Raw genomic sequence first — 57,671 nt, 5'->3', positions numbered from 1 at the left:
GACCAGTACAACCATTAATCCTACTACCTACGGAGCTGGTTCGTATGATATTACTTACACATTTGGTGCCAATGCAGGCTGTCAATCCAAGGCTACAGCCACGCTCAAGATTGGTGCAGCACCAGTATTTACACTAAGTCCTGATGTTGCGATTCAAGCGGGTGAATCTACGACTTTAACTAGCAGTTTGGCAACCAGTACCAACCTTGCAGATTATACTTTACTGTGGTCACCAGCAACAGGACTGAGTGAGGTAAATACGCCAGTAACAGTAGCAACGCCCAGCCAATCCACTAATTATGCCTTGAAGGTAACCGACAATGCCACTCAATGTGCCGATGAAAAAATCGTAAAAGTTTTTGTCAGTGGAAAAATCGTGAATACTTTCACTCCAAACGAAGATGGCATCAATGATTTTTGGGATTTGTCAGACATCACTACCTCATTTCCCAACGCCTCCGTCAAACTATTTAATCGTTGGGGCAACGAAGTCTTTACCACCAATGACTACGCAAGTAATCCTTTCAAAGGACTTATTGATGACAAGGAAGTTAAATCATCAACCTATTACTATGTCATCGAAATCCGTAAAGATTGGCCTACGCTAACGGGGTATTTGACCGTAATAAAGTAACTGTTTTCAGCAAAGAACAACCATAGAGTTTTCAAAGAAAAGAAGTGTATTCAATAAGATAGAAGGTTTTTATGTATTTTTACAAACACCTTTTATCCAATTGAATACACTTTTTGCGTTTACTAAATAGATAGTATCTCAAAAGATGTCAAACATGATTTATTCATTAATTTAGAGTCACGAGTAATAAGAAAGATTCTTGCTTTAAACAATTAAGTGAAAGGTCTGAGTTAATTATTAGTATTTTATGGGATAAAGGCATTTTCCAATAACAGATACCCTATTAACCAATAACGTCCTAATACTTATAATAAACCAAATTGCTAATGAGGTTACGTTTATTAATCATCCTACTTTGTATAACAACCGTGCAACCTTTGTTTGCTCAAGACCCTTTTGTTGGAGGGTATTTGCAGCTTTCAAAAGTTTCGGGAACTACCAATCAATTTCAACTTACCGTTCATTTATATATCTCTTTACATAACGCCACCAATCAGGCAGATTTGGCATCTGGTGCACTCACTAAAGATTTAAGAGCTAAGGTTTTTCGAAAAAGAGATAATGTAGATGTTACTACGAATATTGATGCTTCTGGGGTAATTGACTTTACAGGAGGGTCTTCTACCAGTATAGACCTGAACTATCCCAACAATTGTAATATTGGTACTCTAAAGTCAAAAGACTTAGTGCTAGGCAAAAATATCACACTCGACTTTACTCAACTTTCAGCCCCTGACGGGTATTATGTCATTGTGGAGCGTTGTTGTAGAAGTAGTCAGTTAGTCAATATTGCTAATCCTAGTAGTACAAGCCTAATACTGTATCTTTTCTTCACCAATGCCATTACTCAAACCCCTGTATTTCAAGAAGCACAAGGAAGTTTTTACTGCTTAAACCAAGTCAACTTTGTTAATCTACCTGTGATTAACTCCAACGGCACAAGCACAGAATATTCATTTGAACCACTCTACAAAGGCTTAAGTTCACCAAGCTCGCCCTTAGTATTACCTCAGTTGGCGTCTCCCAAAGAAGTGACGTGGCTGTCAGGATATTCAACTAGTTCGCCCATTGCATCAAGCATTCCTATTGTATTATCCAATGCAGGAACGGTACAGTTTCAGCCCAACAAAGAAGGATTATATGCCATGAAAATTATGGCTACTCAGAAAATCGGAGGAAACATCATAAGCCAAGCTCAAGTAGAGTATGATGTTTTAGTAAAAGACTGTAAAGAAGTAGAAAAACCTAGAATTTATATTGAAGGAAGTGCCAATACAGCTCATACAAACACCATAACCCTTTGTCAGAGGAGTTACCGTGTACTTGAAACACAGGCCAATCCCAACGCTACCTACCAATGGTATTATAATGGTAACCCTCTATCAGGTGCTACTACCAACAAACTTCGCATCAACGACGATGTTACAGGCGATTATAGGGTTGAAATCAAGGATCCTACTGCTACATGTAAGCCTACAGAAACCTCATTGTTAACCAGAGTTATTGGCGCTGGAGGTGTTGGACTGTCTTTAGCGCCTTCATTAGGTACAACCATATGTGAAGACATAGCTCCTGGCACCATTACCCCAAGTATTTCTGGAGCCAATCCAGCAGATTTTTCCTATGACTGGACATTAGACAATTTTACACTTACTAGTAATAGAGAAGCAGCCTACGACCGCTCAGGCGTTTACAGATTGGTGATTACCCAGAAAGCTAGTCCATTTTGTACATTTGATGCCTCAGTCAATATCGCTGTAAATCCATTGCCACAGGTGAGCGTGCAAAATATTTCAAACAAAACTGAGGTCTGCGAAGGCGAAGTTGTAACCCTCAAAGCCGACGTGAATACGGGAACAACGTGGTTATGGCAAAAAGATGGTGCTAATTTTAGCTCTGATCAGACTATCAATATAACTCAATCAGGAAATTATCAGTTGCAGGCTACCTCCGATAAAGGTTGTAAAAAGAATGCTCCTGAGGTTGTAATTAGAGTATATCCTAAGCCAACGGTTACCTTCGCCCCCATTCCTTCATTTTGCGAAGCCAAGAATCTTTCAACAGATTTGAGTATTTATGTCACTCCTGTTAGCTCCAATGCTGGGGTATTTTCTGGAAAAGGAATGACAGGCTCCGTATTTGACCCATCCAAAGCGGGTTCGGGTGTGTGGCCAATTGTATATGAATACACCTCAGCTGATGGCTGTAAAAATTCTGCGACTAGCAATGCTGTCGTGGATAGAGTTCCCAGAGTTCAGTTAGGGGAAGATATCACGATTTTTAGAGGACAACAAGTACAAATTCCCGTAGTGGGTAGTCAAGGTTCAGGATATAGTTTTACTTGGTCGCCTACAACTGGTTTACTAAATCCAACCGACTTTTCCCCTACAGCAGCACCCATTTCGCATCAAGAATATACCCTTGAAGTTGTAGCCAATACTAGTAGATGTAAGGCTAGTGATAAAATCAATGTTTTTGTGTATCCCAAAATCGACATTCCTAATTCTTTTACCCCCAATGGCGACAGAATAAATGATACTTGGGAATTGGATGGTATCGATGAATATCCCAATATCGAAGTAAAAATTTATAACCGATGGGGCAATGAAATATTCTACTCCAAGGGCTATTCTCAGCCGTTTGACGGTATCCAAGAGGGACAGCGTATTCCTACAGGTACCTATTACTACGTCATCAAACCCAACGTAAACCTCCCTGCACTAACAGGATATGTGACGGTGGTGAAGTAGTTTTTTTGAGTTTCAAAGGGAACAGGCATAAAGGCACAGAGTGTTTTACTATACAAGATGATAATCACTTTGTGCCTTTGTGCCTGTTCACTCATAAATTAAACTCCCTTCAAACAAAGCACCCCAACTTACTTCTCCACTTTGTGCCTTTGTGCCTGTTCCTTTATGCCTTTTTTCCCCTTCCTTCATCATAATTGCAGAGGGGTTTGTATCTTTGCAGGCTAGGGAATCAAAAACGATATTGTGCTGTTGATTTAGCATTGGGATTCCTTAACATCAATCACATACCTCAATCTAACATTTTCAGATATGAAGGGATTACTCGACCAGCAATTCGAAGAAGATAATATTGTACTTAGTCAAGTTGAAGACTTGCTCAATTGGGCACGTTTGAGTTCGTTGTGGCCAATGGGCTTTGGTTTGGCCTGTTGTGCTATCGAAATGATGCAAACCATGGCATCAGGTTATGACCTCGACCGCTTTGGGGTATTTCCACGCCCTTCGCCGCGCCAATCAGATGTGATGATTGTAGCGGGTACTGTTACCTTCAAAATGGCCGACCGTATTCGTCGTTTGTACGAACAAATGCCAGAACCTCGCTATGTGATTTCGATGGGTAGTTGCTCTAACTGTGGTGGTCCATATTGGGAACATGGTTATCATGTCGTAAAAGGTGTCGACCGCATTATTCCTGTGGATGTATATGTGCCAGGCTGTCCTCCTCGTCCAGAAGCCTTGATTGGTGGTTTTTTGAAATTACAAGAAAAAATCCGCCAAGAAACCATTGTAGCTCCTAAAGCTATTTTGGATATGGAACAGGAAGAGGCTCGTAACCAAAAACCAGCGTTTGCTTCTGCTTAATCAATAGCCCACTATTTAGCGCCTTCAAACATGACTTTCGAACAAATCAATAACCTGATTGCTTCTGAATTGGGTTCAGATATCATTCTAGGAAAAGACCATCAGTGTCTCCATATTTCTACCGATAAAATTGCCGTAGTAGCACAGTTTTTATTCGAAAATGAAAACTGTTACTTCGATATGTTGTCGTGCATTACAGCTTTGGATAATGGCGTCGAAAAAGCGACGATGGAAGTAATTTATAATTTGTACTCCATTCCATACGAGCACAAAATGATGCTTAAGGTAATTGTTCCACGCAATGCCAAAGATGAACCTGCACCAAGTGTACCAACCTTGAGTCATATCTGGCGTACTGCCGATTGGCACGAGCGCGAGGCCTTTGACCTAGTGGGTATTCGTTTTGAGGGACATCCAGATTTACGAAGAATCCTATTGCCAGAAGATTGGGACGGACACCCTCTTCGCAAAGATTACCAAGCCCAAGAATATTATCACGGTATTCAAGTAAAGTATTAGATTGGGGTATGAGCTGAGTATGTTTATATATAAGTCTCATAAAGTTTGTAAGAAAAAGCATACATTATCAATCATTTATGATGTCATCATGTAATATTATTCTAGTATGATTAAGGAAATAAAAGTTAAAAACTTCATGGCACATTCTGAGCTATTTCTTCAAGATATACCTCAGATAAATTTGATAATTGGGCAAAATGACACAGGTAAGACTGGTATATTAAAGCTACTTTATACAATTGTAAAATCATTAGAGGTTTATAGCCTCAAAAGAAAATCTGGCGACGTTCTCTATAAAAAAGAATTAGCCGAAAAACTAAAATCTACCTTCTTCCCAAGAAAAGGGCTTGGGGAACTTGTAAAAAAAAGCTCTAAAGAAAAGCTAGAAGTTGATATAGCTATCGAATCCAAAAATTATCAGCAATCCATTTATTTTTCATTTGGAGAAAAAACTGATGAGACTATTTCTACCTGTACTGACCTAGTTGAAAGTATTCCTGAACAATCTATCAATGCTTTATTTATCCCTGCAAAGGAAGTACTTACTGCCTTTAACGATATTAGCAGTATGAGGGATAATTTTTATGGTATGGGTTTCGATGATACCTATTTGGATCTTATAAAAGCATTAAGACTTGAAAGTTCGAAGGGCAAAGTTGCATCTGAGCTTAGTAATGTAAATAAACATTTAGAAGAACTCTTTGAAGGTAGAATAGAGCAAACTAGGATACCAGAGCAACCTTTTTTATTCAAAAAAGGGAATCAGCAATTTTCGATGCAATTAACGGCTGAGGGGATAAAAAAAATAGGAATTTTAACGACTCTAATCACGAACCGTCAACTAGGCAACAGAACAATATTATTTATGGATGAGCCAGAGACTGCATTACATCCAAATGCTATCAGAAAAATGGTTGAGATGCTCGTAGCAATGAGTAAAGCAGGAGTTCAAATCTTTTTGGCATCTCATAGCTATTTCGTTATTAAACAAATGGCTTTATGTGCGCAAAGAGATCAAATTGATATTAAATGTTGGAATATACAAAAGTCTTCCGATAATTCTATCAATACTACTTTTGAAGATTTAAAATCAGGTATCCTACCTGACAACAGCATAATCAATGAGGCTTTAGCGATGTATAATGATGATATAAAAATTAACTTAGGGATACTATGAGTCAATTGATAGACGAAAATGGTGTTAGAGTTCAATTCCCTGATAATAATTATTTTCAGTTTAGCACCTGTCAAAATTATATAAATATTAAGTCTCAAAAAGTTAAAGAAACCGATGTTGGATGGTTTGATATAAGCAATAATATCCTTTGGCTAGTTGAACTAAAAGCGTTTGACAATCCAAATAATCCAAGATATAGACCACAAAACCTTCATGATCAGGATATAATGGCAAAGTGGATTGATGAATTGGTAACAAAATCTATTCACGCAGTATGTATGGCTTGTTCAAATAGGGTTGGTACTCAAACTTGCTTACCACAGTTACCAAATCATCAAACAAGGATAAATATTGTACATTTAGTAAAAGTTGTACCAAATCAATCAAGCTATTTAAGCTTTATGCAAGATGCCATTAGGGCAGAACTTATGGCTTATAAAGCTATTTTTAATATAGCAGGGATTCTAGTTCTTGATTATGATTCTGCAAGACAACAAAATCTTTTTCCTTGGATTGTCTAACAGTCCTGTCGTTAATAGTTTCGATTTGATAACATTTACAGTGGGCGTACGCGTAATCATATCTCCTTTAAATTGGTAAGATTTTCTGTAACACGACTTTTGTATAATATCTCAATGGGTAACTAAAAACCATTCATAACTCAAAACAAACTCAAAATCATCATTCATTGAAAACATATTTAAGTATTTTACAATATACCACTTCACTCAAAAAGTATATTGCCCCCTATTTCATACTATCTTTATTAGCCAGCATATTTGGAGTACTCAACTTTGCCCTACTTTCGCCTTTATTGAAGGTTTTGTTTAATCAGGTCGAAAGCGGAGAAGCAGAAAAAAGAGTTACGCAACTTCCTGATTTTAGCTTGAGTAAAGAGTTTTTCTCTGATACTTTCAACTACTATTTGTACAATATGTTGGATGTATATGGTCGTATGGGTGCGCTCCAGTTTGCCTGTGCTATCATTGTGGTATCCGTTTTTCTTTCAAACGTATTCCGTTACCTTTCTCAAAGAATCCTTAAAACTGTTGAATCCGAAACGATTGCGAGTTTGAGACATGCCGTTTTTCAGAAAACGGTTAGTTTGCATTTGGGTTTTTTCAACAATGAGCGCAAAGGTAATTTGATGTCGCACCTGACAACCGATATTCAAGAAATCGAAAACTCTATTGCTCGTGCCTTTACCGCTTCATTAAAAGAGGTATTTGCCTTGGTGGTATATTTTGTATTCTTGTTTACACTTTCTGCCAAGTTGACCTTTTTCTCTATCCTGATATTACCTATTTCTGGTGGAGCTATTGCAGGGATTACTCGTCGCTTACGTAAAAAAGCTTTAGAGGTTCAGGAAAATTTAAGTACGATTATCAGTACGATTGATGAAGTATTGGGCGGTATGCGTGTGGTAAAAGCCTTTAATGCTGAAGGTACTATTATCAAGCAATTTGATACCCTGAATACCAAATACAAACAGTCGGTTCAGAGAATGGTTTATCGTCAAGAAATGACCTCTCCTACTTCTGAGACTTTGGGTGTAATGGTAATTGCTGGGATTTTGTTATACGGTGGCTCACTGGTAATCAACAAAGAAGGTGGCTTTACAGCGTCTGAATTTATTAGTTATTTGGCTTTGTTTTCACAAGTACAAAGACCTGCCAAAGTAATCGCTGATGCCTTTAGTGGTGTTCAAAGAGGCGTTGCTTCGGCTGAGCGCATTATTGCTTTGATGGAAACGGAGTCTGCAATTCAAGACCAGCCGAATGCCATTAATTTACCAAGCTTCGAAAAAGGAATTGAATTTAAAAATGTGTCATTTAGCTATAATGGTGAAAATGATGTGTTAAAAAATATTTCATTTACTATTCCAAAAGGTCAAACCGTTGCACTAGTTGGTGAGTCGGGCGGTGGGAAATCTACCCTAGCCGATTTAGTTCCTCGTTTTTATGACCCTACAGGTGGCGAAATTCTCCTCGATGGTATCGACCTAAAAGCGATTTCGGCTGAATCGCTACATCGTCAAATGGGGATTGTGACACAAGAATCTATTTTGTTTAACGATACGATCGAAAACAATATCGTATTTGGTGCCAACGCTACGGAAGCACAAATCATCGAAGCTGCCAAAATTGCGAATGCTCATCAGTTTATTTCTCAGTCTCCAGAAGGTTATCAAACCGTTATTGGTGACCGAGGAAGTCGTTTGTCGGGTGGACAACGCCAACGTTTGAGTATTGCAAGAGCGGTACTGAAAAACCCTCCAATTTTGATTTTGGACGAAGCCACTTCCGCCTTAGATACCGAATCAGAAAAATTGGTACAAGAAGCGTTGACAAATTTGATGAAAAACCGTACCACCTTGGTCATTGCTCACCGTTTGAGTACCATCCAAAATGCGGATAAAATCATTGTTATTAGCAAAGGACAAATCGTAGAAGAAGGAACACACGAAGAACTTGTGCAAATTCCAAATGGCTATTACGCCAAACTAAGCAGCTTGCAAAGCTAACAGGATTTTAGATTGGGGATTTTTGATTTCGGATATTGAATTAGTGTTGTACAAAGATTGAGCTTTATCATTAAAATAGAATTGGTGTAGCGGCAACCCTTGCGGTTGCCGCTACACCTCAAAAAAACAATGAATAAAAACTCATTTTAACACAATAAAAACTTTCGTACAATCCTAATACCGAATGTTGGATTTTGGAAGTATAAATCTTGTTAAAAATCACTCATTCGCCAAATCACTCAATCACTCAATCACTCAATTGGGTTCCACTACAATATTTAAGCTATCAAAAAAATGAAGATTGCAGGATTTACTTTTGTCCGAAATGCTATCAAATACGACTATCCCATCATCGAAGCTATTACTTCGATATTGCCAATATGTGATGAGTTGGTAGTTGCCGTAGGAAATTCGGAGGATAGTACATTAGAATTAATACAAAGTATAGATTCGCCCAAAATCAAAATCATTGAAACGATTTGGGATGATTCTTTACGTGAAGGTGGGCGTGTGCTAGCAGTCGAAACCGATAAAGCGCTGGATGCTATTTCGCCCGATGCTGACTGGTGTTTTTATATCCAAGGCGATGAAGTGGTACATGAAAAGTACCTCCCTGTCATTAAAAAAGCCATGGAAGATAACCTTCATAAACCTGAAGTGGAAGGACTACTATTCAAATACTTGCATTTTTATGGCTCTTACAACTATGTAGCCGATGCACATCGCTGGTATCGTCGCGAAATTCGAGTAGTGCGCAATACAGGCAATGTCTTGTCTTACCGTGATGCACAAGGCTTTAGAACAAAAGATAACCAAAAGCTCAAAGTCAAACTCATAGATGCCTTTATCTATCATTATGGTTGGGTAAAACCTCCCGAAATCCAAAAAGAAAAGATTAAAAGCTCTAGTCGCTTTTGGCATAGCGAACAAAAAGTAGAAAAGATTTCACAAGAATTAGAGGATTTTGACTATTCCGAAATTGATTCATTAACACACTTCGACGGTTCTCATCCACAAGTCATGCAGGCACGGGTAGAGCGTATGAACTGGCTTTTTGATTTTGACATCAAAGAAAAGAAACTCAATTTTAAAAACTCCGTGAAAATGTGGATTGAAAAAACGACAGGTTGGAGAATCGGAGAGTATAAAAATTATAGAGTGTTGTAAACCATAAACATCATAAAATTCTAAAGAGAGTGCACCCTAAGTTAGTGGGCAAAATAAAATTTAATTTTTGTGCCTAAGGCATTCAGGTATCAGCTTTCGGCGGTGGGCTTTGGAAAAAAGCATAGCTGTGATTAATAAAAACATTTTAACACTCTGTGCCTTGTGCCTGTTGCCTTGTGCCTAAACACATAACTTAAATATTATTCTGCTCAATTACTTAGATTACGCCCTCTTTAATTTACTTCGTAAGGTAAAAATTTAGGATAATCAAACAGGGCTTTTGGTGCAACCGAGTTGATTTTTTTTCCTGATAAAACCATTTCAAAATACTGCAAATATCCCAATGCCATTTGTCGAGAAGTGAAAGTATCTCTGGCATATTCATGGCAAATTTTTGGGTCAAACTGTGCTATATTTTTCAGCTTCTCAGCCAACTCATTTTCCGAAATAGATAAAAATCCAACTTCTGGTGTTACAATTTCGGGTAGCGAACCGTAGGGCGTTCCCAAAACACTACAACCCATATAAAGACTTTCGACAATCGCCAATCCAAATGGCTCATGCCATAACACAGGGAATAGTAAAGCTTTGGAACGATGTAATAAATCAAACTTTACCCTTCCTCCTACCATTCCATGAAATCTTACATGGCGATCGGGAGTAAAACGAAATCCCATCTTAAAATTGAGACGATGCCCGCCCATAACTGCTAACTTTTCATTTGCTTTTTTGGCAATATGAATCGCTCCTTTAACATTTTTCACTCGCCATGAGGCATTTGCCAAGAAATGAGTATGCCCTCTTTGATGTGAAAATGAAGGTTTGGGATAATCTTCAAAATCGACTCCATTCAACACATAAGCCGTTGAATTATGACGCTCTGCATGATTTTTTGAAACAAATACTGCATTGTGATCGAGCACTTCATCAGCTCTTGGATTACCGTGAACCGTATAAATATAAGGCTTCGGGAAATCTTCGGGAGGTGGAATACTCAAATGTACTACATCGATATAATCAGGAATTTGTAGACTTAATGAAAGCTCGGGATTATAAAACAGCACCTCAGCAAATGGACATTCTGAACCTTTTGCCACCAAAAATGACACACGATGCCCCATTTGGGTCAACTCTTTGCCCAACCACCAAACCACTCGCTCGGTTCCTCCGTACTCCAATGCAGGCAATACTGCATTGTGGAAAATCAAAATGTGCATATTGTTAAAAAATGTTATAAACCCTTTTTTATGCAAATTTAAAGCTATTTTTACAGAACGTATATTTCCTCTAATGCAAGTATAGTCCAACTTTAAACACACATACAAATGTTCAATTACCTAAAAAAGAAGTACACTAAGTTTGTGGCCAAACGCAAATTTAGTGATTATGGTGACGCAACCTCTGTCATCTCAATCGAAGGAATCGGCAATATCAACTTCACTTGTTGGTTAAATCCTTTAGAACAAGAGAAAACTATCTCACTCAGTCAGGTTAATTTCTATCGTAAATTCCTCAAAACTGGCGATTTTGTCATTGACATCGGCGCACACATTGGCGATACTACTCTCCCAATGGCTTTGGCAGTTGGCGCGCAAGGCACAGTTTTGGCCTTTGACCCAAACCCTCACGTTTTTAAAATTTTACAGAAAAACGCCGATCAAAATCGTCACATTTCCAACATTATTCCTTTACCTTACGCTATTGCAGTGGAAGAAGGCGAGTATTCGTATGCTTCTTCTGAGGCCAGCTTCAACAATGGTGGAATCAGTGGAAAAAATGGAAAATTTGGTTTAGGAGAAAAAGTAAAAGGCGTCAACCTTCAAAACTTTATTCACACACAATATCCAGAAGTGAGTAAAATCTCCTTAATTAAAGTAGATGCAGAAGGGTATGATATTCAAATCTTGAAATCAATCAGTAAGCTTCTTGACCAGTACAAGCCCACATTGATTTTTGAATGTTTCAAAGATTTATCAGAGCAAGACCGCCACGATTTGTTTGATTATATTAGTCAAAAAGGCTATAAAATCAACAAAATGGATGATTTTGAAGAAGATGCAGCCATTACGCCTATTCCTCAAAAACAAAATATGCTAGATTGGAAACACTTCGATATTATTGCTTTTGCAGAATAGATGTTAAGTGAAGGCACAAAGGAGCAAAGGCACATAGGCACAAAGTCGTTTTAGTGCTGTGTGAGGAGTATAGAGTTTTAAGTGAAGGCACAGAGCGACAAAGGCACAGAGGCACAAAGTTGATTTTAGTGCTGTGTGAGGAGTGTAGAGTTTTAAGTGAAGGCACAAAGTGGCAAAGGCACATAGGCACAAAGTTGATTTTAGTGCTGTGTGAGGAGTGTAGAGTTTTGAGTTGGAATATGTCAGTCAAAACTCTACACGCTCTAGTTCAAGACTTAGTCTTGGACTCATTTTTTAAAACAGTTTACAAACTGTAACAAAACATAGTCCGAGACTAAGTCTCGAACTAGATAATAATTCACTTTGTGCCTTTGCTCCTTTGTCCCTTAAACTCAAAACTCTGCACTCCTAACTCAAAACTCAAATCACTTTGTGCCTTTGTGCCTAAATGCCTTTGTCCCTTAACTCAAAACTCTGCATTCCCAACTCAAAACTCAAATCACTTTGTGCCTATGTGCCTTTGCCACTTTGTGCCTTCACTCAGTACTCTTTGCTCCTTTGTCCCTTCACTCAAAACTCAACATTCCTAACTCAGCACTCAAAACTCCTCTTTCTTACTCACCAGCATTTCCCAATGAACTTTTATCCAAACTAGTAACATGGGTAAAACCATTAGGGCATATTTTCTTAAAAATTCATTTCTAATATATTTGGGCATCAAGTCGGTAGGTCCAAAACTTGTCACCAGCAAAGCAAAAATAAACAACGCTTTATCGGTAGAAGTTTTAGCACTTTGCATATACCAAATCACTGCGCCTACAAATCCAATCAACAAGGTAGATGCTTCGGTGCCTGTACTTGCCAAAACGACCAACATCAACGTTGAGCATAAAAGCAATAATTGATAACGGGTATTGAAAAACAAGTTGATTCGTATATATGACAGCGAAAAAACCAAAACCGCTGGTAGGATATACCATAAATTTGAAATACTAGCATCTTGCGCCAATCTTCGTACCATACCCATCACCGAAAGATCTTGATAAGGATTCGTCAAAACCTCATTGATAGCATTCTTTTTCACCAATACTTCAAACCATTCTTGGTAAGTCTGAAGGATATAAGTTGGCGAACTAAACGCCATTGGCAATACAAACAACACCGCTATCCAAAACAAGCCTGAGGCAATAAGTTTAAGTTTATTTTTGGAGAAAAAGAAAAATGCCAAACCTACTACGCCATACAGTTTGGTCATTGTACCCAGCACAATACAAAAGGCAGCCCAAAAGTCTTTTTCTTTTTTGATAAAAGTATATGCCAAAATAATCAAGGCGGTCACAATACCATGATACTGCACATTGATAAGGCTAGTAATACAACTATTCAGACAAAGCCACGACATAATAGCCTTGGTTTTTTCGTCAAAAGAAGGTAATTCATAAATAGCAAAAAGTAATGCTACCGCATTAGCAACATTCCACAAAATTACTCCTGCTAAAGTAGGCAATAGGGCTAAAGGCGCTATCATAACCGCAAAAGGTGGTCCGTACAAAAACAAATCTACATATTCGTCAGGATGATAAGCGTACAAGTGCTCCTGATGAATCAAGTGCCAGAAGCTCGTTCTGAAAATAATGAAGTTGTTGATATGCGCATGCGGATTATCGCCCGTAAAGTATTGCTTCATGGCCATTGCTACTGCCACGGCAATCCAAATAAACAAGATGTTGCGCTTATTGAGCAAAAAGTCAAATTTCATAAAAATTACTATCTATGTATCTAGCGGTTGGAAAGAGAATTTTATTAGATATTCAATGGCTTTACTTGAGCGTTTTTCAAATACTTTATTTTTTCTGCTTCAACTCCTCCACATATTCCTTCATCGTAATGAAGGTGACTCCTTTCGCTTTTAGCCAAGTAATATAGTCATCCAAACGCTGTAAAAGTACGCTGTCTGAATGCTTACGCACATACGCGGGAATAGTGGTGTAAGCAGAAAGGTCGGTAAACTCCCAAGGGTGGAAATACAAATTAATAATCCCATAGCGATTGAGAGCGCTAGTAGAAAACATTTTGTAAACGCTAAAGGGTAAGTTTTTGAAACTCAACCAAAACATCGGGAAACGCAAGTTTGGGGTAACCGTGGCAGGAATTTGCCATAGTTTATCCTGTACAAAAGGGAGCTTCGGTTTATCTAAATGGTTGTAACGTCCTGGCAAAAAAGTTGGATTCAAGGAAGCATTATACACATATCCAGCATCCGCAATATCCTGATTTTCGACAGGCATCATCCTCGCCATTCGGAATCCTTCAACAGACTGTCCTGTGATTTGAGAAAGTAACTTTTTGGAAGCGGGTAAATCAACTTTAGCATCAAAACTACTGTGATACATTCCATGCGAAGCAATTTCATGTTTTTCGGCCAAAGTTTTCAATAACTCAGGCTGAGAAAGTGCATATTGTCCTGTACAAAAAATAGTACTTTTTACTTGATGTTTATCTAATAATGCCTTCAAAAGCAATGTCCCACGAGTCGAAACCTCTATCTGTTCCTCCATCGTGATTTGTTGACCGTATTCCAAAGGCACATCAAACTCTTCTACGTCAAATGTTAAGATTGCTTTTAGCATAAAAATAAAAAAAATTAGTAGAATTCCGTATTAGTGCTGAATTATGAGTTATGAATTGTGAACATAAGTGTCTAAAAACCAATAAGTTAATCATCTCATAATTGCTCAGTAGCTGACGCAAATGCTTGTTGGAGAAAACTCCAACAAGGGCAGTGAGGGCAGTACTCGGTTCGACTCATCATTCCAAACTCATCACTCCAAACTCAAAACTCATCACTTCTATCTCTTATTTACTTCGACTAAAAATATTTTGAAAACTCAGTAGTTCTTGTTTAATCGTTTTCCAGCTCATTTGTGAAAAACTTATGCCATCGCGTACATGTACTTGTATTTTGGCCAGTCGTAAATCTTTACGACGTGACGCCAATACCACAAACTCCATATCAAATAAAAACGAGTTGATATGAGTTTTGAGAAACACTTCTTTCCCTTTTTGATTAAATCCTTTTAAGCCTGATTGGGTATCTTTTACAAACATCGATGGGAAAAAAACATGGTTCATCGTGCGTAAGGACAAAGAGAATACTTTTCTCAAAAATGGTAATTGACTATAATAATGGTCGTCACGAACGCCCAAAACCACATCATAATTTTCGTCGTTCAATAACCTAAACATCTCCCAAGCGTTTTCCATACGATACGGATAATCGGCATCGGTATAAATAATCAAATCGCCTTGTGTTTTGGCGATAGCAGTACGCAAAGCAAATCCTTTTCCCCTATTTTGGGAATACGTAACATACTCGAAAGAAGGGATATTTTCTTGGAGATATTGCAAATGGGCTCCTGTTACTCCTCTGATAGAACCATCATCAACCAAATACAATTTAACCTCCACCTGAGAAGGGAGTTGCGAGACAAATATTTTATAATAATGTAAAAGCTCCTTTTCCCAACCTTCGTGGGGATTGTAGCACGGATGTACGACATCCAATTTAGTAGTTCGGTTCACTGTTTAAAGAGAGCAAAAAATAAAGGCGCAAGTTATGATTTTTCTTTCTGATTCATTTCATAAAGCTTCATGTATTTAAAAAATGCGCCTTGTGCATTGCAATACGAAATCAAATAGCCTTCGTAGCCATACAAAAATCCTTTTTTGAGTAAATAGTAATTCCAAAAATGAAAGGTCTTTTTGAAATAGGCAATCACAGGATGTGTCCCTTTTTTGTGCTGATTTTGCACCGCAAAAAGAGTGGAATAATAGTTCATTTTTGCCAAAAGCTGGTCTGCTGTTTCATAGGAATAGTGATGGATAACTCCTTCAATATCTACAATTTGTAAACCTTTGGTATTTAATCCTTCATGAACATCTTTGTCGTTAAACTGTGTACTGTTTTTATGAAAAAGTCGTGTTACTTTGTCATTGCCCCAACCAGCGCCATTGATGTATTTGCCATTGTAATATTGTTTTCGTAAAAAACGATACAAATGCTTAGGGTTGAGCGATAGATTTTGAATGTTTTGTATCAAAATCGGGTCTAATACCTCATCTGAATCGACCCACAGAATCCAATCATTTTTACAAAAGCTCACTGACAAATTGCGCATCTTACCAAAGCCCAAAAATGGATGCTCATGCACACATACATTGGGATATTGGCAAGCAATTGCCAAAGTCTGGTCGGTCGACCCGTTGTCAAGCACAATGACTTCATCGAATCCCTTCAAGGCATCCAAACACTGCGCCAACCGCGCTTCGCTATTTTTGGTAAGTATTGTTACGGAAATCATTTGAGTTGTGAGTTTTGAGTGTTGAGTGTTGAGTTCATTGAGTGAGGAATTAAAAACTCAGCACTCACAACTCAAAACTCAACACTTAATCTGGCTTCCCATTTCTGGGTGGTTTTCTACGGTGATATAACTTTCTATTTCTTGTTGTAAATCTTCTACGTGAGAAATAACGCCGACAATGCGGTTTTCTTTTCGTAAGGACTTTAAGGTTTCAAAAACTTCTGTTAGCGAATCTTTATCCAACGACCCAAAACCTTCATCCAAGAAAAAGAAATTATTGGTCGATTGTGTTTGCGCATGGATATTGTCTGCCAAGGCCAGTGCTAAACACAACGCTACTTGGAATTTTTGTCCCCCTGACAGCGTTTTGACCGCTCTGGTTCTGCCCTCATTGAGCAAATCTCTCACTCTAAAATCAAATTCTGAGGGGCGCGTTTCATAAATTTCGAGTTGCAAAGCCTGTCGGGTCATTTTACTAAAACGCTCATTGGCTTGGTTACAAAGGTTTTGCAGATACATACCAGATACAAAGCCTACAAAACCTTGACTTTTAAACAATTTCGCCAACGTATCTATGTCAGCACGACGAATCTCCAAAGCTTCTTTTTCCTTCAATAAATTTGCTTGAGTAGCCAAATCTTGTTCCAATTGCAATTGACGTCCTTTGAGTGCCCCAGCTTCGGCTTGCAAGGTATTTATTTCATTTTGTAATGTTGCTATATCCGCCAAAAGTTGCTTATGTATCTCAACATCATATCGCAAGCCTTTCGTTTCTTCTGATAGTGATTTGTGATGTTGTTGGGTCGCTTGCCATTGCACTTTGAAAGTTTCAATGGCTTTTTGTTCTGTATCGATTGCCAAGTTCCAAGCCAAAATCTGCTCTACTTCTTGTTGCGACACATAGCCCATTTCGTTCATCGCCGATTGAAGTTGTTTTTCAAAATCCTGAATTACCTTTTGATGTTGTTCTAGATTTTGTTTCAACGCCACAATTTCACCTTCGAGACGATTATTTTTGTCTTGCAACAATTGAAGGTCTTTTTGTAATTGCTCTACATTTTTGACTAAATCCTGATATTGATTTTGTAGTCTTTGAATATGGTTGGCAATACTGTCGGCCGTTTCTTTTTCCAATGTCAACATATCTAGGCGCTGTATTTGGGCCTGAGTAGTATTTACCTCCGAATCCTTTGCCGAGATTTCAACTTCTATTTTTTGTAAAGTTGGCAAAAACTTTTCTTCCAAATCCTTTTGCCAAACTTGCAGTTGTTGCTCTTGAGCACTTCGTCTTTCTTCAAAAGCTTTTATTTCCTTTACTTGTTGTTCTGAAACAGAAAAAGCTCTTTGAAGGTATTCTTCATCCTCTTTCGAAAACTCTGACCATACAAAAATCTGATCATGCTCCTGTATCTTAGTCTGTATATCCTTGTACAAAATACCCTGTTTGTTGCGTTCAGCATTCCACACAGCTATATTTTGTTCTATCGCATCCCATTGTGCATTGAGTTGTTCGATTCGTTGTAAACGATTTTGCCAAGCTTTTTGGCTTGTCTTTTCTGCTTGTATTTTCTGAGAAAAATCCTCCGAAGATGTCAGTTTATCAGGATGATGAATTGCGCCACACAGCGGACAAGGCTCGTCATCGTTCAAGGCGTTGGCGTACGCCTGCAAAGCCTTCTGCATTTCGAATTGCGCAATATGTTGCTGATGAAAATCTATTTTTTGTTGAAAATCCTGCTTGAGCTGCTCTACCAAAATACCTCGCTGATTGGGTTCAAGCACTTGAGTAATTTGTCCTTGAAAAACCTCATCTTGCTCAATTGCCTGAAGTTGTTGTTCGAAGCCCTCGGTCTTTTGTTTGGCTTCTTTGCCTGCATCTATAATATGTTGCCTTTGTTGCAAAAGATTTCTTTTTTGCCCAAACCACGTAGCCACTTGCGAAAGTTTGTGCAAGTCAACCAGTTGGGATTTGATTTTTTGTAAATCTTCCTCAATTTGTTGACGTTCCGTTTGTCCAGTTTGAATTTTGCTACGCTGTTGTTCTACCGCTAATTTGCCTTTTTCCAAACGCTCTTGCAACTTCAATTTCTCGCTTGTAGCTTGTTTCCATTTCAAAGCCCAGCTCCATTCTTCCGCTTCTTTTAGCAGGTTTTCTTTTTGTTCAAAAGCAGGTTTTAGCTCATCGAGCTTCGCTTGTGACTGTTGTATTTGTTGTAAAAAAGTCTGTTGTTCAGCGGTTTTATGAGTAAATGCCAGAGAGTCTTTTTGTTGTTCTGCCAAACGAGCCTGCTGCTGCGCAAACAAAGGCTTGAGTTGCATCAATACCTTTTGGTAGACTTTCAGGCGATTTTCTCTTGTTTCAAAATCGGGTATTTGCGCCTCTAATATCTGAAGTTGCTTTACGGTTTCTTCTAAACTCTTAAATAGTTTGGCTATCCAATCCAAGCTTTTTTCATCATTTACTTTGTCGTTGAGTGCTTGTGTTTTGAGGGTCAATAAAGTTTGTAATGCCTGAATCTGGTCTTTTACGGCTTCTAACTGTTCGTGGGTACTTTGTCCTAATTGAGCAATTTTACCATTTAGATGTTCAAGCTGTTTTTCATTGGTCTCTTTTAACACCTTTACCTTAGCCGCCAAATCAAAACGCTCCAATTGAAATATCTCGTTCATCATCTGGGTACGTTTCGACAAAGGCAATTCGATAAACTCCTGAAAACGCCCCTGAGGAATAATAATCGTTCTTTTAAAGTTTTCGTAAGAAAGACCTATAATTTTTTCGGCAGCATTTTCGACTTCAATAGGCGCCCAATCGGATAATTCGGGCATCCATTGATAAGTTTTTCTTTCAAAAGTTTTTACATCGTCAAACTTCTTGCTATTTCTACGCCCTTTTACTGTAAAACGATACAAGTGGTTGTCTTTGCCCGCACGACACTCAAAATCAATGAGGAGTTCATCCGAGCGCAGGTTCATCATATTATAGTTTCGGTCGTCACCCGACTTGTTCATTCTTTCGGTATCGCCATACAAAGCAAAGGTAATCGCCTCTAGAATAGAGGATTTACCAGAGCCAACTTTCCCAAAAATCCCGAAAATAGATGCTTCGGTCAACTTGGTAAAATCAACGACCTGTGTTTCGCGATATGAATACAAGCCCTTTATGGACAACTTAATAGGAATCATATAAGTGATGAATTTTGAGTGCTGAGTTAGGAGTACACGAAGGATTATAAAAACCATTTATTTCGGATATCGAATGTTGGATTTCGGAAGTGTAAGCTTCTATTTTTTGTAAAAAATAAAGGTGTTTACTTTATGTCCGAAATCAGAAATCCCAAATCTGAAATAGTTGAAAATCCTTAGTACTGTTGAGTGCTGAGTTAGGAGATTAAACTCTTTATTGACGTTTTTACACTAGTTTAATCCACAAATCCGATGCAAATTAGTACTTCGTAAGTAATACCACAACAATTCTAGTTTATGAAGGCGTTCTATACAAATGAGTATAAAAGCGCCAAGATCATTTTATACCTTTGAAAATGATAGACTCAGGTCATCATCACCCCACCCAATTTCAATTAAAATCAATATGAAAAAACAACTTTTGCTTTTATGGTGTCTGCTTTGTTCGGGTACAATACTAGCGCAAAATCGTTACCCAATTATTCCTCAACCCCAAAAGATTATTCCTCAAAATGGGAGTTTCGAGCTAAACAAGCAGGTAGTTATTGTAGACAAAACCCACAATCCACAAACATTGGTGGCGCTTCAACCACTGAAAGACAAATGTCGCTTGGCAGCGGGTTTGGCATTGCCTATCGTGAGCAAAGCCAAAGGAAAAAAGCCGATTGAGGTGATGTTGGACAACAAAATGACTCAGGCTGAAGGATACAAATTGAGTATCACATCACAGCGTATCCAACTCAAGGCAAAAACACCCGCAGGGATTTTTTACGGAGTACAAAGTTTATTACAACTTTTACCAACGGATATAGAACGGAAAATCCGTGCGAACGATACCCAGTGGACAATTCCTTGCGGAACGATTGAAGATGAACCACGTTTTGGTTACCGTGGAATTATGCTTGATGTATCTCGTCATTTTATGCCTGTTGATTTCTTAAAAAAGTATATTGATGAATTAGCAGCACTCAAAATCAACCGTTTTCATTGGCACTTGACCGACGGGCAAGCTTTTAGATTTGAAAGTAAAAAATATCCACTTTTACACACAGCCAAGTCTCCACAATGGCCAACTAATGAAGGTTTTTATACACAGGAACAAATGCGTGAATTGGTCAAATACGCTCAAGACCGTTTTATCACGATTATTCCTGAAGTAGATGTGCCTGGACACTCGCAAGCAGCCTTGGTTGCTTATCCACAGTATGCTTGTCAGGATAGTACGGGTAAACAGTTATTGTTTCAAGGAGAGTTTTGTCCAAAACCAGAATCAGCCCAATTTATTGCGGATATCTTAGACGAAGTAATTAGTATTTTCCCAAGTGAATACATTCATATCGGCGGTGACGAAGCAAGCAAAGTAGCTTGGCATAAATGTCCTGTTTGTCGTAAAACTACCCAAGATTTAGGCTTAAAGAATGTAGATGAATTACAAAGTAATTTTATCAAAACGCTTGAAAAACATCTGAATAGTCGCGGTCGTAAGATGATTGGTTGGGATGAAATCTTGGAAGGAGGATTAGCTCCAAATGCAACGGTTATGGCTTGGAGAAGCCTAGAAAGTGGCGGAGAAGCAGCCAAAATGAAGCATAATGCCATTATGTCGCCAACTTCTCATTGCTATTTGGATTATTATCAATCAGAAGATCCAAACGAACCTTTGGCATTTGCAGGATTTATTAATCTTCCAAAAATTTATAGCTTTGAGCCTATTCCAGAAAACTTAACAGCAGAAGAATCTAAGTATGTGTTAGGCCCACAAGCTAACCTCTGGACAGAGCAAGTACCCGTTGGAGGTCATGCCGAATATATGACTTTTCCGAGAGGAGTAGCCTTGGCGGAAGTAGGTTGGTCGAAAAAGGAAGACCGCAATTATGCTAACTTCCTTGATAGATTATCGAGCTATTTGACACGTATGGATTATCGTTCGGTCAATTATGCGAAGCATTTTTTTGAAATCAAAACACAAACTTCAAGAGATGCTAACCAACGTATTAATTTGTCGTTGCTGTGTGATAACAATGGAGCGCCTATCTATTACACCACCGACGGTAGCACGCCAACACAGCAATCAAACTTGTACACGGGTCCTATTTTGATTTCGCAGACTACCAATATCAAAGCGGCCACCGTCATGAAAGGTAGAATGGTAGATGAAATCACTCGTACCATCAGCATCAACAAAGCTACAGGAGTACAAATGGAGCTGACGACACTTCCAAGCAAACGCTATTTTAGAGGGGGAATCGGCGCTATAACCAACGGTACTTTTGGCGGTAACGGTCGCTTCAATGACGAAGAATGGCTTGGATGGAATGACCAAGATTTTGAAGGAGTGATTAAATGGAATCAGGCGACAGACTTTTCAAAAATTACACTTCGCTTTTTCCATAAACCTTCAAGCTGGGTTTGGATGCCTAAAGCGGTGAGTATTTTAGCTTCAAATGATGGAGTAAATTATACCCCTTTGGCAACAGTCAACCCAAGTGTGCCTGCACAAGAGGGCGTTTTGACCATACCAATGCTCTTGGGAAATCGACAATATAAATTTCTCAAAATCAAAGCTCAAGCCTACGGAACCATTCCTGCCAATATGACTGGTGCTGGAGATAAAGCATGGCTTTTTGTGGATGAGGTTGTAGTGGAGTAGTTTTTTTGAGGGAACAGGCACAAAGGCACAGAGGGCCAAAGTGTTGATTAGGGGATAGGGGTTAGGCAAGGAGGCTTTAGTAATTAAACTTTACTTTTGTCTTTTTGCCTAAACCCTGTCCCCTTCCAATTCTCTACTTATATTTAATCTCGCTTGTTCCTCATATTTTTGAGTAAAGTAATCAGTCTTGAAAATCTGGTTCATTGCGAGAAAGTGTTTTAAGACCTTCTTTCTCCCAGGGTTATATAATAAATCTGGATAAATCGTATATTCATTTCTTACCTGCATCGCATATTGGTTGTACACTTCCCAATCTTTTCCAAGAATAGATAAATCAGCATCTGTAAAATAGTTAATATCTTGATTTCCAGAAATAACATGTGTTTTTGTTGCCAAAATCATCTCAACAACTCTGGCAACGATTTCTTCCGAAACCCCTACGCTCTTCATTCTTTTTTCGGCCAAAGCTGCACTTTTTTCTTCATTATTAGATTTTAAGGTGTCATACACGGCATCGTGGTAAAATAATGACCATAGGATTACCTCCCAATCATGAACTTGAGTCTTTACGGATACTAATTCATGATACAAATTTTCTAAGTGAGTCAGATTATGATAATGCCGACTTGGCCGAGCATAGGCATCTCGTAGCTCTGTCCAATACGTCGTAATCTTCGCCATATCTTGAGTATAGCCTTGAAGCAATTCGGAAAAAAGGTGTTGTAGGTTCATATTATTAAGTGAACAGGCACAAAGGCACAGAGGGACAAAGTGTTGATTAGGGGATAGGGTTTAGGCAAAGAGGGGTTAGTAATTAAACTTTACTGTTGATTCTTTACCTACCTAGTGTTATAGCTCTACTAAAAATATAAGTATTTTCAGGGAAACAACAAAGGCACAGATATACTGCGTGATTTACCCTCCTTCACTTTGTCCCTCTGTGCCTTTGTGCCTGTTCCCTATTATGCCAACGCTTGCTTACAAAACTCTAAACATTTTTTCACTTCTTCTACCGAATTTGAGCCTTTTGGAATTTGGTATTCTAATTCGATAGTTGCGGGGAAATTGTATTTGTTATCACGTATCAATTTAAGGACATCAGCGATAGGCGTATCGCCTTGTCCCCATGGCAAATTGCCACGACCGTTAGCTTTTGTCTGACGGTCTTTGATGTGCATACTCACAATTCTCTCATGATATTTTTTGACCATCTCCAAAGGCGTTGGATTTCCTGCTGCTACAAAGTGTCCAAAATCAAGATTTAAAGCATTGGCAGGTGACTGCGCCAAAGCTGTATCCCAGAACGTATAAGTTTGTTGCTCGTGACCATGATAACCTACTTTGATACCAACTTTTTCAGCCATTTTACCCAACTTTAAGGTATGAGCGTCATTGCTTGGATGTTCCAAAGTTACTTGTGTAGCACCCAAAGCCTTGGCAGCACGCATACCGTATTCTATTTCGGTATCGGTATTTTGCATACCAAACGCATCAGGTTTGAAAGCATATATAGAAACTCCTGCTTTTTTATAGGTCTTTCCTAATTCCTCAAACTTACTAATAGGAGCCGTCGCACGCCATTGCGCCATTTCAGCACGATAGGCTTTCAATTTTAGTTTCAGCCTCGTCTAATTGTTGTTGTTCTTCAGGAGTCAAGGTTTGTTTTTCATTGCGTTTACGCATCAACGGAAATACAGCACGGAAATCTACAGGATTTTTAGGTGCGCCAGCATAACTTTCGGCTGGACCGCCCATCAGTTCAATCGCACTAATACCGCAATCACGGACATATTGTAAAGTTGCCTCCGCACTTTGGTCGGGCATTTCACGAAACGAATAGGTAATTACGCCGATTTGTACGCCCTTGATTAATGAACCAGATTTTCCGAAATTATCAATAATGGCAGGCATACCCCAGAGTTTTCCATTGGCCATGAGTGTACCTGTAAGCAAAGCAGCGCCAGCACCTAAAAACTGACGGCGAGAAGAATTGTAATCGTTCATTTTCAAATAGTTAAATTGGTTTATGTAAAAATTGAAGGGAATAGGTACAAAGTACTTGTGACAATACAATGCATCTGATGTAATGTTACGCAATCTGTATTTTTTAGCCAAAAATTACGACTATCAATCGACCAAATACCCAAACTATTAGACAGTTATGGCATATTTCAAGTCTATTTTATCATAAAGATAAAATAAAAATCCACAGCCCAAACAAGAAGTTGTTTAGACTGTGGATGAAATCATTTTTAGGTCTTTTTAACCTAAAAAAGCTCCTGCAAACTCTTTAGCAAAGTCTTGAATTTTGATAGAACCTACCTGTGGAGCACCACTTGCGTCAAAATCCTTTTGTAATTTTCCTTCACGAACTGCCACGCCCATTTCGGTATATAAGTTTGCCATTTCGGCAGGTAGACCAGCTTGTTGCATTCCTTGGAATGATTGTTCGTCGGTAAACTCTACCCAAGGAAGTTGTTTTCCAAGAGCATCTCCAAATGCTTTAGCCACCTCCGACAAACTTACATAGTCGCTTACTACATAGCTAACCTGATGTCCTGTAGTACTTTTTTGTAATTCCTCCGCTACTGCTTCCGCGATATTTTGAGGATGTACCACTGGCATTTTAGCCTCGGCAGGATAATTAGCGCCTATGATTCCCATACCTTTAATCAGTGGAACATTACTGTAGAAATTTGTATAGAAATACCCTGCTCGCATAAAGCTTACGTTCACATTGGGAAGTAATGTGCGATACAAATTTTCGATATGATAAAGCCCAGCGATTGGCCCAGTTCCATTTTCGAATTCAGCACCAATACTACTGAGCATTACTACTTTTTGAATACCTGCTTTTGCAATAGCCTCAGCGTACGATTTTCCTGCGTTAACCGTGTTCTCGATGATGTTCTGACCACCCATGTTTGGAGGAGTCATTACATATACCGCATCAGAACCCGTAAAAGACTTTACCAAAAAATCAGTATCTGTAATCGAGCCAATAGCAGCCTGAGCACCAAGCGCTTCGATGGCAGACTTTCTATCTTCGTTGCTACTGATAACAGTTACTTCGTTAGAATTTGCTACCAATATTTTTACCAAATGTTTACCTATGTTTCCTAGTGAACCTGTGACTGTAATTTTCATGATTTTATATTTTGTTTTTTGTTGATACAAAGGTATTTTTGCACTTACTTTTTTACAAGTACTTACCCTAAAGTATGTATCAAATGACAGCGATTAAAGAATCATCGACCATACAACAAAATAAGAAAACAGCCTTGGAACTATGTCCTGTAACTTTTACGATGGAAAAGATTGGAGGATACTGGAAGCCCATCATTATTTATCATTTATCTCAAGAAAGTAAACGATACAGTGAACTCAAAAAGGCGATTCCAGCTATTACTGAAAAAGTATTAATTCAGCATTTGAAGCAGTTAGAAGCCGACGGATTGTTAATCAGAGAAGCAAAACCAGTTGTGCCTCCTTTTGTAACTTACCAATTGAGTGAATCTGGGAAAAAACTCCTTCCTGTCATACACGCCATGGCAACTTGGGCTTTTGAGCATCAGGGGAAAAGTGTTGATATGGAAGGTAAATAGTTGGGAAACTATTGAAAAATAGGTTCAAGTCAAAGACCTGAACCTGTGTCAAAACTTTACTCTCAATTTTACTTCACCTTTTTAAATTGATTTTCGAGAGGTTCGTTTGCTTGTGATTCTAGGTTATTTTGTGATTGTTTGGAAAGGTATAAATCCAATGGGATTTTCTCCCAAAAAGTTGGGTTGAAAACCTCATTTACTTTAGGCTTTTGTCGTTTTATGTTTCCCTCTTTATCAATCTCAAACCCAAATTCTTTCTTATAGGCATCTAAGCTTCCTGATATTTCCCCTAAATCTGTGAGGACTAACTGATTTTTCTTAGTGATGCTTATTTCTTCTTCTGTTGGAGCATTTTTGTCTAAGAAGGATTCCTCATACGATATGTATTTAGGAAAATATTTCCCTTGATATGGCTCATACAGAATGACTCCTTCTATATAATTCCACTTTGCCTTGAAGTCTTGCTCATTTTTGAGAACTTTATAAAGAGTCGTATATTTTTTAGTCGAAAATAATACCTTATGAATCGCGTAATTCTTCGCATTCACATAAAATTCGGCTTCGTATAAGCCTGCATGTATTGGAAAGAATGCCAAAGGTGTTTTGTTGATTTTTTGAGTAAAGATGCACTTGGTTCACACCTCAATACATATACGACCTCATTGTTGTACATCGAAGTATCTACAATTTTGACAACACTTTTACTTTTCCCTTTCACCAAAAAACCTTTATGAAGTATATCCTCTTTCACGATGTTTAACCAATCATAAAACTTCCCTTCTTCCTTAAATCCACGTATATCTTTACCGTAGAAATAGGTACTTTTTCGCTGCTCTTTGACATTGATCAAATCTGTCGTTGAAACGTACATCGTGGGTAGTTCGGTGTAAGACCAATCAAATCCTCTATTGAAAATATCAAGTTTCATTTGCGTAAAACCCACACATTGCCCGTCTCTGAAGGAGGTTGAGGTAAATATCCCCTGTTGTTTGTAGATATTTTGATAGACGTTATCTCCCATTTTTTGCTTTACTTTCTCCAAAATTTCTTCCGCAGATAAATAGGGGAAAATCATTACCTCTGGAAGTAGATATAATTTAGAAGACAAAGCAATATTCATGGGCTTAGACCCATCGATTTTGCTTTTGATGGTGCTATATCCAACACAGGAAAAAAATAAAGAATCTTGTAAGTATTGGCTGGGAACTTGGAGCACAAAATTGCCAAACTCATCACAAATAGTACCGATAGATGTATTGCTTATGCCTACTGAAACATAAGGAATACTCTGGGTGTCATCTTTTGAACTAACATGACCTTTTACTGTGGTAGATTGACCAACAAGGTGGTAGAAATGCCCTAAAAAAAGGCAAATCAGTAAAATAGTTTTTTTCATAGCGTAGGTATTTTAAATTTATAGAATGCTAATTTTTCATTTGACTCATCTAGGTATCCATCGGCGTAAATAAAGTTTTCGTCGTATCCAATAATATTAAAGCGACTAGGAACTTGAACATCTCCGACTAAAACAGTGCCTTTATAAATTTGCATTCTACGATTATTAGCGTCATCATCATCGAAGATATCCGCTTCACTATTGCCTGTGGTATAACATCTAAAGGTCAAATCCAACTTGGCAATTCTTTTAATAGTCGAGTAAAACCCTTTCGCTGCTCTTTCTTGAGAAAATACCTTTATAGCCTCTTTATAAGTGGTAGTTTCAATATACTTCTGGTTCATATTTACCCCTTTTCTTCCGAAGGCGTACAAAGGTTTCAATTGCTTGTCGTAAACATATATTAAAGAGTCTGCATCAAAATTTAAGTATAACTTACTGACATCCATATCATAGCTCCAATTGGAAAAATTAGGCACATTAGGATGCGCTACATAATAATCAGAATAATGGAGAAGGTTTTTCTCCCATTTCCCTGTATTAATATTTACCCTTGCAAAAATGTTGGCTTGCTGGTAGTATGCCTTTGCAAAGGCACTGAAGTATCCATTAAACTTAGGATGTGGAGATTCGATATTGAACAAAACATTCGTAGAATCTAACATGGTATGGTTATTCTGAAAATACTTTACTTCATATACTTCTAAATAGGATGCCTTGGGCTTATCAATAAGCTCTTTTTTCGAAATAGTTGAGTCTGTATTAAGCGAAGAGACTTTTATTTTTTGCCATTTGCTGTCATATTGATAAATTCGGCATCCTTCGAATAACACATTATTACTTCCATTTTTACACCAAGAGTCTATTTCTCTTGGCCCTTTACCTTTGGGTAGTGGCGTTGAAACGAACTTACCTATTTTATCAAAGATTGAGACAGCGCCATACATTTTATCAAAATATAGCAGTTGATTTCCATCCATTTTCCAAAATCCACGGTACGAGAATTTTGGAAGATTGACAAAGACCGTATCAATACCGATTTGTGTGATTGATAGCTGTTGGGCTGTGGGCTTTATCTCCCAATTGCTAGTTGTAGATTCCTTTTTAGACTGACATCCAGTCATTACCAAAAGTAATACGATGAATACTTTTGAGTAAAAATTATTAAGCATATAGACTATTTGTTTAGTTGTTTCAAGCGAGTTTGTTGTTACTAGTAGGGCAACAACAGGAAAATCCTATTTACCAGAATATCAAATAGTTAAACCATATTAAAACAATAACTTGGGAAGATTACAGGCATACAATAGTACTTGAAGAAGCCTAAGGTTAGAGCATCTTATGTTTACCGTATAAAGTAAGATAAAGTGCTGTGAAATGAACGAATAGGAAATACTCATGTCGGGAAATCGAGCCCTTGTATAGAACTGTAGAGTTTGGCATGATACTTAAAAGGTTATGGAGGTTTTGGCGTATTAATTTTGGTAGAATAACTACTTAATAGAAGAAATATTGTGTGTGATACGACTGATTTTTAGACGATTCCTATAGTTCTTGATTCAAGTCTTTGCCTTAAACTCACACTCTTTAAAGTTTCAAAACATTACTTCCAATATTTCAGTATCTATAATAATTTTGCAATGGTAATTTTATTACCTATAACACATCATTATTAAACCTATCATTTTATATCCCTTACTATGCACAACTCTCATTTAGTCGAGTTAGTCCAGACTATGCTCAATTGTAGTGACACGCCATCTCTATTTGTTTCTCCTAGTCATGAAATCATTTCATTCAATGCCCATTTTGAAACAATGATTAAATGGTTTAATCCACGGCTCTTACAAAAAGGGCAACTCATAACAGCCTATAAGCTTCCCGTCAGCAATGAAGAGTATCATCTGTTATTTGGGGAAATTATTTCAGGCAAAAAATAGACACAACCGTATCCTGTCTCACCAACATTTCTACCATCCAATATCGTGTCAAAGGAGAACCTCTTTATTCTAGCCAAGGCACTATTTTAGGTGTTCTTTTTTCATTCAAACATGTTGGGCACCACAATGCTTTATCTGAAGAAATTGCCAATTTGAAGCTTTATTTCGAAAGTATTATTGCAGAAGCCCACGAAGGTGTTCTTTTTCTTCAAGATGATTTAAGTGTTTTATATTATAATGAAGCCATTATGAAACAGTCTGTGTACAAGAATATTCATTTACTCAGACAAGGAAATAACATTTTGGATATTGTCAACGAAAAAGAAAGAGAACAAACCGAATTTTTACTAAAATTGGCTTTGTCTGGAAAAATGATTGACAGAGAAGTCCCAATTAGTGGTAAAGATGGACACACTCATTGGTTTAAGATCAAGTTGTTTCCCATCAAAAATCAGCATGAGGAAATAGTTGGGATAGCGATTTTATCGCTAGATGTTTCAGAGAAAAAGAAATTAGAATTAGCGCTTCATGAAAGTGAAATTAGGTTTAAGAACATTATCGAAAATACTCCTATTGCACTGGCCGTACTTGACAAAGATTTCAAAGTAATTCAGCTCAACTCTGTAGCTGAGGAGCTTCTAGGCTACAACTCACAAGAATTGATAGGAACAGACCTTAGGAGTATCATCTATTGTTCCTACTATGATGACAGCGAAAGTAGTCCTTGGTTCGAAAATTCTGATGCATTTTTTACTAACTTAACTTCCGATAGGTTTATTTCTACAATCAACAAAGCAGGCGAGCTTGTTACCGTCGATATTACAATCAATGCCTACAGGTTTAATACCAATAAAACCATTGTGCTAGCAGCGAGAGACGTTCGTGTTTTGCTCAAACAAGAAGAAAAGCTACAATTACATTCGGAATTGTTCAGAAAAATAGCTTGGCAACAGTCTCATGAAGTGCGCAAACCACTTGCCAATATCAAAGGCATTACGGAATTACTTCTGGACAACGCAACCTCCTCTTCGTTCGACTTATATCTCAACTATCTGAAAGAGGCTACCGAGGAGCTCGATACAATCATTAAGAATATCGTTAATCAAACTTATCTGACACAGGGTGAGTAATGGGCTTTCAGTGGTCAGCTATGGGTATTCAGCAAAAGCTCAAAGGATACACATACTTCTTATAAATCCATAGAAATATTTTTCAGAGTGCTCATAGCTGACCGCAGAAAGCTTCATAATTAGAAATTTACGCTCACAATTAGCACTTTACGAAGGATTCCAATGTATTGGGGATTTCTGATTTCGGAAATAAAGATTATTACCCTTGTCTCCGAAATCCATGCTTTTTTATTCCTACCTATAACTCTAACTCGTGCTTCACTATTGCTTATCTGCTTTTCTAAAATCTCTGGGAGATATACCCATCACTGTTGTAAAAACTCGACTAAAATGATAGGGGTCACTATAGCCTATCTGATAGGCGATTTCTTTGATGCGAAGCCTGCTATATTCCAACAATCGACAAGCTTGTTGTATTTTAAGAACGGTAAAAAATTGAATAGGCGAACTTTGCACTTTCTGACGAAATACCGCCGAGAAATGCGAAGTAGACATACCCGCCACCTCAGCAAGTTGCTCTAAGGTCAACATTTCTGTCAGATGCTCTCTCATATAATTGATTACTCGTGAAATGGAATCGGGTTTATCAATTTGCTGTGAATTTGGACTAAATACTGAAGATTTGAAGGTTGTCAAAAAATATGCAAAGCGGGTATTGGCATAGACCATATTATCATCGTTGAATGACATCTCGATATGTGTCATAATATCTTCGAAAATAACAATCCTGTCGTTGTTTGGAGCTAGAAATACGGGTATTACTGTATCTGAATTATCCAGTAAAAAATTCCAATAATCTGATGCTTTTTTTCCTGTAAAATGTACCCAATAGATTGTCCAAGGATTATCACTATTTGCTCCGTATTTATGGGGTACATGGGCAGGTAGGATAAAAAAATAGTCAGGGGTTATCTCATATCTCGACCCATTTATTTCAAAGTACCCTTCCCCTTGCACACAATAAATCAAGATATATTGAGGGCAACCAGATTTTCGCTCCCTTGCATGAAAGCTTGCCTTGGGATAGTAGCCAATATCTGTAATATGTAGGGCTTCCAGCAAAGGATGTTGAGATATTCGTGTTAACAAATCGCTGGGTACCACATAAGATCGCTGCCCTATAAATCCTTCCTTTTTCTCTATCATTGCCATATAATCATAATATTATCTATCTTTTTCATCAAAATAGTCATGTAAAAGTAATTATTCAAGTTCTATTTTTGCATAAATCCAACCGAGATAATCAAATAATATCTCCTCAAAACACAAAAAATAAAGTATTATAACCTTTTGAATGTCTATTAGTCTTGATAAATTTTACTAAATCATATATGTACAAATTTTACAAATAACGATAATACATTAATAATAAAGCCATTAATCATTACAATTTAATCCTAAACCATTTTTACCTATACCTTCATGATTATGATAATAGTATGCCTTGGAGAAAATCCTATTTACAACAAAGCTATTCAGTGATTTATCCATCTTTAGTATAAGCTTTAAGCTTTCCTATCACCAAATTCATCTTTATAATCTCCTAATCACCATACTTACAGACAGTATTTAAAAATTTTCTTTTCTACTTAGAGTATAATAAAATCATTATTCATTACCATTATGAGAACAGCAAGCATATCGAGTTGTCCTCCTCTAACTCTAGCCATCTACAGCTATTCTGAGCCTTTAAACCAAGCTATTACTCACGCGCTTATTCCATAAATTAACTCATTACGGAATTATTACTCTTATGAATACCAACAAATTACTCTTCATTAGTAGCATCGTTTTAATCGGAGGATACTCTGTATACTCTTTTTGGGGAGCAAACAACAACGTTGATTACAGCACAGAAGTAAAACCGATTTTAAATAAACACTGTATTTCATGTCATGGTGGCGTAAAAAAGCAGGGAGGCTTTAGTCTATTATTTCGAGAAGAAGCCCTAGGAAAGACTGAGTCTGGCAAACCAGCCATTATTCCGGGTGATGCCAAACATTCTGAGTTTATTATTCGTCTAACGCATAAAGACCCAGAGGAAAGAATGCCATTGAAGAAAGAGCCTCTGAAAAAAGAAGAGATAGAAATTTTGACTAAATGGGTAAATCAAGGAGCGAATTGGGGCGAACACTGGGCTTTTGTCAAACCAGAAATGCCCAAAGTTCCCAATAAAAGCTTTTTTGCAGGCATATTTAGCTGGTTTTCTACTAAATGGGAGAAAAACGACATTGATTATTTTATCAAAAATAAACTAGATGAAGAAGGGTTATCACCTTCGAAACAAGCCGAAAAATCTATTCTACTCCGTAGAGTATGCTTAGACTTGACGGGCTTACCTCCTACCGACAAGCAGATGCAGGATTTCTTGAATGACAATTCAGATAATGCTTATGAAAAAGTTGTGGATGCCTTACTTGCCTCTCCTCAATACGGCGAGCGTTGGGCTGGTATGTGGCTAGACATGGCGAGATATTCGGATACGAAGGGTTATGAAAAAGACGAAGCTCGCAATATCTGGCAATATCGTGACTATGTCATCAAGGCATTTAATAAGAATATTCCTTATAATCAATTTATCAAGGAACAACTAGCTGGCGATTTATTAAAAAACCCTTCCGAAGAACAATACATCGCTACGGCCTTTCATCGTAATACCGTTAACAATGACGAAGGCGGTACAGATGATGAAGAATTTAGAAACGCCTCTATGGTCGACCGTGTAAATACGACTTGGGAGATGCTTCAGGGAACAACGATGGCCTGCGTACAATGCCACTCGCATCCTTATGATCCAATTCGACATGAGGACTATTACAAATCAATGGCATTTTTTTATAATACTCGCGACGAAGATATTCCTGACGATTCGCCATACCTCCGCCAATTTACCCAACCAGAAGATAAAGCAAAGCTTGAGCAGTTGAAAAGCTGGTTAAAAAGTAATTTTGGCACCGCCAAAGAGCAGGAGATATCCCATTACTTGACTTTTTTAGAACCCAAAATTCATCCGCATGCAGGAGACCAATTTATCAATGGTGCCCTAGCAGATAACAAGTATTTGGGTGTTCGCAATGGCGGTTCTGTTCGCTTCAAAGCCCTTCCTGTAGAAGGCAAGCGACAACTTTTAGTCGCTTATGGCAACAAAACTGGCAGTCCTACTTTTATGGAAATACGCCTTGGTTCACTAACAGGAAAACTCCTGACGACTATCAAGCTAGATACCACCCAAAAAGGTGGCTGGACCCACTCATGGGATTATCAGTTATATGATTTGCCTGCCATGAATGGTCGTCAGGATTGGTATCTTGTATTTAAAAATACCAAAGTAAAACCTGACCAAAGTACCTGCGTCATTGGAAGCTTTACCTTATTACCTGAATTTCCAGGAAAAGATAGAGCTGATTTTAGTCAAAGAAAAAAAGATTTCTTAGCACTCATCAGTGCCAGCACCGAAAATACCCCTGTGATGCTGGATTCGCCAAAAGAGTTTACTCGTCAAACACAGGTTTGGGAGCGGGGTAATTGGTTGGCCAAAACGCAAGTGGTGGCGCCAGAAGTACCTGCGATATTTGGTGGATTACCTAAAAATGCCCCTAAAAATCGTCTCGGACTAGCCATGTGGTTGGGAAGTCAGGACAATCCATTAACGGCCAGAGTAGCGGTAAATCGCTTCTGGGAACAAATTTTTGGCATAGGTTTGGTCGAAACTTTGGAAGATTTTGGCACACAAGGATTTACACCTACGCATCCAGCTTTGTTGGACTATTTAGCCGTAAAATTCATGACCGAATACCAATGGAAACCCAAGCAACTCTTGAAAGAAATGGTCATGTCGGCTACATACCAACAAGATTCTAAAGCCAACCCAGATTTATTAGAAAAAGACCCTATGAATCGACTTTTAGCCCGTGGACCAAGAGTACGCTTGTCAGCTGAGCAAATCCGAGATCAAGCCTTACTGGTGAGCGGCTTGTTAAGTCCTAAAATGTATGGAAAAAGCGTAATGCCGTATCAACCCGATGGAATTTGGAATACACCTTACAGTAGCATGGCTTGGAAAACAAGTGAAAAAGACGATCAGTATCGAAGAGCCTTATACACCTATTGGCGACGCTCAACGCCCTATCCTTCGATGATTACTTTTGACGGCGCTAATCGTGATATCTGTTTAGCAAGAAGAATCCGAACCAATACGCCTTTGCAGGCACTCGTCACGCTCAATGATCCTGTGTACTTGGAATGTGCCAAACATCTAGCCCAAAAGATGAATCATATTCAAGGCTCGTTTGACACTCAAATTAGTAATACCTACCAATTTACGATTGGTAAACCTATTTCTGAGAAAAAACTAGCGGTATTTAAACGACTCTATACCAATTCATTGCAAGCATATCGGCAGAATAAAAGCGAGGCCGAAAAGCTTCTGAATATTTGTCCTGATGATAATATAAAACCTAAAAACATTCCAGACTTAGCTGCTAAGACCCTTGTGGCTAGCACTTTACTGAATCTGGATGAGTTTATTATGAAAGAATAAATTTGATTGTGGATTTTTGATTTCGGAGGTCAGATTTTCTTAAACCTAAAAGCTTTTGTTCATTGAATAAACGTATGAAAAACTTACAGCAAGAACTTCTTTTTGAAAAGCTTCGCTACGAGACCCGTCGGCATTTTCTCAAGCAATGCACTACGGGCTTGGGGATGATGGCTATGGGTTCTTTTCTCCAAAGTTGTGGCAGTACTCCACAGAATACTGTAGCGAGTGCGGCTAATCCTCTTGCACCCAAAATGCCTCATTTTGCAGGTAAAGCCAAATCTGTCATTTACTTACATATGGCAGGTGCGCCTTCGCAGCTGGAGTTATTTGATTACAAACCCGATTTGATGAAATTGGATGGAAAAGACTGTCCAGCTTCTTTTCTAGAAGGCAAAAAGTTTGCCTTTATCCGTGGTGTCCCGCAAATGATGGGACCACAAGCCCAATTCCAACAAGTTGGTCAAAGTGGCGCATGGGTTTCGGATAAAATGCCTTATTTACAATCAGTGGCAGATGATATTTCGTTTATCAAGGCCATGTACACCGACCAGTTCAACCATGCTCCTGCGCAATTGCTACTTCACACAGGTTCGGCTCGCTTAGGGCGACCGAGTACGGGTACGTGGGCAACGTATGGTTTGGGCTCCGAAAATCAGAACTTACCGGGATATATGGTACTTACTTCTGGTGGAAAAAACCCAGATGGCGGCAAAGCCTTATGGGGTAGCGGATTTTTACCTTCGGTGTACCAAGGTGTTCAATGTCGGAATCAGGGTGAGCCAGTTTTGTACATTTCCGACCCAGCAGGAATGAATCGTGATTTACGCAAAAGCACCATCGATGCCATTACCGAAATCAATAAAGAATCTTACGAAGAGTTTCATGACCCTGAAACCTTAGCACGTATTTCGCAATACGAAATGGCCTTCAGGATGCAAACTACTGTGCCAGAAGTAATGGATATTACCAAAGAACCAGCCTATATCCACGAAATGTACGGCACACAATTAGGCAAAGAATCCTTTGCCAACAACTGCCTGTTAGCCAGAAAATTAGTAGAACAAGGTGTGCGTTTTGTACAACTTTTTGATTGGGGATGGGACTCCCACGGCGGAGGTTCGGAAGATACTGACGTGGCAAATGGTTTGACCAAAAAATGTTCGACCGTCGACAAAGCCATTACAGCTTTAATCCAAGACTTAAAGCAAAGAGGTTTACTAGATGAAACACTCATCGTTTGGGGAGCAGAATTTGGGAGAACCCCAATGGCAGAAAATCGCGAAGGTAAAGCGGCGGCCTTCAAAGGAAGAGACCACCATACCGAAGCGTTCACCGTTTGGATGGCAGGCGGAGGCATCAAGGGCGGCTATTCACACGGCGAAACAGATCCTGTGGGCTATGTCGGCATCAAAGACCGCACTTCTGTTTTTGATTTGCAAGCAACCATCATGCACTGTTTAGGCTTTAACCATGAAGAATTTACCTATCCATTTCAAGGTAGAAACTTTAGATTAACCGACACTAGTGGAAAAGTCATCCGTTCGGTTTTGTCTTAATGATGCCTTAGGCTATGAGCTAAGGTATTAGGCAAATCACTAACCTATATCTATAATTCACAATTACAACTGTAAGAAGGATTTCCAACAATTACGGATTTGGGATTTCTGATTTTGGAAATAAAAAAATAGAAGATTACACTTCCGAAATCCCATATCCGATATCCGAAATAGTTTGGAAACCCTTCGTACAGTATTGATTCACAATTCGTAATTTACCATTAACATATTATCCTCTATGTACGAGCATCAATCCAGAAGAAATTTCCTCAAAACTAGCACCTTAGCTGTAGGAGCTGGTTTAATCACCAATACTAGTTTAGGCAATAAAACATCTCAAAAAATGGAAGAAATCATCATTGGGCATAATTCCCACAAGTACAAAGTAGTAGCAGGATGGGGCGTACTAGATGCTGCTAAAAACCCTGTGAACGACTGTCACGAAATGGTAGAAGATGCCAAAGGTCGTTTGATTATGTGTACCAACGAAACCAAAAATAATATCTTGATTTATGATAAATCAGGAAAATTATTGGAAGCTTGGGGCACAAGTTATCCTGGTGCACATGGTCTGTCCATCTCAAATGAAGGTGCCGAACAGTTTTTATTTATTTGTGATAACAATCGTCATCAAGTCATCAAAACCGACTTGAAAGGACGTGAAGTAATGAAATTGGAGTACCCCAAAGAAACAGGCGTTTATGAATCACCTAACCGCTTTGTTCCTACAGAAACAGCTATTAACCCAGCCAATGGCGATATCTATGTAGCTGATGGATATGGTTCACAATATATTATTCAATATGACAGCAAAGGCCGATACATCCGTCATTTTGGAGGTTACTCAAATGCTTACACTGACGATAAATTTGATACTTGTCATGGTGTTTTGGTAGATACTCGTGATAAAAAGAACCCAACCTTATTGGTTACAGACCGTTCACATACTTGTATCAAAAGATTTACACTCGACGGAAAATTCTTGGCGGTGTATCATTTACCGGGCACTTTCGTATGTAGACCAGTACTACATGGCGACTATATTTTTGCAGCAGCCTACAGAAGCTCCGACCAATCTTGGAATAACTCAGGTTATATTCAGGTAATGGATAAAAATATGAAAGTAATCTCAACCCCTGGTGGGTCTGAGCCGACTTACAAAGATGGTAAGCTACAACGTCAGTACAAAGACGACCCTCACAATGTGTTTATGCACCCTCATGATGTATATGTAGACTCTGACGAAAACGTGTATGTTCCTCAATGGAATTCTAAAAAAACATATCCCATCAAACTAGAAAGAATAGCTTAAGAGTGATGAGTTTTGAATGCGGAATGAGGAGTGATTTTTAGAGCGATGGGGGCTGAGTGGTGAATCATGACCATTAACATTTTACTTTATTACTTATCATACTTAAATATTGGGCTTTCGGCTGTCAGCTATGTACATTGGTCATAAAAAAATAATAAAATATTTTGGCTAATACATACGGCTTACAGCCTAAAGCCTACATTTACCGTATTTTTCAAATCAATATATAATGATAGTATTGCAAACCAATTCCACTTCGGATTGGGCCATGTTTTTGGGGCATTTTCACCCTTTAGTGGTTCATTTACCTATTGGAATGTTGATAATGGCGGCCATTTTAGAGTGGTTATCTCGTAAAAAAAATTTACAGACACTTCAGCCTGCCATTGCTCCTATTCTTCTAACTGGCTCACTCACCGCTGTGTTATCATGTATTTTTGGCTATTCACTTTCCTCCTCTGGCGAGTATAACGAAGATACGCTCTTTTGGCATCAATGGATGGGAATAGCGGTAGCGGCTGTTTCCTTATTGTCTTGGTATCTTAAAGGTTACGGGCGAAGTTCCGTCATGAATAAAGGATATTTATCTGCTTTATTCACTATGCTAATTTTATTGACGATTACGGGGCATCTTGGAGGTAATATGACGCATGGAGAAGATTATTTGTACGCCAATACGCCAGAGCCATTTCGCTCTTTGCTAGGATTACCAGCAAGAAAGGCGGGTAGTACAACGCAAAAGAAAATAGAAAATATCAATGAAGCATTAGTTTATCAAGACATCATCGCGCCAGTAATGGAGCAAAAATGTTGGTCATGTCACAATGCCAACAAAATCAAAGGAGAATTGCGTATGGACCAACAAGATTTCCTTTTGAAAGGAGGTAAACATGGCGCCATTATCAAAGCAAATGATCCAGCCAATAGCGAACTTATCAAACGCTTGCTATTACCAGAAGAAGACGAACATCACATGCCTCCAAAAGGTAAAACACCACTGACTGAGCAAGAAATCGCGCTTTTGCATTGGTGGATTCAGCAAGGCGCGTCTTTTAACAAAAAGGTAGCCCAACTAAAACCCGATGAAAAGGTAAAGCCTTTGCTAGCATCGCTATCAAATGGTGGCAATACACAAGAAAATGGTGAAAGTATTTCAGCAGTTTTTAAAGAAAATGTTCCTGCTGCCAATGAAGAGGATATGCAAAAATTAAGTGCATTAAAGGTTATTGTCATGCCTGTTGCCAGCGGACAGCATTTTCTACAAGCCAACTTTGTAAATGCTCCTAACTTTGATGATGCGCAAATCAATTTACTGAACAACTTATCAGAGCAAGTCATTTGGTTAAAATTGGGACGTACAAAAATAACCGATAAATCTATGGCGGAGGTCGCCAAATGTAAACATCTAACGCATCTACATTTGGAGCATACCGCTATTACAGACGCAGGGTTAGCGCAATTGAAAGATTTACAATATTTGGAATATCTGAATGTATTTGACACGCAGATTTCTGATTCAGGCATTCAAGCTTTAGCCAAGCTAAAGTCTCTTAAAAATATCTATTGCTGGAAAAGCAAAGTCACCAAGACAGGTATTCAAGCATTGAAAAAAGCGCTACCTGACGTAGCAATACATACAGGTTGGGAGGAAACTACGAAGATTTCCACGAAGGAATAAAATTGCTATTAATCCCGAATTTGTGTAATTGCGATTACATGATGATGATAGAATTTGCACTCTCACATCATCATTACAACACTTTGATTATTAGCACTTTAGCATTAAATTGCAGTTTATCAAAAAAGGCGTTCGAAAAACAAATTTCGAACGCCTTTTTTGATAAACTGTTGTCTTGTCCTGAAATAACAATTCAAGAAAATACTACACAAAATCTTCCATTTTAAAATTAGTCAATTTGAAAGGCTTCTTTAGTTTTTTAGTTGTTTTCTCATACTTTTCGGGGCTATATTTATCGAAAGAACTCGTTATGATATTCTTTAAATAAAAGCTATTGTTTTCGAAAACAAACTGGAAAATCTTTTGAACATAATACCTTGACCCATAATCTATTGATACTTCAAAGCCAGCACTTGTTTCTTTAATCCAATTTACGGAGAACCCCTGCGCTACATCAGGAGTTAAAAAAATATTTTACCTTGGGTTACATGATTTTTTTGAATGAGTAATTGTCGTTTGCCAGTCTTATAATCTTTAATGTCCAACAACGTATATTTTAATTTTTTCAAGACGATTATACTTGTATCAGCACTCTTCAAACCATTATTGTTGTTCACTACTGATAGAGAAATACTTGGTGTAAACGTTCCGAAATGCGTATTCAATTGATTATAAGTTGTGAGAATAAAGCTCAAACAAATGCTTAAAGTTATCATGTGATGTTTTTGTATTTTAGAAATTTTGTATTAGACTTTATCACGGTTTATTATTTATTGTTCTGAAAGTAACTCTAAGATTATGTAATCCAACAGCAATATCCATGATTCGATCTAGGATTTGACTGGTTCTCAGGCGTATTTTCTCCTTGACGACTCTTAATCTTTTTACCCCTGCAAAAGCATGTTCTACTCTGACTCTTACTTGGGCAATTGCTTTGTTAATTTGCTTCTGAAGGGTAGTTAATGGGTGGTGTTTTGAGCTTTTATAAGGTAAAATAACATTTTCATTCTCTTTATGAGCCCCTAAAAATCCTAAGTCAGCTATTATCGTTACTGGGGAAGGTTTAAGACTTATTTCATCCCATAAGGTTTTATCATGCAGACTTCCCTCGTAGGTTTCTCCAAGATAATGGATGTAAGTATTGGAATCTGAAAATACTAAGTTTTTTACAGTATGTGTCTTCTTTTTCCCACTATAAAACTCTTTTTGAAGTTCATAGTCTGTACTTCTACTAACCTGTCTTTCAGTGACATCACATAAAATATAATCTAAGTTTTCATCAATAGTAAAACTACCCTGACGCTGAGCTAGAAAGTTTAAACGATCTAAGGTTTCATGTAAAACCACCAAGAGATACTTGATCCATTCACTTACTTTTGACTGGCATATCCCAGAATACTCTGCCATAAAAGATTGACTAGGGTTTTGCTTTAAGTAGTGCAATATGAACTTTAGTTTGGCTTCATTCCCATACAGGCTACTTAACTTAGATTCTTTAACTTGTTTATACTTGCGTAAAGTCCCTTTGAGGGTATAGTTGCTAACTCGTTCCTCCATAAGAGGACAAAAAACTGAATATAAATGTGTGTATTCTCAATGATTAAGTGTAGTTAATGTGTTAATTTTGTTCATGGCTCGTCTTTTTTAGTTTGTTTGGTTTTGCGACTACAAATCTAAAAAATTCAAGCCTTTTTTTATGATACTTCTGAAACCGTGATAAAGTCTAATAGATGATTCAAACATGAGAGTTTTCTGGGATTATTGGACAGACGCAAACAAAGATTTTTCTTTTTTGCTTTATGATGGTGACACTGTACTCGACAATTTGAATTTAGATAATGAGAATTACGATAACGATATAATTGGGATATTAGTAAATGGAAATTTAGAAGTAAATAACATTTATAATTTTGAGTCTGATTACGGTGTTCATTTAGTAGTTCTAGGAGATGTGAGCGCTAAAAACATTATTGTCGCCGGACAAGATATCAATATTAATGGCAACTTAAATGTTGCTGAAGTTTTTTAGGATTTTACAATCACGGGAGCATTTTTGTAGGAGGTGATATATTATCTCCCACAATTATTATCTTGGACTATGGATTTGTAACATTTGGGAAAGCTACTGGAACCGTATATGGTAATGAATGTATTTATTACTCCAACAATACCGACGCACCTGTAACTAGCCTACTTTGTCCTAATCCAGGTTCAAATCTTGAAGATATTTTTGACGATTCAGTGTTTGAGGTTACTGAAATAGATTTTAAGAAAATTGCGCAGAGAGCGGAACAAAATCAACCAATTTTATCAGTTTATTTATTTGATGAAAAAGACGAAATAAACCCTAGTGATGTGAAAAAATGGTTACATCATCCAAAAGTAACTGCAAATATTACCAAATTAAAAAAGTGGGAGATGAACATAACGATTGTTAAGTCTCCCACTTTTGAGTGGATTCTTTCCGAATATGGAGCCACTTACAAACTCATTTTAGGGAGTGACAATGTGACAATTTATTTCAATGACGAAAAGAACCATGACTTTCAAATTGCACAAAAAGGATGTGTTGAATACAGAAAGTTTAAAAGGATATTTGAAAACAAGACAAATAATATTGAATGGTATTTTGAATAAAAATAAACCCAAAAATAGAAGGTAGTCCTACAACTGTAACTCCCAAAATGAAGATAAGGTTAAAAATGTTAGTTATTTGCTGTTGTCCGATATTTACTTTTGGGCAGGCTGTGAGGTCACAAGTAAAATCTCTTGTCGATAGTATCGCTTCATATAACGCGCTGTGCGGGCTATATATCGGAGACACAGATATAAAGTCAAGTCAATGTAAATGTCTAAACCGACTGACAAACATTTCAACTTCCAAAGAGCTTTTGGACTTGACAAAAAGCACGAACACTCTTGTTAAGTGTGCAGCTTTTCAAGCGCTCTGCGCAAAAGACAGCATTGAAATAATTCCAGTATTAAGACTACACCTTTACGACACAAGTTTAGTTTCAGTACGGCAAGGTTGCTTTGGTTGGCGACAAATGACAGGCGATTATTTTCTACAAACATTTTATTACTTTCTGGCAACCAAAGACAGTACCTATTTCGTTAAAAACCATGCAAATCTTGTAGCAATTGATAGCCTATTATTTTACGATCCCAAAATCCGCCTTGCCTATAAAGAAGGAAGAATCAAGGGAACCAATGGCGCCCCCTTGTATTATGATAGGATACGAGATATAGCGCTAAACGAAAGAGTTCCAGTGTCAGTTATAGCGTTGGCTAAATACAAGAAACAACAAGATAAGGAGATTATTGAAAGCTATTTTGCGAATGACAAAACATTATACCATGCAATTTGGGCAGTTAGAGAGTTTCCTGATCCTAAATTTTATCCATTTCTCATTAAAGTTTTTGAGGAAAAATGGAGACATAAACGCTATAGCTACCCCACATGGAGAATACTGTATCAGGCATTAGCCCAGTATCCTAATAACAAAACATTGGCATTATTTGACAAAACTATAGGCACAAGAAACAAATTCAGACGAGAAACATTAGGAATGTATCTTGCAATTGCCATCACAAAATACCCAAATCCTTTGTTTGACAAGTATCAAAACAAAATTCAAGTAGACGACTTTCATAAAGAGTTTTTAAACGAAGAGGCAGATCTGGAGAATTAGGGAAAATACTCAAAGTCGATATTTTTGCGACCAAAGTGTTTGAAAGAGAGGTTTATTTATAAGTGAAATCAGCCTTTATCTGATTTCTGGATAAAATTGAATTACCAGTTCAAGAATTAGTTTTGGACTCACTTTTTTAACAGTTTAATACTGTTTTTACAAAATTCGGTGAAAAAGTCGATACATCTGAATAAAACTTTCTTGTTTTGTCCAGCAATCAGAGCCTTCATTTTTACTTTTAACAATCCTTGTAGCTCTCAATAAGAATTTCAAATCATCATCTATGATTGTAAGAGTCTCCCAAATAGTAAGGATAAAAGCTAGGGAAATTTAATTTGGGCTGTGAAAAGTAGCAAATCTAGTCCAACCGAAATTGCTAAGATTCTTATAGAATTTGAATCTGACAGATCTTTAGAGATGAAAGAACCTATACGGATTGTATCTTCAAAACGAGCAAAAGTAGTTTAGGCTAAGCTACCAATCCATTCAGGATGATTAAATATTAGTGTATGACCTTAATTGAACATATACTTCATGAGTGATGTTTTGAGTAACGGGCGTTCCTTCCGAAGCTTTAATATGATAGATGATTACAATCGAGAAATACTTTTCATAGAAACAGACTACTCGCTCAAGAGTAGTAGGGTGATTTATATTCTTCGCCATTTGGTGAACAAATATGACAAGTTCATGTGACTAGCTATGGAACCGAAGCTTTTCGTGAAGGATTTAGCAGGAATAACGAATATGCTAAAAACAAGAAAAGCGAGCTAAAAAGCTCGCTTGCAAGTCGTTAATAATCACTGCGTAGTCCGTACGGGAATCGAACCTACTTGATACTCAATGGCTTACAAGTCTGAACTTGCAACTGTTAGTAGAAATGTTAGTAAATTGGGCAAAAAAAACCTATGCCACACTTGCCAACACGCCTTGTCTTCTACTAACATACTTAAAATTTCCGCTCTTACTTAGCTGTTCTTCTAATTGATATGCTCTAATCTTCCAATTCTGAGCTTCAGTAGTAGCTTCTTCAACTAATCGCTTCCAAAAACCTACAGGTTCTTCTTTTGTCTCAACATCCAGAAAGTAAGTAATAGGAACACCAAGAATTTCACAAATCTTTTCTAATGTATCAACTCTGGTACTACCTGAATCAATCATTCTTTTTATACCACCTTGAGACATTCCTATTTTTTCACAAAGTTCGACCTGAGTCATTCCTTTTTCTTTAAGAGCTTTCTTTAACTTTTCTGCGAAATTTTTCATAATTGTACCTTTTTAAATGCTTTTGATTAAGCCATTTGACACAAAAATTAAATATTTTAATAAAAATCACACTTTTGTACGATTAATATTTGGATAATAACATTTTTGTACGATATTTGTATTCATAAATCGCACAAAAAACGAATTATATACGAATATAAAACGAAAAGTGCGATTTGTAGTTATTTAGTTCATTAAAAAAATATACCACATATCTATGATTTCGAAGGATGAAATAAAAAAAGCCTATCGCTCGCTGACACGAGTTGACCGAAAACAGATAAAGGATGTTGTATGTAATACTTTTGGATACAAGGAACGAAACTTCCAAGAAAAAATGTCAGGTGAATATAATTGGTCGAAAGCTGAGATAGGAGTTTTGAAAAGTTTACTTGAAATTGATGGCGCATAACAAAGTATTTAGGATTCATAATTATGACAACTTTACATCCTTATACCCTTAAAAAATTGGAGGTGAAAAACATTAAGTTCACTCAAATTCTTAAACCTTAATTGTATGAATGATTTTCTTGTACTAATGTTTTTTTCCGTTGTATTAGCGATAGCGTCTATGACATTTGATAAGAAAAAGCCAAAGTCATACGATAACAGCGGTGAAAGTTATGATTGCAATTGCCAACAATGTAGATACTGCCCAAAAGGCAAATGATGGTTTAGAACTCTATTGCTTGCACGGTAGGGAATGTATTTCCCTACTGTTGCCTTTGAGAGTTCACAAAAAAATTCCCCTACACTGTTCAGCATAGGGGAAACAAAAAAGTCAAATATGAAGATTTTTTTTGTAAAAACTGCTTGTAAAACAACCAAACAGATAGCCCTATAAATAGAGCTTTCAAAAGATTCTTAGTGTTTTTACTCAGTTTTGAGAATACGTCAGAGTTTATCAGCAGACGTATCAGTTGCTGAACGATGGATAGTTCCATAGTTGTTTCTAGGAAGACTTCTATGGGGTGGGGTTTAGAGTGGTATTTATTACTTCCACCCCCTGTCTTCCCTACTAAGTTAAGAATTTTATTTGCTTGGATTAATAGTTCATTACGTTCATTTAACCCTCTATTACACCATGAATATACCCGAATTAGTTCGCTCTTTGTCCGCTGATCCACTTATGCAGTTTATACTTGCAATGTGTTTGGGTGCTTTTTTGATTGCGATGTTAGGTGAAGTACTTAATCGCTCTGAGTTTTTGAAAGATTTACTTTACGGAAAGGATACCGATGAGTAAGCATCCCAACAAGTTGGTATTCGACTCATGAGTTGATTTTTACTTAATTTTGTCATTTTCAACTCTAATATTAAACTCATGAATAGCGACTTTCACATTTATGCTGGCTTCGTAATCGGAGGATTACTCATGGCTTGGTACTTTAAGAACAATCGAAGACCACCTACTAACTGTTTGTAAAATGTCTGTTTTAGTTGATTTAGTTTGTTTGGTTGTATTTGGGATGTGGCTCTACGAAAGAGCCACTGACAAGATTCCTTAAACCTATGAAACGTCCGAATATCCTCAACAAAGTCTATGATGCCATGTGCTTTCGTGACCAAGAACTCTTTAGAAAAAAGCTTATTGAGATTGGGCTAAACTCTAGGGTTTTTCACGAAAATTATAAGCTTGATACTTGTAAAATCAATGTCATGGACTTATACGACATCATGGTGGAAATTGTCGCTAATCATAGGCAGTACGAGCATCCCTACTTTGTCCTGCAAGATTGGCTCAAAGGAAGAAGTAGACCAAGAATCCCAAATGTTGTCGTACAACCGATGGTCAGTCCAGAGCGACCAAGAGCAACTAGACAGATTGAACTGGAGCAAATCATAAAAGAGGTAAAGGATGAAAGAAGAGAAAAGTGTGTAGACCTCTCAGATCAGATCGCTAAAAGAATCATGATGGGTACAACCCTTCAAATTTTCTTACTAAAAGATGGTCGTTCTATTCGACTCGACCCACGAAAAGAGTATCATTATCAAGAATCAAACGGTGGATATATCCTTGTTCCACCAACTGAGTGTTAGTTTATTTAGAAAGAGAGTTGGGACAACCCCATTCCTTTATGAGTGGGGATTGTTTACCGACGTATAACCAGTAAAGTTATCATTACAAAGTCTGTTTTGGAAGGGATTTTCGTCCTTGAAAGTCCTCAGAGTTCGACTCTCTGGCAGAAACAACGGGAAATAGCGTAGTGATGATTCTAAGCCCTGACAAGCGAAGTTTTGTCACTACATACCAAAAACAAATATGAGAATTGAAAAAACGTTTAGTCACCAATTTGGACAGGTAATCGAAAGGTATCATGCTTTTGCGAAAGAGCATAACGATGTACAATTCGTTACCAAAAGCACCATGTTGCGTGAGCCACATCTATCAAAATTGAAATCTATTGCACACTTGTACCTCAAGCAATTTTGGAACTGTATGAATAGTCCTCTGTGGGCTGATTCTGACCGTGTGCCCTTGTTACATATTACTCGTTGGGATTTGGCAAACCTTTGTGGTTGCAGCCGCAGGGCTGTACAAGACCATTTGGCACGTCTAAGCACCTTCGGGGTCATTACTGTAGAGGAGTTTGAAGAAGGTAGAGTTAATGGCTACAAGATAGCTTTAAACCTCTGGTTATTGCTTGGAATCGACCAATTCAAACCAAAAATCCAAAGCTGGTCAGAAAAGCCAACTACCATTTTGAAAGCCTTTTCCCTCTCAGAGGTGCAAACTTTGCCACACTTAAGTAACCAAATAGAAAATCTATGTAATTCATATATAGCGGAAGATGTGGAAAACCTATCCCAAGAAAGACACCAAGAAAATGGCCAAGAAAAACAAGAAATAGCCCAAAACCTTGTAAATGACCAAGAAAACTGCCAAGAAAAAAACACGGGGGGCGCCGAAAATTCTTTTATCAGTTCAGACGAACGTTTTGAAGCTTACCGCAAAGGCACTCTAAACAAGATTCGCTACCAAAATGCATCAAAACCAGAGCCAAAGGGCTTAACTGACCTTGAAAAGGCTACGATTGTAAACAACTTCTGGAAATATGTGAAAGATGTGTTCTACCCACAACGCAACTATACCCCAATTGAGTCCGAAATCAAGAAAGTTATTCACAGAGATGTGTTTAACGGGTTCAAAAACCAGAATCCAAAGGAGAATACCTTCGAATTCTGGCAGATTTATAGCATGACCCTCCAGTATTGGGCGGATAAAAAGCAAGCTTTTGACGCTCGTAAGGACAGAGAGGCTTATCACCCAACAAAATACTTCTCGAAAGACTACGGAACACATCAAAAACAAGGATTCTTGGTAGTGCTACAATGGGCTAAAAAAGCCGAAAAGTCACTCAGAGAGATAGAATTCGAAAAAGAGCTTGAGCGTGCCAAATTGACTATGATGCAATACCCAATGACAGGTGTTGTACCACGTGGACAAGGGAATAAAATCAAGGATATTACCCAATTAGCCCAATATTACAGTCGCAAATTGAGTGTAAAAACCAACAGCGACTATGTACAAAAATTCAACTACTTCCTAAAAACAACTAACTTTCTAAGACCATGCAATCAACATCAGCACCAGTAGTGAAATGGAAACTAAAGTACATCTTACCCAATGGAGTATGGCTTCCAATCAAAGGAGCATCCGATTTAATCATCTTCGGTAGAAATAGTTCCGAACGCCTCAAAGCAGCCTGTAAGCTTGTGAGCGGTTTTAAAGACCCGATAGATAATGCTTATATCTACGAGGTAGGATACAATGGCAAAATGATTGCCCAATACGACAAGACATTGAAAAGGTTCTTAATGTGCGACTCGCAAAATTGATAGCAAATTGAAAGACCAGGGAATTGATGCAGCTCTCTTTTAAGCAAATTTTGATAGCAAAATTTAAGGCAGCTCACACCGATCAAACATCGCTCAGGCAAAAGTTTACTCTAAATTGATAGCAAAATGAAATTTCAATCTCAAAACACCTTGATTGTCGGAATACTCACACTTCTGGCGATTGCAGCTTTTTCTCAGAAAGAACCACCACCAGTGAAATACAAGCACATTCTACCCTATCAACAGATACAACATGGAATATCTTTGGTAGAAATTGATAGTTGCGAATACATCCTTGTGGTGATCAACTACAACATTCAACTTACGCATAAAGCCAACTGCAAAAACAAAGCTCATAAACTCTAATCATGGAAAAACGTAAAGAACACCTAGAAGTCGAGCTGCTGGCAGAAACAGTCGCAAACGTGTTTACCGCATTTTTAGTCATCATCTTTTTAATCCTATCAAAATGAAGCAATTCTCAACAATGACCCTCCGTGGGTTAGACAACGATGAAAATGCAGACTTGGTCGAAATCATGAACCAAGTTATGCAGAAGGAAAACATTAAAACTGGACAATCTGTCTTTGAGTTTATCTTAAGAGATTACAGAGAGAAAACAGAAGAGTTACAAGGGCTTAGGCAGACTTACAATTCCCACCGACACAAGTCCAACAAAGAAATAGAAGAATTACAGACTGAGAACAAAAAGCTCAAGCAAGCTATCAAGGGATTTTGTCAATTTATAGAGGTTGCTAACCAATTGGACACATGATAAATCTAATCACCATCGAAATAGACCTTTTTGAGTATCAACTTCTCAGACAAGTCACATTCAGACAAAACGTTATGGTTACGTCCCACTTTAAAATACACAAATCGTACACTATTGCTCCCGAAATCATTGTTGCAACACTTTTTGATTCAATATTTCAAGTTTCTGCTGAAAATTTGAAATTGTCCAAGGCTGGCATCAAAAAGATTAAGCTTCACTATTATCAAGCTCAGGCACTTTTTAGTATTTTAGGACTCTATACTACCAACGAAGTACAATTTATCAGAGATAAATTAGACCAAGGATTAACGAATTGGGTACCTAAAAAATCCTCCGATAGCCGTGAAGAGTTCTATGAATTTATATACAAGTTAGACAACGACTTTGTGATTTTCTAGCTATATTTGTTTAACTAAAACGATTTCCGACATGGCAACTAAAACGATTCAAACACCTGCTACTAGAAGCCCTAAAATTAGATACAAAGGTATTTTAGAGCCTCACGAACTAATGACTCCAGAAGAGCGCAAAAAGTTTGTTGAGAAAAACAGAACCCAAGTGGTTATCAAAAAATCTTAGCATGACATACCTACTCGATAGTAACATATTGATTTTTTGGATTAATAAAGAGACTGTAGAATTATCCAAAGAACAGCAAAAAATACTAACCTACCCTAGCAGCCAATTATACATTAGTAATGCCAGCTTGCATGAGATTGCCATTAAGGTTAGAAAAGGGAATAACCCTTTCAACATCCCCTACAAAGATGCCATCAAAGAGTTACTAAAAAGGGTACAAGTATTACCAGTCAAAAACGAGCATATCAATGAAATCTTGAACGTACCAAAGGTCTTTCCTAAGGCAAGTAGTTCAAAACCTCATGGAGATCCATTTGACTTACTTATCATCGCACAGTCAATCTATGAAGATATGCCAGTTTTAAGCACAGATGCTTATTTCCCTTTTTACCCAAAACTCAAGGTTATAAATTAGCAAACGCCCCATAATCATTTAGGTTGTGGGGCCTTTGTGTGATGTAAGGGTAGTTATATTAGCGTAAAAAACTTCAAGATTAAGAAACTGATTTTAATCAATTTTGGATATTACAGAGTTTGCGTAATAGAATAATTTAGTATATTTATCACATGATTAATTCCTTACATCAACAATACTATTATGGATATACCTGAATTATTCATTAGTTATGACAATTACAACTTTTATTATTCAGAGCAGGTTTACTTAGCTGAATCCTTAAAAAATAAGTCTTATTTTTTTCTGGAATCTACTGATGATATACTTCAAAAAAGTCTGCACCAGTTGGATTGTGAAATTTACAGAGCTTCAGCAGAATATTATCAGAAAGCCAAGAGTAATAAAAATAGGGAGATATTAGAGCAAATAGTTTTGTTATTAGGCTTGTCTTCTACCATCAATATTAAAGAGTTTTCAGACTCAGATGTGATTAAATACATTGATAACCTACGAAGTCAATATGATTTGTTACATTCAAATTAAGAGCAGCTTTTCCTGTAAATAAATTATTGAGTAGCAAAGCACTACTTATTTTGTATTAATCTTACATTCATTCATCAATAAAAGTTAAGAACATAAAACGCCCACCAATTGTGAATTGGTGGGCGTTTACATTTATCAGTAGTATTTAGAAGAGAGCTTTGTTTTACGACATTGACACTTTCCAAGCTTTGGCACAATCTGCAAAGGTGACGTATGCACAACCTGTTGCCTTTTTACCTCTCTAATTTTCTTTGCCGAATATTCCTTTGTCCAGCCCATGAGTTGAGCGATGCTTGCAGAATTAACTATCGTAGAAGCTCCCATAATAAATCCAATGTTTTCGTTTTAGGTTTTCATACAAATTTACTAAAAATCACTTGTGCAAAAAAGAGATAAAAACGGATATATACGGACAAAATCGAATGTGCTCGCATGAAAACATCATGTTTTCGTCAATAGCCTACTAATTTCATGATGAAAACACCGATGAAAACAAACGAAAACATCGGTCTTGATTCATGAAAACATTGAAAACATGGCTGAAAACATTGCACGTACCGTCCAGATTGGAGCAAGAGTAAGACCTGAAATTGCTGACTGGCTAAGAAGCTCTCAAAACACTAGTGATTTCCTTAACGAGATTCTTGAAAAGACTTTTGCAGGCAATACACCTAAGCATGAAAACACTGTTTTCATACACCTCACACCTGAGCAGCTTCGTGAACTTGATACCCTACTCGAAGAAAATACTGAGCTGAAAACTCATGAAAACATTATTCAGTCTGCCTTGGCTCACTATGTTTTCAATGGTCTAACATTTGGCTTATACGAAAACGATGAGCGCCTACTCACCCCTGAACGAGAAGTCGAAATCCGAGCACAGTTCCAAACCTTGTTGGATGAAAACATCAATCCTCTAAAGGATGAAATCATTCAATTGAAGCATGAAAACAAACGATTGCTGGACGAAAACAATGTTTTCAGAAATCATGAAAACATTGAAAACAATCCTGTTTTCATCAAGCTTAAAAGTGAAAACATTGCTTTACAGGATGAAAACAAACGGTTGATGGACGAAAACAATGTTTTCAAGAATCATGAAAACATCAGTACTGAGTTTGAAAACATTGAAAACAACTCTGTTTTCATTCAGCTTCAAAGTGAAAACATTGCTTTACAGAATGAAAACAAACGCCTGATAGAGGAAAACAATGTTTTCAAGAATTATGAAAACATCTGCACTGAGTCTGAAAACATTGAAAACATTGCTTTACAGGATGAAAACAAACGGCTGCTGGACGAAAACAATGTTTTCAAGAACCATGAAAACATCACCACTGAGCCTGAAAACATTGAAAACAGCCCTGTTTTCATTCGACTACAAAACGAAAACAAAGCGCTTCAACTTGAAAACATCCGTTTACGTGATGAAAACAACGAAAACACCATGCTGGATAAGTTCAAGACTTTTAAGCTGGCTAACGATGCGGGTCTCAATAACCTGATTGCTGAGGCAGTTCGATTCTCTGAGCAGAAAGCTTTTGTTCGTATCGGAGCGGGTGTATGGAAGAAACACTATACCAAGGGCTTTGAAGAAATCTCTCAACCATGAAACAAATACTCGCTACACTCACCCTAGACACCAAGGGACAAATTGTAAGCTATCAGAGTCACGGGGAAATGACGCTTGAAGAATTTCAAGCTTTTTCCGAAGAAGCTCTATCATTACTGGCCAAGAAAAAAACTTATGATGCTGCCGTTATCAACAACGAACTCAAACTCGATATGATTGGAAAATACATGACCGCAATGGGTTGTTTTAGAGCCGATGGAGCGATTGATTTTGAACCCGCTTTTCGTCCTGTTTTCGAAAAACTAATCATCGAATGGGAAGAACGAAAAACCTTGATGGGAAAAGTCAAAGCCCAACTAAAGGCAGGTAAAAAGAAAGTAGCGTCCTTCTTTGTTAACCTTGGCATCAAGTACGCTGGCAAGGGTCTAGCAAAGGGAGTCCAATACGTAAAAAAGTAGCACCATGAAATTCTCAGAAAGACTAAAATTAATATCGGAGGGTGTGGAAATGGGCAACTCCATCCTCACGGGAATGAGTTCACCACCTGAACGTGTAGAAGAGCCTCCTGCACCTAAGCTAGTGGAAGGGCTATTTGACAACCCCTTCAAGCCTCAAACCGTAGCACAACAGGTTGTAACACCCCAATACGTACCCAGCTACGACCAAGTGATTTTGGAAGGAAATGCAGAACTGGAAACAGAACTAATTTTCTCCTACGTAAAAACGGGTACAGGCGTGCTACGAAATATCGTGGCAGAGATGTCGACCGAAAATGGCGATGAAAAACTGGTCGAAGATTTTGAGGCGAACCTTATTCCATTGAGTGACGAAGTCAAAGCAGCCCAGAAGCGAGTGGAGCAAAAGAAGAAAATCCAACAAGATGAAGGATTGGAAGACACCGAATCTATTCGAAAGTTTGTCAAGCTGGTGATTCTCGAAGATTTGAAGAAAAAGGCACGTGAAGGCAGATACAGACTCCCTAGTAAAACCGCCATGATTTACGATTTGGTGGTACTCATGGGTTCAAATATCATTGCGCATCATCCGCAGGCTCTTTCAAACTTCACCATAAAAGTAGTCAAGAAAATCAAAGCCAAAATCACCTAGATATGAATCCCAAAGGAAACGTTTGGGGCTTCTTTGGTACACGAAACACAGGAAAGACCTACGAAGCCTTACAACTCTCACTCGATTTTCGAGTCGGAGCCTTCAAAAATAACCCTAAAAGAATCATTGTCTTTGACCATTCGAATAACTCCAGCTACAAGGAAATCACCAAGGTGGTAACATTTGAAGATTTGGAAAGACCCATGCCCAAAAATGCAGTGGTTAAGCTTCAGTCTGATGATTATGACAAGTTTTCGTACTACTGTAGCCATTATCTCAAAAATGCGGTGGTCATCTACGACGATGCAGGTTCATTCTTTGGATCAGGTGCGATGACAAAAGCACAAAAGCAGCTTTTGAAAACACCAAAAAATAACGGCTTAGAGCTACTTCTACAATTTCACTTTTTTGGAGGTACAGAGGTTTCTCCAGACCTACTGAAAATGATGAATATGCTGGTCTTGAAAGAAACAAGTGATGATTTCAATGACCTCCCCACGAAGGTTCAACCGAGAAAAGAGATTGCCTATTTGATGTATGACATTGCTGTTCAAAATACGGAGCTTCCTGAAAACAAGAAATGGACAACGAGATACTTCGACAAAGAGGAATATCGGGTAGGCGTGCGTAACACCGAACAAGTGGAATGGATAGATGGGAAAAAGTACTTTCCTTTTGCACAACAGAAACTAGAATTTAACCCCAAATAGCACCTATGTTAGATTTTGAAGATGAATCAGAGAATGCCAACTACGGATTAATTGTAAAGTTGTTTTTGATCATTTGCGCCATTGTTGGCATGGTGATACTAGGCATGACCCTTCTGATGAAAAAAAGGACTGAAAAGAACCTTTCAGATAATACCACGGTAGTTGAAGAACCTACAGAAAGCCAGAATACCACAATAATGCCCATCAAACTGGATAAATCAGAATTGAATGAGGTGGTAAGTGAGCATTTTGAATTGGAAGAACCTAAAATTGGTTTCCAACAAGCCAATGAGGAATCAGTGGAGCTACGACAACAGTTTGAGGATACTATCAAGATTGATTCTGTGATTTTGTATGAGTTAGTTCAAAAACACTTTGGCAAGCCATTCAAGGCACTTCACAACCACGAAATAACTGAGTTGGTACACAGTATCAATCAAGATAAGAAAATCTACGAGAGCCTAGATATTGACTCACAGTTCGCAATTCTCAATTGGAAAACCTTAGAAAACAATGACCCTTCGTGACACCTTAGACCTAGTATTCCTATGTATAATTTTCTATGTCGGGTTTCAGACCCATCGCAAAAAAGTCAAGCAACAAAAGCTTCAGCTAGAGACAGAGGTACGTAGCTTTAGAAACATGGTGATGATGCAAACCACCTTTTTGAAGTTCCAATACTGTCTGGCTATCCAAGCAAAAAGAGAAGTCTTACCGCCACTCGACTATTTTAGGGAGCTACCCGACTTTCACACCATGCTCAAAAGAAATGAAACGCCTGAACTTGAACAGTATTTCTCAGAGCAAGAAATCAAAGACTTTTTACAACCTCTTTAAACCATGTTTACAATAAACCTATTACTCATTCTTTTGGTGGTCTTTTGTCTAGGAGCAATAGTAAGAACCTTGATTCAGAGAAGAGACCGCTACAAACAAACCTCCAACGCTCAAACTATGCTAGCACCACAAATGCAAGACACCATGCAAGCCTATTGCGACAAGCAGCAATTAAACCTCAATCCAGAACTACAATTAGGTAGAGGCATCACCAGAAAAGAAGTCAAAGAATTACCCCTTGGCTTTACACCGATTTTGAAAAAATAACCCCTAAAATAAAATGGCAAAAACGAAAATTGATTTATCAGTAGACTTCAAAGGACTTGATGGTAAGCCTCTTGAAGGAGGTAGTATTGGCAAAGCACTTGCTGAAAGAATTGCTCAATCGAATACTAAGGATAGTCCCAAATTGATGCTGATTGCATTTGACCTCTATTCTGACAAACCCGTTGAACTTGACAGTGTAGACTTAGCATTGCTACGAAAATTCGTAGAAGATGATGCTGCTATGACGAATTTGTTCAAATACAGAATCCTAGAAAAACTAAAATAATGAAAATCTATCCACCTTCAACACTAACCGATATTTGCAAAGAGTTAAACATCACCAAAGGTCATGAAAAGAAACTCAAAGCTGATGTGAAGTATCTTCTTTCGTGTTTGAAGGTGGATGCTCATAAGGAGAAGTTAAAAACATTGGGCTTTGACCCTGATAAACCTGCTTTACGTAAAAAATTGCCTTATCCTGCCATAGAGTATATCTACAGAGAAGTATTTAGAGTCCACTAATTTAGAAACATTTGAAAACTTCATCCTTTTTCGAAAATCCTACCAAACATGACCGTATCATTCATGAAAACCCCAATGTACAACAACTTGCCAGCTTAATTGCTAGTCAATACATACCTAAAGCCAAGGTACAAACCAAAGCGTTTGCCCAAAGATTTAAGTCTCAATCGCACCAAGATTCTGTTAGAGCTCTGTATGACTTTTGTAGAAAAGAGTTCAAATACCAATACGATGGCTATCCTGACTCAGCAGAAATCATTCGTTTACCCAATGCCTCATGGGCTGACAGACATACAGGAATAGACTGTGAAGATTTTGTCATTCTCTTAGGTGGAACACTACTAAATTTAGGGATTCCATTTAAAGTTCGTCTGGCCACGTATACTTCAGAGAGTACGTCTCATATTTATCTGGTTGTTTTGCTGGATAAACCCATTATCCTTGACCCGTGCAATCCCGTTTTCAACGCAGAGGAAGCTGGTATTTTTACAGATTTTGAAGTAACTCAAACTATCCAAAGCATAGGCAAATTGGTTATTGACCATTCGCTTCAATATGTACAAGCCATCGAGCAAAGACTCAAAGAAGGTCAAAAGGATAGTAAAACCACTTCTCAAAAACTAGCAAGCCAATTTGGTATCACCAACCAATCAGAGGTCAAAGAACTTACTGAATTAGCCATTGTTCGCACGGCAAGGGAATACGCTCATGCCAATACTAGCATTTTAGAGCGCTACTTGAGCATTGTTAATCTCTACAAAAACCAAGTTCGGCTCAATCACCGTACCTCTGAGAGTATCATGCTCCAGCAATACTCCACTCCAGCGCCTATTGCATTTTTGATGGGTATTTGGTGTGGAATTGATGACCCAAACAAACAAGGTTTTGAACCAAGTGCAGGAAACGGACTTCTGACCATTGCCGCAGAGCCAAGACAGTTTATTGTTAACGAAATCTCTGAGCTAAGATATAAGAATCTACTGACCCAAGGCTTTAAGTTAGTAACGAAGAATGATTCCTCTTTAAAGATGCCAGCGTATCAACGTAGCTTTGATGCCGTTATCTCTAATCCTCCCTTTGGATTACTTCCACAACGAGTAAATGTGGGTCCTATCAGAGTACATAAACTTGACCATTTGATGGCATTGTATGCGCTCGAAACCATGAAGCCAGAAGGTAAAGCTGCTTTTATCCTTGGTGGACATACTCATTACAATGCTCAGGGATTGATTGCTGGTCGAAATCGTGGGAATCATGCCGTGGGCGACCGCTTCTTTTTTAACTACCTGCACCACCACTATAACGTTGTTGATGTAATTAGTATCGATGGAGAGCTTTACGCTCGCCAAGGAACACAATTTGATGTGCGTGTGGTCTTAGTCGATGGTGTCAAAAAAGAACCTTCGGGTTTTGCCCCAATGGCAGAAGAAGTCAATCAAACCGTGGTCGATACTTTCGAAGCGCTTTATGAAAGATTTATGACTACTTATCAGAAAGGAGAAAGAAAGCCTACGGAATTAATCAAAATCAAACTACGATTACTCAAGCTCAAAGCACTGGCATTAGCCATCTGATAGCAAAAAAATACAAGAGCTTTATTGATCAGCTCCTGATATCTACAAACCCTTATTGATTTTGATAGCAAAATCCGCTTTTCTCCTGGTCTTTTTCCAGCTGCAGAAGCTCATTTTGCTATCAAAATAAACACCTCTACCATGATTAAATTGTTTAAATCCAAAAAGAAGAAAGTGGAAGGATTAGGCGAAATGTATCGCCCCGCTTCCAAAATGAAGTCTCTTTCCGTTGAAACCCCCGATTCTATGTTTTTTGAAGGACAAATCGCCCTTTCTAAACTCAAAGAATATCTTCGAAATGAGTATGGCAACGAAATGACGGTTGATGAATACGTCAAGATGCACCTACGCTACAAATCACTCGATGAACTCTCGAATGCACTGGCGGCTGAGCAGGTCGATTCTGTAGCATTGGCTATTTATCAAGTCGAAAAAGGCAAAGGAATCATTATCGCCCACCAAACAGGCATTGGAAAAGGTCGTATCAATGCTGCTATGATTCGATATGCCTATCACAAAGGCAAAAAGCCTATTGTTATCACCGAAAAGCCCTCTTTGTTTACCGACCTATATCGTGACCTTATCGGGGTGGGTATGGAAGATGGTTCTCAAAAGCTGGAAATCGCCATTGGTCAAGTCGAGCAGAAAATCAAATATGACTCTTGGGATGAATTGAGCGAAGAAGAGAAAAGTAGCTACGAAAACAATCCCGAAAACTACGAAGCTTTTAAAGAGCAGAACCCCACGAAAAGCGTGTTTAAATACAAACGAAACACGGCGGATTATGACTTGTCAAAGGGTAAACATATTAGACCCTTTATTGTCAATACGAGGGATGCTGATTCGCATATCAAGGACGATTTAGGCAATA

The 57,671-nt window shown here is 37.9% G+C and carries 56 protein-coding genes and 2 pseudogenes (2 of these 58 running past the window's edge); 42 read left to right on the top strand and 16 right to left on the bottom strand.

Annotation, left to right across the window (positions count from 1 at the left end; translation table 11 throughout):
* The 8 genes from BWI92_RS02655 to BWI92_RS02620 all read left to right on the top strand — a co-directional run.
* A protein-coding gene (locus tag BWI92_RS02655; RefSeq protein WP_176464341.1) for a gliding motility-associated C-terminal domain-containing protein crosses the window boundary here: on the top strand, positions 1-634 show its 3' end. It extends 1,808 nt beyond the left edge of the window; the window shows 634 of its 2,442 coding nt (coding positions 1,809-2,442); its start codon lies off the left edge, out of view; its stop codon occupies positions 632-634.
* A gap of 326 nt (positions 635-960) precedes the next feature.
* Complete coding sequence (locus BWI92_RS02650) at positions 961-3,384, top strand: gliding motility-associated C-terminal domain-containing protein (protein WP_095160574.1); 2,424 nt, start codon at positions 961-963, stop codon at positions 3,382-3,384.
* A gap of 309 nt (positions 3,385-3,693) precedes the next feature.
* Positions 3,694-4,245: an NADH-quinone oxidoreductase subunit NuoB gene (gene nuoB / locus BWI92_RS02645; RefSeq protein WP_095160573.1), complete on the top strand. Its 552-nt coding sequence runs from the start codon at positions 3,694-3,696 to the stop codon at positions 4,243-4,245.
* Between the two features lie 30 nt (positions 4,246-4,275).
* Positions 4,276-4,764 (top strand): NADH-quinone oxidoreductase subunit C, encoded by a 489-nt coding sequence (locus BWI92_RS02640; protein WP_095160572.1) that lies wholly within the window; start codon positions 4,276-4,278, stop codon positions 4,762-4,764.
* Positions 4,765-4,870: 106 nt separating this feature from the next.
* A complete protein-coding gene (locus tag BWI92_RS02635; protein WP_095160571.1) occupies positions 4,871-5,941 on the top strand; it encodes an ATP/GTP-binding protein in 1,071 nt (356 codons plus the stop codon).
* A complete protein-coding gene (locus BWI92_RS02630) occupies positions 5,938-6,462 on the top strand; it encodes a hypothetical protein (protein WP_095160570.1) in 525 nt (174 codons plus the stop codon). The genes BWI92_RS02635 and BWI92_RS02630 overlap by 4 nt, the downstream gene beginning before the upstream one ends.
* Before the next feature lie 167 nt (positions 6,463-6,629).
* Positions 6,630-8,465 (top strand): ABC transporter ATP-binding protein, encoded by a 1,836-nt coding sequence (locus BWI92_RS02625; RefSeq protein ID WP_095160569.1) that lies wholly within the window; start codon positions 6,630-6,632, stop codon positions 8,463-8,465.
* A gap of 294 nt (positions 8,466-8,759) precedes the next feature.
* Positions 8,760-9,632: a glycosyl transferase gene (locus BWI92_RS02620; protein ID WP_095160568.1), complete on the top strand. Its 873-nt coding sequence runs from the start codon at positions 8,760-8,762 to the stop codon at positions 9,630-9,632.
* 233 nt (positions 9,633-9,865) lie between these two features.
* Here BWI92_RS02620 and BWI92_RS02615 read toward each other — a convergent pair whose 3' ends face one another.
* Positions 9,866-10,849 carry a glycosyltransferase gene (locus tag BWI92_RS02615; RefSeq protein WP_095160567.1) on the bottom strand — a complete coding sequence of 328 codons (984 nt, stop codon included), beginning with the start codon at positions 10,847-10,849 and terminating at the stop codon, positions 9,866-9,868.
* Between the two features lie 108 nt (positions 10,850-10,957).
* Between BWI92_RS02615 and BWI92_RS02610 the strand changes: the two genes are divergently transcribed.
* Entirely contained in the window at positions 10,958-11,767 is an 810-nt protein-coding gene (locus BWI92_RS02610; RefSeq protein ID WP_095160566.1) for an FkbM family methyltransferase, read from the top strand.
* 598 nt (positions 11,768-12,365) lie between these two features.
* On the opposite strand, the gene BWI92_RS02605 is transcribed toward BWI92_RS02610, so the two are convergent.
* The 5 genes from BWI92_RS02605 to BWI92_RS02585 form a co-directional block, all read right to left on the bottom strand.
* A complete protein-coding gene (locus BWI92_RS02605) occupies positions 12,366-13,526 on the bottom strand; it encodes a glycosyltransferase family 87 protein (protein ID WP_095160565.1) in 1,161 nt (386 codons plus the stop codon).
* An 85-nt stretch (positions 13,527-13,611) separates the two neighbouring features.
* Positions 13,612-14,397 carry a polysaccharide deacetylase family protein gene (locus BWI92_RS02600; protein ID WP_095160564.1) on the bottom strand — a complete coding sequence of 262 codons (786 nt, stop codon included), beginning with the start codon at positions 14,395-14,397 and terminating at the stop codon, positions 13,612-13,614.
* A gap of 226 nt (positions 14,398-14,623) precedes the next feature.
* Positions 14,624-15,349, bottom strand: coding sequence for a glycosyltransferase family 2 protein (locus BWI92_RS02595; RefSeq protein WP_095160563.1), 726 nt, complete (start codon positions 15,347-15,349; stop codon positions 14,624-14,626).
* Positions 15,350-15,381: 32 nt separating this feature from the next.
* The gene (locus BWI92_RS02590; protein WP_095160562.1) at positions 15,382-16,128 is read right to left on the bottom strand and encodes a glycosyltransferase family 2 protein; all 747 of its coding nucleotides are present in this window, start codon (positions 16,126-16,128) and stop codon (positions 15,382-15,384) included.
* Between the two features lie 78 nt (positions 16,129-16,206).
* On the bottom strand, positions 16,207-19,311 hold the full coding sequence (locus BWI92_RS02585) for an AAA family ATPase (RefSeq protein ID WP_176464339.1): 3,105 nt from the start codon (positions 19,309-19,311) through the stop codon (positions 16,207-16,209).
* A gap of 406 nt (positions 19,312-19,717) precedes the next feature.
* On the opposite strand from BWI92_RS02585, the gene BWI92_RS02580 reads away from it, so the two are divergent.
* A complete protein-coding gene (locus BWI92_RS02580; protein WP_176464338.1) occupies positions 19,718-21,961 on the top strand; it encodes a beta-N-acetylhexosaminidase in 2,244 nt (747 codons plus the stop codon).
* A gap of 108 nt (positions 21,962-22,069) precedes the next feature.
* On the opposite strand, the gene BWI92_RS02575 is transcribed toward BWI92_RS02580, so the two are convergent.
* The 3 genes and pseudogenes from BWI92_RS02575 to BWI92_RS02565 form a co-directional block, all read right to left on the bottom strand.
* Positions 22,070-22,693 carry a hypothetical protein gene (locus BWI92_RS02575; protein ID WP_095160559.1) on the bottom strand — a complete coding sequence of 208 codons (624 nt, stop codon included), beginning with the start codon at positions 22,691-22,693 and terminating at the stop codon, positions 22,070-22,072.
* Between the two features lie 230 nt (positions 22,694-22,923).
* Positions 22,924-23,965, bottom strand: a pseudogene (locus BWI92_RS02570) (sugar phosphate isomerase/epimerase family protein).
* 258 nt (positions 23,966-24,223) lie between these two features.
* Positions 24,224-25,108 carry an NmrA family NAD(P)-binding protein gene (locus BWI92_RS02565; RefSeq protein ID WP_095160558.1) on the bottom strand — a complete coding sequence of 295 codons (885 nt, stop codon included), beginning with the start codon at positions 25,106-25,108 and terminating at the stop codon, positions 24,224-24,226.
* Between the two features lie 83 nt (positions 25,109-25,191).
* Here BWI92_RS02565 and BWI92_RS02560 point away from each other — a divergent pair, with 83 nt between their 5' ends.
* Positions 25,192-25,566 carry a helix-turn-helix domain-containing protein gene (locus tag BWI92_RS02560; protein ID WP_095160616.1) on the top strand — a complete coding sequence of 125 codons (375 nt, stop codon included), beginning with the start codon at positions 25,192-25,194 and terminating at the stop codon, positions 25,564-25,566.
* 68 nt (positions 25,567-25,634) lie between these two features.
* On the opposite strand, the gene BWI92_RS02555 is transcribed toward BWI92_RS02560, so the two are convergent.
* From BWI92_RS02555 to BWI92_RS02545, 3 genes are read right to left on the bottom strand one after another with little or no spacing between them, the layout of a single operon-like run.
* Entirely contained in the window at positions 25,635-26,114 is a 480-nt protein-coding gene (locus BWI92_RS02555) for a hypothetical protein (RefSeq protein WP_095160557.1), read from the bottom strand.
* Positions 26,111-26,962 (bottom strand): carboxypeptidase-like regulatory domain-containing protein, encoded by an 852-nt coding sequence (locus BWI92_RS02550; protein WP_095160556.1) that lies wholly within the window; start codon positions 26,960-26,962, stop codon positions 26,111-26,113. The genes BWI92_RS02555 and BWI92_RS02550 overlap by 4 nt, the downstream gene beginning before the upstream one ends.
* Positions 26,959-28,134, bottom strand: a complete 1,176-nt coding sequence (locus BWI92_RS02545) for a hypothetical protein (RefSeq protein WP_095160555.1) — start codon at positions 28,132-28,134, stop codon at positions 26,959-26,961. The genes BWI92_RS02550 and BWI92_RS02545 overlap by 4 nt, the downstream gene beginning before the upstream one ends.
* Before the next feature lie 920 nt (positions 28,135-29,054).
* Between BWI92_RS02545 and BWI92_RS02535 the strand changes: the two genes are divergently transcribed.
* Positions 29,055-30,032: a PAS domain S-box protein gene (locus tag BWI92_RS02535; RefSeq protein ID WP_095160553.1), complete on the top strand. Its 978-nt coding sequence runs from the start codon at positions 29,055-29,057 to the stop codon at positions 30,030-30,032.
* Between the two features lie 261 nt (positions 30,033-30,293).
* On the opposite strand, the gene BWI92_RS02530 is transcribed toward BWI92_RS02535, so the two are convergent.
* Entirely contained in the window at positions 30,294-31,184 is an 891-nt protein-coding gene (locus BWI92_RS02530; RefSeq protein WP_095160552.1) for an AraC family transcriptional regulator, read from the bottom strand.
* 601 nt (positions 31,185-31,785) lie between these two features.
* On the opposite strand from BWI92_RS02530, the gene BWI92_RS02525 reads away from it, so the two are divergent.
* The 4 genes from BWI92_RS02525 to BWI92_RS02510 all read left to right on the top strand — a co-directional run bounded on the left by BWI92_RS02525 (position 31,786) and on the right by BWI92_RS02510 (position 39,118).
* Entirely contained in the window at positions 31,786-34,572 is a 2,787-nt protein-coding gene (locus BWI92_RS02525) for a DUF1553 domain-containing protein (RefSeq protein ID WP_095160551.1), read from the top strand.
* A 74-nt stretch (positions 34,573-34,646) separates the two neighbouring features.
* Positions 34,647-36,128 (top strand): DUF1501 domain-containing protein, encoded by a 1,482-nt coding sequence (locus BWI92_RS02520; RefSeq protein WP_095160550.1) that lies wholly within the window; start codon positions 34,647-34,649, stop codon positions 36,126-36,128.
* Between the two features lie 238 nt (positions 36,129-36,366).
* Positions 36,367-37,440 (top strand): twin-arginine translocation signal domain-containing protein, encoded by a 1,074-nt coding sequence (locus BWI92_RS02515; protein ID WP_095160549.1) that lies wholly within the window; start codon positions 36,367-36,369, stop codon positions 37,438-37,440.
* Between the two features lie 229 nt (positions 37,441-37,669).
* A complete protein-coding gene (locus BWI92_RS02510; protein ID WP_095160548.1) occupies positions 37,670-39,118 on the top strand; it encodes a c-type cytochrome domain-containing protein in 1,449 nt (482 codons plus the stop codon).
* Positions 39,119-39,579: 461 nt separating this feature from the next.
* Here the strand turns inward: BWI92_RS02510 and BWI92_RS02505 are convergent, their stop codons facing one another.
* Together BWI92_RS02505 and BWI92_RS02500 are read right to left on the bottom strand one after the other, a co-directional pair.
* A complete protein-coding gene (locus tag BWI92_RS02505) occupies positions 39,580-39,834 on the bottom strand; it encodes a hypothetical protein (protein ID WP_095160547.1) in 255 nt (84 codons plus the stop codon).
* Positions 39,835-39,874: 40 nt separating this feature from the next.
* Positions 39,875-40,525, bottom strand: coding sequence for a transposase family protein (locus BWI92_RS02500; RefSeq protein WP_095164110.1), 651 nt, complete (start codon positions 40,523-40,525; stop codon positions 39,875-39,877).
* A gap of 334 nt (positions 40,526-40,859) precedes the next feature.
* On the opposite strand from BWI92_RS02500, the gene BWI92_RS02495 reads away from it, so the two are divergent.
* The 4 genes and pseudogenes from BWI92_RS02495 to BWI92_RS28030 all read left to right on the top strand — a co-directional run.
* A complete protein-coding gene (locus BWI92_RS02495) occupies positions 40,860-41,147 on the top strand; it encodes a hypothetical protein (RefSeq protein WP_095160545.1) in 288 nt (95 codons plus the stop codon).
* Between the two features lie 62 nt (positions 41,148-41,209).
* Positions 41,210-41,755, top strand: a complete 546-nt coding sequence (locus tag BWI92_RS02490; RefSeq protein ID WP_095160544.1) for a hypothetical protein — start codon at positions 41,210-41,212, stop codon at positions 41,753-41,755.
* A 260-nt stretch (positions 41,756-42,015) separates the two neighbouring features.
* The gene (locus tag BWI92_RS02485) at positions 42,016-42,810 is read left to right on the top strand and encodes a hypothetical protein (protein ID WP_141234679.1); all 795 of its coding nucleotides are present in this window, start codon (positions 42,016-42,018) and stop codon (positions 42,808-42,810) included.
* Between the two features lie 522 nt (positions 42,811-43,332).
* Positions 43,333-43,497, top strand: a pseudogene (locus BWI92_RS28030) (IS3 family transposase); the annotation flags it as partial.
* Between the two features lie 219 nt (positions 43,498-43,716).
* Here the strand turns inward: BWI92_RS28030 and BWI92_RS02480 are convergent.
* Positions 43,717-44,076 (bottom strand): helix-turn-helix domain-containing protein, encoded by a 360-nt coding sequence (locus tag BWI92_RS02480; RefSeq protein WP_095160542.1) that lies wholly within the window; start codon positions 44,074-44,076, stop codon positions 43,717-43,719.
* A 217-nt stretch (positions 44,077-44,293) separates the two neighbouring features.
* On the opposite strand from BWI92_RS02480, the gene BWI92_RS02475 reads away from it, so the two are divergent.
* The 22 genes from BWI92_RS02475 to BWI92_RS02370 all read left to right on the top strand — a co-directional run.
* Entirely contained in the window at positions 44,294-44,488 is a 195-nt protein-coding gene (locus BWI92_RS02475) for a hypothetical protein (RefSeq protein WP_095160541.1), read from the top strand.
* Between the two features lie 672 nt (positions 44,489-45,160).
* Positions 45,161-45,322, top strand: coding sequence for a hypothetical protein (locus tag BWI92_RS27190; RefSeq protein WP_166580400.1), 162 nt, complete (start codon positions 45,161-45,163; stop codon positions 45,320-45,322).
* A gap of 266 nt (positions 45,323-45,588) precedes the next feature.
* Positions 45,589-46,116: a hypothetical protein gene (locus BWI92_RS02465; RefSeq protein ID WP_095160539.1), complete on the top strand. Its 528-nt coding sequence runs from the start codon at positions 45,589-45,591 to the stop codon at positions 46,114-46,116.
* Between the two features lie 223 nt (positions 46,117-46,339).
* The gene (locus BWI92_RS02460; RefSeq protein WP_095160538.1) at positions 46,340-47,674 is read left to right on the top strand and encodes a hypothetical protein; all 1,335 of its coding nucleotides are present in this window, start codon (positions 46,340-46,342) and stop codon (positions 47,672-47,674) included.
* Positions 47,650-47,916, top strand: coding sequence for a hypothetical protein (locus BWI92_RS02455; protein ID WP_095160537.1), 267 nt, complete (start codon positions 47,650-47,652; stop codon positions 47,914-47,916). Before BWI92_RS02460 ends, BWI92_RS02455 begins: the two co-directional genes overlap by 25 nt.
* A 126-nt stretch (positions 47,917-48,042) precedes the next feature.
* On the top strand, positions 48,043-48,282 hold the full coding sequence (locus BWI92_RS02450) for a hypothetical protein (RefSeq protein ID WP_095160536.1): 240 nt from the start codon (positions 48,043-48,045) through the stop codon (positions 48,280-48,282).
* Between the two features lie 103 nt (positions 48,283-48,385).
* A complete protein-coding gene (locus BWI92_RS02445) occupies positions 48,386-48,691 on the top strand; it encodes a hypothetical protein (RefSeq protein ID WP_141234678.1) in 306 nt (101 codons plus the stop codon).
* Complete coding sequence (locus BWI92_RS02440) at positions 48,688-49,089, top strand: hypothetical protein (protein WP_141234677.1); 402 nt, start codon at positions 48,688-48,690, stop codon at positions 49,087-49,089. Before BWI92_RS02445 ends, BWI92_RS02440 begins: the two co-directional genes overlap by 4 nt.
* 31 nt (positions 49,090-49,120) lie before the next feature.
* Entirely contained in the window at positions 49,121-49,270 is a 150-nt protein-coding gene (locus tag BWI92_RS27185) for a hypothetical protein (RefSeq protein ID WP_166580356.1), read from the top strand.
* A gap of 1 nt (position 49,271) precedes the next feature.
* Positions 49,272-49,685 (top strand): type II toxin-antitoxin system VapC family toxin, encoded by a 414-nt coding sequence (locus tag BWI92_RS02435; protein ID WP_095160533.1) that lies wholly within the window; start codon positions 49,272-49,274, stop codon positions 49,683-49,685.
* Positions 49,686-49,868: 183 nt separating this feature from the next.
* A complete protein-coding gene (locus tag BWI92_RS02430; RefSeq protein WP_095160532.1) occupies positions 49,869-50,210 on the top strand; it encodes a hypothetical protein in 342 nt (113 codons plus the stop codon).
* 535 nt (positions 50,211-50,745) lie between these two features.
* Positions 50,746-51,822 (top strand): hypothetical protein, encoded by a 1,077-nt coding sequence (locus tag BWI92_RS02420; protein WP_095160530.1) that lies wholly within the window; start codon positions 50,746-50,748, stop codon positions 51,820-51,822.
* Positions 51,819-52,241 (top strand): hypothetical protein, encoded by a 423-nt coding sequence (locus BWI92_RS02415; protein ID WP_095160529.1) that lies wholly within the window; start codon positions 51,819-51,821, stop codon positions 52,239-52,241. The genes BWI92_RS02420 and BWI92_RS02415 overlap by 4 nt, the downstream gene beginning before the upstream one ends.
* A 4-nt stretch (positions 52,242-52,245) precedes the next feature.
* On the top strand, positions 52,246-52,890 hold the full coding sequence (locus BWI92_RS02410; RefSeq protein ID WP_095160528.1) for a hypothetical protein: 645 nt from the start codon (positions 52,246-52,248) through the stop codon (positions 52,888-52,890).
* A gap of 2 nt (positions 52,891-52,892) precedes the next feature.
* Positions 52,893-53,600 carry a hypothetical protein gene (locus tag BWI92_RS02405; RefSeq protein WP_095160527.1) on the top strand — a complete coding sequence of 236 codons (708 nt, stop codon included), beginning with the start codon at positions 52,893-52,895 and terminating at the stop codon, positions 53,598-53,600.
* 5 nt (positions 53,601-53,605) lie between these two features.
* The gene (locus tag BWI92_RS02400) at positions 53,606-54,127 is read left to right on the top strand and encodes a hypothetical protein (RefSeq protein WP_095160526.1); all 522 of its coding nucleotides are present in this window, start codon (positions 53,606-53,608) and stop codon (positions 54,125-54,127) included.
* On the top strand, positions 54,114-54,437 hold the full coding sequence (locus BWI92_RS02395; RefSeq protein WP_095160525.1) for a hypothetical protein: 324 nt from the start codon (positions 54,114-54,116) through the stop codon (positions 54,435-54,437). Before BWI92_RS02400 ends, BWI92_RS02395 begins: the two co-directional genes overlap by 14 nt.
* A 3-nt stretch (positions 54,438-54,440) precedes the next feature.
* The gene (locus BWI92_RS02390; protein WP_095160524.1) at positions 54,441-54,704 is read left to right on the top strand and encodes a hypothetical protein; all 264 of its coding nucleotides are present in this window, start codon (positions 54,441-54,443) and stop codon (positions 54,702-54,704) included.
* A 13-nt stretch (positions 54,705-54,717) separates the two neighbouring features.
* Entirely contained in the window at positions 54,718-54,990 is a 273-nt protein-coding gene (locus BWI92_RS02385; protein WP_095160523.1) for a hypothetical protein, read from the top strand.
* The gene (locus BWI92_RS02380) at positions 54,990-55,226 is read left to right on the top strand and encodes a hypothetical protein (RefSeq protein ID WP_095160522.1); all 237 of its coding nucleotides are present in this window, start codon (positions 54,990-54,992) and stop codon (positions 55,224-55,226) included. The genes BWI92_RS02385 and BWI92_RS02380 overlap by 1 nt, the downstream gene beginning before the upstream one ends.
* A gap of 11 nt (positions 55,227-55,237) precedes the next feature.
* Positions 55,238-56,800, top strand: coding sequence for a hypothetical protein (locus BWI92_RS02375; protein ID WP_095160521.1), 1,563 nt, complete (start codon positions 55,238-55,240; stop codon positions 56,798-56,800).
* Positions 56,801-56,941: 141 nt separating this feature from the next.
* Positions 56,942-57,671: the beginning of a strawberry notch C-terminal domain-containing protein gene (locus tag BWI92_RS02370; protein ID WP_095160520.1), read on the top strand. 3,248 nt of this gene lie beyond the right edge of the window; only the first 730 of its 3,978 coding nucleotides appear in the window; the start codon lies at positions 56,942-56,944; its stop codon lies beyond the right edge, outside the window.

Source organism: Flectobacillus sp. BAB-3569, assembly GCF_002270355.1.
Classification (GTDB): Bacteria; Bacteroidota; Bacteroidia; order Cytophagales; family Spirosomataceae; genus Flectobacillus; species Flectobacillus roseus.
The sequence above is the reverse complement of the archived record's forward strand: the minus strand, read 5'-3'. Positions and strand labels throughout refer to the sequence as shown.

Bases quoted from the DNA above. Each gene is read 5' to 3' on its own strand.
- BWI92_RS02650 (WP_095160574.1), top strand. From the start codon at position 961: ATGAGGTTACGTTTATTAATCATCCTACTTTGTATAACAACCGTGCAA.
- nuoB (WP_095160573.1), top strand. From the start codon at position 3,694: ATGAAGGGATTACTCGACCAGCAATTCGAAGAAGATAATATTGTACTT.
- BWI92_RS02640 (WP_095160572.1), top strand. From the start codon at position 4,276: ATGACTTTCGAACAAATCAATAACCTGATTGCTTCTGAATTGGGTTCA.
- BWI92_RS02635 (WP_095160571.1), top strand. From the start codon at position 4,871: ATGATTAAGGAAATAAAAGTTAAAAACTTCATGGCACATTCTGAGCTA.
- BWI92_RS02630 (WP_095160570.1), top strand. From the start codon at position 5,938: ATGAGTCAATTGATAGACGAAAATGGTGTTAGAGTTCAATTCCCTGAT.
- BWI92_RS02620 (WP_095160568.1), top strand. From the start codon at position 8,760: ATGAAGATTGCAGGATTTACTTTTGTCCGAAATGCTATCAAATACGAC.
- BWI92_RS02615 (WP_095160567.1), bottom strand. From the start codon at position 10,849: ATGCACATTTTGATTTTCCACAATGCAGTATTGCCTGCATTGGAGTAC.
- BWI92_RS02610 (WP_095160566.1), top strand. From the start codon at position 10,958: ATGTTCAATTACCTAAAAAAGAAGTACACTAAGTTTGTGGCCAAACGC.
- BWI92_RS02605 (WP_095160565.1), bottom strand. From the start codon at position 13,526: ATGAAATTTGACTTTTTGCTCAATAAGCGCAACATCTTGTTTATTTGG.
- BWI92_RS02600 (WP_095160564.1), bottom strand. From the start codon at position 14,397: ATGCTAAAAGCAATCTTAACATTTGACGTAGAAGAGTTTGATGTGCCT.
- BWI92_RS02590 (WP_095160562.1), bottom strand. From the start codon at position 16,128: ATGATTTCCGTAACAATACTTACCAAAAATAGCGAAGCGCGGTTGGCG.
- BWI92_RS02585 (WP_176464339.1), bottom strand. From the start codon at position 19,311: ATGATTCCTATTAAGTTGTCCATAAAGGGCTTGTATTCATATCGCGAA.
- BWI92_RS02580 (WP_176464338.1), top strand. From the start codon at position 19,718: ATGAAAAAACAACTTTTGCTTTTATGGTGTCTGCTTTGTTCGGGTACA.
- BWI92_RS02575 (WP_095160559.1), bottom strand. From the start codon at position 22,693: ATGAACCTACAACACCTTTTTTCCGAATTGCTTCAAGGCTATACTCAA.
- BWI92_RS02565 (WP_095160558.1), bottom strand. From the start codon at position 25,108: ATGAAAATTACAGTCACAGGTTCACTAGGAAACATAGGTAAACATTTG.
- BWI92_RS02560 (WP_095160616.1), top strand. From the start codon at position 25,192: ATGACAGCGATTAAAGAATCATCGACCATACAACAAAATAAGAAAACA.
- BWI92_RS02550 (WP_095160556.1), bottom strand. From the start codon at position 26,962: ATGAAAAAAACTATTTTACTGATTTGCCTTTTTTTAGGGCATTTCTAC.
- BWI92_RS02545 (WP_095160555.1), bottom strand. From the start codon at position 28,134: ATGCTTAATAATTTTTACTCAAAAGTATTCATCGTATTACTTTTGGTA.
- BWI92_RS02530 (WP_095160552.1), bottom strand. From the start codon at position 31,184: ATGGCAATGATAGAGAAAAAGGAAGGATTTATAGGGCAGCGATCTTAT.
- BWI92_RS02525 (WP_095160551.1), top strand. From the start codon at position 31,786: ATGAATACCAACAAATTACTCTTCATTAGTAGCATCGTTTTAATCGGA.
- BWI92_RS02520 (WP_095160550.1), top strand. From the start codon at position 34,647: ATGAAAAACTTACAGCAAGAACTTCTTTTTGAAAAGCTTCGCTACGAG.
- BWI92_RS02515 (WP_095160549.1), top strand. From the start codon at position 36,367: ATGTACGAGCATCAATCCAGAAGAAATTTCCTCAAAACTAGCACCTTA.
- BWI92_RS02510 (WP_095160548.1), top strand. From the start codon at position 37,670: ATGATAGTATTGCAAACCAATTCCACTTCGGATTGGGCCATGTTTTTG.
- BWI92_RS02505 (WP_095160547.1), bottom strand. From the start codon at position 39,834: ATGATAACTTTAAGCATTTGTTTGAGCTTTATTCTCACAACTTATAAT.
- BWI92_RS02500 (WP_095164110.1), bottom strand. From the start codon at position 40,525: ATGGCAGAGTATTCTGGGATATGCCAGTCAAAAGTAAGTGAATGGATC.
- BWI92_RS02495 (WP_095160545.1), top strand. From the start codon at position 40,860: ATGAGAGTTTTCTGGGATTATTGGACAGACGCAAACAAAGATTTTTCT.
- BWI92_RS02480 (WP_095160542.1), bottom strand. From the start codon at position 44,076: ATGAAAAATTTCGCAGAAAAGTTAAAGAAAGCTCTTAAAGAAAAAGGA.
- BWI92_RS02475 (WP_095160541.1), top strand. From the start codon at position 44,294: ATGATTTCGAAGGATGAAATAAAAAAAGCCTATCGCTCGCTGACACGA.
- BWI92_RS27190 (WP_166580400.1), top strand. From the start codon at position 45,161: ATGAATATACCCGAATTAGTTCGCTCTTTGTCCGCTGATCCACTTATG.
- BWI92_RS02465 (WP_095160539.1), top strand. From the start codon at position 45,589: ATGAAACGTCCGAATATCCTCAACAAAGTCTATGATGCCATGTGCTTT.
- BWI92_RS02460 (WP_095160538.1), top strand. From the start codon at position 46,340: ATGAGAATTGAAAAAACGTTTAGTCACCAATTTGGACAGGTAATCGAA.
- BWI92_RS02455 (WP_095160537.1), top strand. From the start codon at position 47,650: ATGCAATCAACATCAGCACCAGTAGTGAAATGGAAACTAAAGTACATC.
- BWI92_RS02450 (WP_095160536.1), top strand. From the start codon at position 48,043: ATGAAATTTCAATCTCAAAACACCTTGATTGTCGGAATACTCACACTT.
- BWI92_RS02445 (WP_141234678.1), top strand. From the start codon at position 48,386: ATGAAGCAATTCTCAACAATGACCCTCCGTGGGTTAGACAACGATGAA.
- BWI92_RS02440 (WP_141234677.1), top strand. From the start codon at position 48,688: ATGATAAATCTAATCACCATCGAAATAGACCTTTTTGAGTATCAACTT.
- BWI92_RS27185 (WP_166580356.1), top strand. From the start codon at position 49,121: ATGGCAACTAAAACGATTCAAACACCTGCTACTAGAAGCCCTAAAATT.
- BWI92_RS02435 (WP_095160533.1), top strand. From the start codon at position 49,272: ATGACATACCTACTCGATAGTAACATATTGATTTTTTGGATTAATAAA.
- BWI92_RS02430 (WP_095160532.1), top strand. From the start codon at position 49,869: ATGGATATACCTGAATTATTCATTAGTTATGACAATTACAACTTTTAT.
- BWI92_RS02420 (WP_095160530.1), top strand. From the start codon at position 50,746: ATGGCTGAAAACATTGCACGTACCGTCCAGATTGGAGCAAGAGTAAGA.
- BWI92_RS02415 (WP_095160529.1), top strand. From the start codon at position 51,819: ATGAAACAAATACTCGCTACACTCACCCTAGACACCAAGGGACAAATT.
- BWI92_RS02410 (WP_095160528.1), top strand. From the start codon at position 52,246: ATGAAATTCTCAGAAAGACTAAAATTAATATCGGAGGGTGTGGAAATG.
- BWI92_RS02405 (WP_095160527.1), top strand. From the start codon at position 52,893: ATGAATCCCAAAGGAAACGTTTGGGGCTTCTTTGGTACACGAAACACA.
- BWI92_RS02400 (WP_095160526.1), top strand. From the start codon at position 53,606: ATGTTAGATTTTGAAGATGAATCAGAGAATGCCAACTACGGATTAATT.
- BWI92_RS02395 (WP_095160525.1), top strand. From the start codon at position 54,114: ATGACCCTTCGTGACACCTTAGACCTAGTATTCCTATGTATAATTTTC.
- BWI92_RS02390 (WP_095160524.1), top strand. From the start codon at position 54,441: ATGTTTACAATAAACCTATTACTCATTCTTTTGGTGGTCTTTTGTCTA.
- BWI92_RS02385 (WP_095160523.1), top strand. From the start codon at position 54,718: ATGGCAAAAACGAAAATTGATTTATCAGTAGACTTCAAAGGACTTGAT.
- BWI92_RS02380 (WP_095160522.1), top strand. From the start codon at position 54,990: ATGAAAATCTATCCACCTTCAACACTAACCGATATTTGCAAAGAGTTA.